The organism is Nocardia sp. NPDC005746, from assembly GCF_040630785.1.
Classification (GTDB): domain Bacteria; phylum Actinomycetota; class Actinomycetes; order Mycobacteriales; family Mycobacteriaceae; genus Nocardia.
Genome location: NZ_JBEXYE010000030.1, coordinates 1 through 55263, shown reverse-complemented (window position 1 = coordinate 55263; position 55263 = coordinate 1). Strand labels below are relative to the sequence as shown.

Here is a 55263-nt window from a genome sequence, read left to right as displayed (position 1 = left end):
GATATCGGTCTGCCGCAACACTTCTCGCACGTAGTCGAGATGCCCCTTCCCCGCGCCCGCCGCGCCGCCTCCGCCACCCTCGCTGCCCGACATCCTGGCCCCGATCCTGCCGTTCCTGGTGCCCCCGCCCCCGCCGCCGCCCGCGCCCTAGCCACGTGACGCGGAATCCGAAGGAGGACAGCCATGCTCGGAACCGCCGACGAAATCCAGCGCGACACCGGCGATCTCGATCCGCGCCGCCTGGGGCAGGTCCTGCTCGCCGCCGTGCTGATGGCGGCGGGTGTCGGGGTGGGCGTGCTGATCACGCACTCGGCCCGGAGTCCGGTCGCCGACACCTCGGTCGTGAATGTGCCGCGGCCGCGCCACGATCCGCACGCTCCCGCGCAGCGTCCGCCGAATATCGCTCCGGCGGGCCAGGTCCCATTCGCGCCCGGCGTGAATCCCGCTGCGCCGAATCCGGTTGCGCCCGCGCCGCTTCCGGCCCCGGCGACGGTGCGGCAGGCTCCGCTGCCGCCCGGGCCGCCGCGGCCGGTGGACGTGCCGGTGGTCATCGCCGGTGAGGCCGGTCCGGTGGAGCTGCCGCCGGCGGCCGCACCCCCGCCGCCCGCCGAGTGACTCGGATCCCCACCCGGCCCACTAGATTCCGGCGACGCCCGCGAGCTGGCCGATTCCGTAGGTGACGGCCATGGCGATCGCGCCGCCGAGCACCACGCGCAGCACCGCGCGGCGCGGGTTGGCGCCGCCCATCCGGGCGCTGACCGATCCGGTCAGGGCCAGCGCCACCAGCACCGCGGCGAAACAGATGGGGATGCGCCACTGGACCGGCGGCACCAGGATGGCGATCAGCGGCAGCAGCGCGCCGATGGTGAAGGAGACGGCCGAGGACAGTGCGGCGTGCCACGGGTTGGTGAGTTCGTGTGGGTTCAAACCCAATTCGGCCTCGGCGTGGGCGGCGAAGGCGTCGTGCGCGGTGAGCTCCTCGGCGACCTGGCGCGCGGTCTCGGCGCTGAGGCCCTTGGCCCGGTAGATGCCGGTGAGTTCGGTCAGTTCGTATTCGGGTTCTTCGGCCAGTTCGCGCTTCTCCTTGGAGAGCAGGGCGCGTTCGGTGTCGCGCTGGGTGCTGACCGAGACGTATTCGCCGACCGCCATGGAGATCGCGCCCGCGGCGAGTCCGGCGACGCCCGCGGTGAGAATGGCGTCGGAGTCGGTGGAGGCGGCCGCGACGCCGACCACCAGACCGGCGGTGGAGACGATGCCGTCATTGGCGCCGAGCACGCCCGCGCGCAGCCAGTTCAATTTGGCCGAGAGGCCGGTGTCGTGCGGCTCGTGCGGGTGCGGCGCAGTTGTGTCGGTGGTGCTGGCTCCGATGTCATCCACCTGATCAGCGTAATTCACCGTTCACGACTCATGCGGGGACGTGATCGGGCGAGGCATGGCTCCCACTTCCGGGGGAAGCGGACCGTTTGCTGGAACTATGGGGGCCATGGTGGGTTTCGGCAAGCGGTATTGGGCGGTCATCCTCCCGTTGGCGGCGGCGCTGGTGTTGACGGTGACGTGGGGCCGGGAGCTGAACTCGACCGTGGCGGTATTGGTCGGGGTCTGGCTGATCGGCGCGGTGCTGTCGTCGGTGCATCACGCGGAGACGGTGGCGCACCGGGTGGGGGAGCCGTTCGGGTCGCTGATCCTGGCGGTGGCGGTGACCATCATCGAGGTCGGCCTGATCGTCACGCTCATGGTGTCCAGCGGTGAGAAGGCCGCCTCGCTGGCCCGCGACACCGTCTTCGCCGCCGTGATGATCACGTGCAATGGTATTTTCGGGCTATCCCTGCTGGTGGGAGCGTTGCGGCGGCGGGTGGCCGTCTTCAATGCCGAGGGTACGGGCGGGGCGTTGGCCACGGTCGCGACGCTGGCCACGCTGAGTCTGGTGCTGCCGACCTTCACCACCAGTGAGCCGGGTCCGGTCTTCTCGGCCTCGCAGTTGATCTTCGCCGCGGTGGCTTCGCTGGTGCTGTACGGGGTCTTCGTGATGGTGCAGACGGTCCGGCATCCGGACGACTTCCTGCCCGTCGAGGGTTCGTCCGCGTCGGCGGAGGACGAGCACGAGGAGCCGCCGACTCGGCGGGAGTCGCTGCGCAGCCTGGGTTTGCTGCTGGTTGCCCTGATCGGAGTGGTCGGTTTGGCGAAGGTGGAATCGCCCAATATCGAATACGGGATCGCGGCCGTCGGGCTGCCACCGTCCGCGGTCGGTGTGGTGATCGCGATGCTGGTCCTGTTGCCCGAGACCATCGCGGCCGTGCGGACCGCGCGCCGGGATCGGGTGCAGATCTCGCTGAACCTGGCGCTGGGTTCGGCCATGGCCAGTATCGGCCTGACCATCCCCGCCATCGCGCTGGCCTCGATCTGGATCTCGGGCCCGCTCATGCTCGGCCTGGGCGCGACCCAGATGGTGCTGCTGGCCCTGACCGTGGTGGTCGGCGCGCTGACCGTGGTGCCCGGCCGCGCGACCCTGCTCCAGGGCTGTGTGCACCTGGTGTTGTTCTCCGCCTTCGTCTTTCTCGCGGTCAGCCCGTAGGCGCGGTCACGAGGTCCAACGGTAGATCTGGCCGTCGCGTAGTTCGAAGGACGTCGCCGGTGTGGTGGCGTGGTGCCGGGACAGCAGCGCCATCACCCGGGTGCGCCCGCGGGTGGTGACGCCGTCCTCGGTCCAGTGCACATAGGGGTGCACCGGTTTCGCGAATTCCGCCCAGTCGCCGGCCTCGATAGTGCGCAGGACCGCCGACACCACGTTTTCGACAGGCACAGTGTCCACACGCGACAGTGAACACGCAGTGTCCGGGTTATGCGCGGGTTCGCCGGGAGGTCGGGGGTTGCTGAGAGATCACTCGATGCGGCTTCAGGTATGGCCGCGGGCCTCGAAACCGCCTTTCGGGAGGTCTGCTCACAGGGTGCCACGGATCATGGTTATAGCCGTACCGCTCTGATAACACGTTCTAGAATCCCAGGTCACATGGGTCTTCGTCCCGCTGACCGGGACCGAAACGGCGGGTACTCATTGGTAACTTAGAGGCTCCGGTCACACTCGAGGCCGATTTGTTGTAACTCCGGGTAACCATTAGCTTTGATGGCAGGCAGTGTTGCCGATCACGGAGAAGAAATTTGAAGCTCGTCACCCCGCGTCGGTTCCGGCGTCTCGAAGAAGTAGTCCCCCGATGACCCGGGCCGTCCAGAGCCGGTCCGCCGTGCGCATCGTGCGGGACAACTTCTCCAGCACCTCGGTGGCGTCGCTGCGCACCTTCGGCCGCGCGGTCGGCATCGCCGAGGAGGCCGTGGCCGGGACCTTCACCGATATCGCGCGTCGCCAGTTCCAGTGGAAAGAGGCGATCCTGCAGGCGTGGCGGCTGATCACGGTCACCGCGATCCCGGCCATCCTCATCGCCATCCCGTTCGGCGTCATCGTCTCGGTCCAGGTGGGCAATCTGATCCACACCCTGGGCGCGGACTCGCTGCTCGGCGCGACCGGCGGCCTGGGCGTCATCAAACAGGGCGCACCGCTGGCCACCGGCTTCCTGCTGGGCGGCGCGGGCGCGGCGGCGCTGGCCGCGGATCTGGGCGCGCGCACCATCCGCGAGGAGATCGACGCCCTGAACACCATGGGCATCAGCCCGATTCACCGTCTGGTGATCCCGCGACTGGTGGCGATGGTCTTCGTGGCGCCGCTGCTCAACGTGCTCATCATCTTCGTCGGCGTGCTCGCCGGATACGGCGTCGCCATCGGCGGGCAGGGCGTCACGCCCGGCTCGTACTGGTCCACCTTCGGGTCCTTCACCACCACCGCCGATGTGTGGGTGTCGCTGTTGAAGGCCGTCATCTTCGGTTTCCTCGTGGTGATCATCGCCTGCCAGCGCGGGCTCGAGGCGAAGGGTGGCCCGCGGGGTGTCGCCGACGCCGTGAACGCCGCGGTGGTGCTGTCGGTGGTGTCGATCGTGACGGTCAATCTGGTCGCCACGCAGATCACCGATCTGTTCCTGCCCACCAGGCTGGCCTGATGTCGGCTACCTACGTGCCCAAGGGATTGGGCTGGGCCGCACGCGCCTATCGCAAGCGTGGCCTGATCCTGCGCCGGGTGGAGAACCTGGGCTTCACGCTGGCCTTCGTCTGGCAGGTGCTGTCGTCGATTCCGTTGACGCTGAAGCGGTATCGCGCGGAGACGATGCGCGCCATCAGCGATATGACCTGGGGCCGCGGCTCGGTCATCGTCGGCGGCGGAACCGTGCCGATGATGATCGTGCTCGGTCTGGTCATGGGCGCTTCGGTGGCGGTGGAGTCCTTCACCACGCTCGACATGCTGGGCATGGGCCCGGTGTCGGGTCTGGTGTCGGCGTACGCCACCACGCGTGAGCTGGCCCCGATCGTGGCGGCCATCGGTTTCGCGGCGCAGGCGGGCTGCCGGATGACCGCGGAGATCGGTTCCATGCGCATCTCCGAGGAGATCGACGCCATCGAATCCCTCGGTCTGCGTTCGGTTCCCTTCGTGGTGACCACTCGCGTGCTGGCGGGCGCGGTGGCGATCGTGCCGACCTTCCTGATCGCGCTGATCCTGTCGTATGCCGCCTGCCGGGGATTGATCACCTTGGTGCACGGGGCCTCGGCCGGTGTGTACGACCACTATTTCTTCCAGTTCGTCTCCGGCTTCGACGTGATCGCGGCGGTGGTGAAGGTGGCCGTGTTCGCGGTGGTGGTGATCCTGATCCACTGCTACTTCGGCTTCTTCGCGACCGGTGGTCCGGAGGGCGTGGGCATCGCCTCGGGTAAGGCGGTCCGCGCGTCGTCGGTGGCCATCGTGGCCATGGACATGGTCATGTCGCTGGCCCTGTGGGGCTTCAACTCGGCGATTACGTTCACGGGGTAGGGGATGCCGAATTACGGAATGCCGGGTGTGGCCGTCGATCGCAAGCGCGCGATGACGGTCGGCACGCTGGCGCTGGCGCTGGTGGTGACGGTGGTCGCCGGATGGGCGCTGTACCGGTCACAGCAGGACGAGCCGGGTATCCCGATCTCGTTGCGCACCGAGCAGATCGGTGACGGCGTGCTCGTCGGCACGGACGTGCGCGCCCATGGCGTGGTGGTCGGCAAGGTCACCGAGATCGCGCCGGACAAGCACGGTACCCAGCAGATCTCGCTGCGCCTGGACGATTCGAAGCTGTTCGGCCTGGATGACAGCCTGCGGGTGGATTACGCGCCCGCCAACCTGTTCGGCATCAGCGAGATCGAATTGCGCCAGGGCGCGGGCGGTTCCCCGCTGCGGTCGGGCACGGTGCTGGATTTCACCGGCCGTCGCGCGAGCGAGGTCTACGACGCCACCATGGGCTCGATCCTGCGCAGCGCCGCGCAGGTGGGCGGTTCGGTGCTGACGCCGCAGATGGCCTCGGTCATCGCGCAGGCCGCGGCCGACACCCAGGCGTTCACGCCGCTGGCCCAGGCGCTGATCACCGCGCAGCGCACCATCACCGACAACCAGAAGATGCCGATGTCGCAGCTGTTCGGCGAGCTCGGCCCGGCCTTCGACGGCGGCGGCCAGTTCGCGGGCGCGACGGTGCAGGTGGTGGATCTGATCCGCAGCATGCAGCGTCTGCAGACCGATCGCGCCACCTATGACAAGGGCGTCGCTACCGTCACCGGTCAGCTGCTGCCCGCGTTGGCGGCCACGTTCTCGCAGGCCGGAACTCAGCTCTCCGGCAGCACCGACATGCTGGTGCCGGTGCTGACCGCGCTCGCGCGGATGGTGCCCCAGCCGCAGCAGTCCTCGGCCGAATTGCGCCTGCTGCTGGAGCGTCTGCGCGCCGCCATGCCCGACAACGGGCAGGGGCCGGTGCTGAACGTGCAGGTCGAATTGAAGGGCATGCCCGGTATCGCGGTGCCGCTGCTGGGAGGTGCGCGATGAACGTGAAGCAGGCGGGCTGGCGGCTGGCCCTGTTCGCGGGCGTGATCGGTGTGGTGCTCCTGTTGGTGCTCACCGCGATTCAGCGTCCGGTGTCCGGGAAGACCGAGACCCACGACGCCGTCTTCACCGACGCCAACGGCCTCAAGGTCGGCGATGACGTGCGCATGTTCGGTGTGCAGGTCGGCAAGGTGAAGCAGATCGGCCTGGAGGGTTCGAAGGCGCGGGTGCGGGTGTCGGTCAAGACCGATTCGCCGGTGTACGACAACTCGAAACTGGCCATCCGCTACCAGAATCTGACCGGGCAGCGGTACATCGACCTGCAGCAGCAGCCGCAGCCGGGCAATCGTATCGCCGCGGGCGCGCGCATCGACGAGGACCACACGGTGCCGTCGTTCGATGTGACGCAGCTGTTCAACGGCCTGAAGCCGGTGTTGCAGACCATCTCTCCGGAGGCGATCAACCAGTTCAGCGCGAGCATGGTGGCGTTGATCGAGGGCGACGGCAGCGGGCTGGGCCCGGCAATGGACGCGATCGGGAAACTGGCGTCGTACGTGGACAACCGGCAGCAGGTGATCTCGACGCTGATCCGCAATATGTCGGACCTGTCGGACCGGCTCGGCGGGCGCGTGCACTACCTGGTGCCGCTGCTGAAGCAGCTCTCCGACATCTTCGAGGCGTTGCAGCAGAACATCGGCGGCCTGGCGCAATTCGCGGTCACCGCGCCGTCGGTGCTGCGGCCGATCGACAACCTGCTGCGCACATTGGGCATCGACAGCGGCTCCGACATGGACGCGCTGATCCGGCAGATCTTTCCCGACGCCAAGGAGGCGGTGGCGGTCCTCGGCCGCCTGCCCGCCGTGCTGAGCGCCGCCGACGCGTCCCTGCCCGTCGGCCCCGGTGGCTGGAAGCCGGTGTGCAGCAAGGGAACCGCGGAACTGCCCTCGGTGGTCAAGGTGCTCGTTTCGGGACAGCAGGTGGCGATATGCAACGGATGAGTCTGCCCCGTGCTCTTCAGGGACTCAGCCTGAAGCGTGACGACCGCGTCGTGGACGACGCGACCAAGCAGAAGCGGCATCTGCGGCAGGGCGTCATCGGCGCGATCGTGGTCGTGCTCGGCCTGACCGCCGCCGGCGCTTTGTACGTGATCCCGTTCGGCAAGCACACCTACACCGCGGAACTGTCCGAGGCACAGTCGGTGAAGGCGGGCGACGACGTGCGCGTGGCCGGGATCTCGGTCGGTGAGGTCAAGTCCCTGGAACTGAAGCCGGACAAGGTCGTCATGCGCTTCACGGTGAAATCCGATGTGTTCCTGGGGGATCAGACTTCCCTCGACATCCGCATGCTCACCATCGTCGGTGGCCACTACGTGGCGGTGTTCCCGGCGGGCAGCAAGCCGCTGGGTCCGGCGGCGATCCCCGCGGACCGGGTACGCCTGCCGTACAGCCTGATCGAGACCTTCCAGGACGCGGCCACCCCGCTGGCCAAGATCGACGGCTCCACGCTGAACCAGAACCTGGCGGCACTGGGCAATTCGATCGACGGTGCGCCCGACACCCTGCGCACCACGCTGCGCACGGTCGGCACCTATGTGGACGCGCTGGAGAAGCAGCGCGGTCAGGTCTCGAACGCGGTGTCGGTGGCCGACGAGTACGTCCGCATGTACGACGGCGCGAAGAAGGACCTGGGCCGGCTGATGGACAATGCCAACCTGCTGGTCACCGTGCTCGACGACAAGCATGCGGAGATGGCGGAGGCGATCCGCCTGCTCAGTGACGTGCTCGGCCGCCTGGGTGGATTACAGCCGACCTGGTCGGATCTGAAGCCGCAGCTGACCGATGCCATCACCCAGCTCGAGCAGCTCGGCCGGAAGTTCGAGCCGACGCTGAACGCCGCGCAGGACTTGCAGAAGAAGCTGTCGGACTTGGTGATTCCGGACGGCGGCATCACCGTCGACCACTCGCGGCAGACGGTGACTCTCCCCGCGCAGCCGCAGGTGTGCGTTCCGGTGCCCGGGAAGGACTGCTGATGTTCAAGCGGATGCTCGGCTCGCAGGCGTTCATGTCGGTCGCGGGCGCACTGGCCGTGGTGATGCTGGCCGTGGTCGGCTACTTCGTCTGGTTCGACCCGATGAAGAAGACGGTGGCCTACTGCGCCGTCATGCCCGACGCGGTCGGCCTCTACGCGGGCAACAAGGTGACCATGCGCGGAATCCCGGTCGGCACGGTCGATTCCGTCGACTCCGACGGCACCAAGGTGAAGGTGAAGTTCTCCGTCGACGCGAAGTACCCGGTCTATGCCGACGCCGCAGCCACCACCGTCTCGGATTCCATTGTGGCCGATCGCAATCTGGCGGTCCTCAACGGCGGCAAGAACCTGGCGCATTGGGATTCCTCGAAGTGCATCACCAAATCCCTGACGCCCAAGAGCATTACGGAGACCCTGACCGCGCTGGCCGGCCTGTCCTCGCAGTTGCAGCAGGAGCAGGCCCCGGACGCGCTGGCGCACGGCCTGTCCGGGCTGGACGCGGCCACGCGGGGCGCTGGTCCGCAGATCAACGAGATCGTCAAGAAGCTGGGTTCGGCGCTGGCGCAACCGGATGCCGACATCGGCCACCTGGCGGGTATCTTCGACGCCTTCGCCTCGGTGGGCGAGAAAGTCGAGCAGCACTGGGGCGATCTGCGCTCCATGCTGCTGCGCCTGGGCCCGGCCCTGAACAATGCCAGCACCGAATTGCTCGCTCCCGGTGCGCAACTCATCGATCGGCTGGGTGAGCTGCTGCCCATGCTCAACGATCTGGCCACCATCGCCGGCGACCCGATCATGCGCGCTCTCGACGACACGCTGCCGCTGGTGCGCCTGCTGCGCGCCAATGTCGGCTCGCTCTCGGAGGTGGTGCGCAAGATGCCGGTGCTGACCGATGCCGCCCAGAACGTGATGGGCAACGGCATCACCTACGGTTCGCCGCGGGCGGCGCTCCCGGCCCCGCAGTCCGAGCAGGTCTGCGCCGCGCTCAACGCGGTCACGCCCGGCAGCTGCACCGATGCCGCCAACGGCATGGTGAACGTGCCGCTGGTGCCCCTGGTACTCGGAATGGCAGGTGCGCGATGAGAATCGGACGCTGGAACATCCAGCTCGATACCGCGGCCGCCGGTCGCCTCGGGGCCGAGGTGGGGACGGCCCCGGTGCCGCGTCGACTGGTCCGCGCAGGCGCGGCTGTGCTGGCGGCGGGACTGCTCGCCGGGGTCGGTGGCTGTGCCTTCGATCCGGCGGCGGTGCCGGTGCCCGGGACCGGCGTCTCGGGTTCGACCTATCGCATCCACATCGAGTTCGGCAATGTGCTCAACCTGCCCGCCAAGGCGAAGGTCATCGCCAATGGCGCGCAGGTCGGCACGGTCGACGGTGTGCGCGTGGTGGATTCGGCGCACGCGGGCGGACGCGGCGGCTACGTCGTGGTCGACGCCGAGATCTCCGCGAAGGTCCAGTTGCCGACCACCACGGTGGCCGAACTCCGGCAGAACACCGTGCTCGGCGACATCCACCTGGCCCTGAGCACGCCGCCGGACGGTTTCGGCACGCTGCTGAAGGACGGCGGCACCATCACCCAGGACCACACCCGGCCCCCGGTGCAGCTCGAGGACACCATGGCCGCGCTGGCCGCCTTCACCCAGGGCGGGGCGGTGAACCAGTTGCAGGACATCATCGATCACTTCAACGCCGTGCTGCCGCGGGACCCGAACGAGACCAAGCGGATCGCGCAGAACGCCGCCGGGAACGCGGTGGATCTGGCCGCGAACCTGGATCAGGTCGACAAGCTGCTCAACGGTCTGGGCGTGAACGCGCAGGTACTGCACGATCGCGCCGACTTCTTGGACCATCAGCTCAGCCAGGAGTCGGTGGACGCCATGACCGGTGTCACCAATTCCATCAAGGGCGTCACCCAGATCTTCGCGGTGCTCGGGCAACTCGGGCAGTCGCTGGTGTGGCTGGCCCCGCTGGCGACCGCGCTGGATCCGGTGACGCAGTCCTTCGCGCCGCTGGCGCTGTCGGGCAGGCCGCTGGATCTATCGGTGCCGTCGAACCTGTCGCTGCTGGTCTCGCTGTTGCGCGACAAGCTGATTCCCTTCGTCGAGAACGGCCCGAAGGTGAATGTGACCGGTGTCCAGTCGGATTCGGTGTCCCGCGATGATCAGGTCACCACCGTGCTGGCCGGGCTGCGCATGATCGGAGCGGTGCGATGAAGTGGGGTTCGGTGGCGTCGCTGGGCGGCATCGCGGTGGTCACCGTGGTGGGCGCGAGCTATCTGACCTTCGGGGTGGTGCGGGCGGATCCGTTCGCGCATCACACCGACGCGTCGCTGGTGATGGCGAATTCCGGTGGCCTGAGCGTGGGTTCGCCGATTCTGCTCACCGGCATGCGGGTCGGGAAGATCACCTCGGTGGACTCCACCGCGCGCGGCGTCGAGGTGGGCTTCCGCATCGACGGCGACCGCAAACTCCCGACCGACAGCGACATCACCATCGAGCAGCTCTCCGCGCTGGGCGAGCCGTTCGTGGAGTTCCGGCCCCGCACCGCGGACGGTCCGTACATCAAGGACGGCCAGCGGCTCGACGCGGCGGCGGTGAAGTCACCGTTGTCGATTCCCGAGGTGTCGCGGCTGGTCAACAAGGTCATGAACCAGCTCGATCCCCAGGTGGCCGCCTCGCTGGCGAACACGCTGAGCGCGGCCTTCCATGACACGGATTCGGCCATGCCGAACCTGACGCGCGCGGGCGACCTCCTGGCCGCGGCCATTCTGAGCCGTGAACCCAAGATTGCCCAGCTACTCAACAGCTTCCAGGTCGCGGCCTCGAATATGGAAGGCATGGGTGCGGCGACCGCGGCTGCCGCACCGGCATTCGTGCAGTTCGAGCAGTCGCTCGAGCAGCTCATCACTGCGGTCGGCAGGCTCGTCGAGCGTGCCCCCGGCCCTCAGGCATATGTGGATGGCGACGGTCTGGCACCCTTCCTGGCCGGGCTGACCGAATGGTTGCGGCAAGCCGGGCCCGAATTGAAGACCCTCGCACCCCAATTGCAGCCGCTCGCCGACGTGGCGCGCACGTCGGGGCCGCTCATCAATATCAGCAGCTTGATCTCGCAGGCGCTCGCGTCCACCGGTGACGGTGCCGTGCGTGTGCGGGTCGAGGTGAAGTAGCAGTTCCAGCAAGGAGAAGACCCATGTCCCAGGACGCCGATACGAAGACTCCGGTCGAGCCGGACACCACGCCCGTGGCGCCGCCCGCCGGTAAGACGGTGTCGCTGAAGGTCTCGACGCTGGTGACCGCGGTCGCGGCGGCCGTGCTGATCGCCGCCCTGGTGACCGTCACCGTGCTGTGGCAGTCCGCCCGCGGCGACGTGCGCTCGCACGACACCCGCGCGGCCGACGACCAGCACGCCGCGGAAGTCGCCTCCGAGTACGCCATGGGCGCGGCCAACCTCAACTACGCCGACTTCAACGCCTGGACCGCGCGGCTCAAGGCCAACACCACCCCGGCGCTGGCGGGCAAGTTCGACGCCACCTCCTCGAAGCTGCAGGAGATCCTGGTTCCGCTGAAGTGGACCTCGAGCCCGACCCTGCTGAGCGCGCAGGTGATCAACCGCGACAACAGCCTGTACAAGGTCAACGTCTATCTGAACGTGAACTCCACCAACGCCCAGAACCCCGACGGCGTGCTGACCACCGTGTACTACACGGTCGATGTCGACCCGAGCGACTGGAAGGTCACCGAGGTCGGCGGCATCGATCTGCCGCTGCCCAAGCAGTAGCCGCCCGCGAGCGGTCACGCGGTCCGGCGTAGCTCGTCCGCCAGCCGGACCGCCAGCGCCACGATGGTCAGCGTCGGATTGGCGTGGCCGTTGGTCGGGAACACCGAACTGCCCGCGATGTACAGGTTCTCCATGCCGTGCACCCGGCAGTCGCCGTCCACCACGCCGGTGCGCGGGTCGGCGGACATGCGGGTGGCGCCGGTGGGATGCGCCCAGTCGGTGAGCCGGGCCGGCAGCGGACTGGCCTCATGCACCCATTCGTCCAGTGCGGGCGGGTCGTAGCCGAGCCGGGCGAACTCCCCGGCCACCAGGGCGGCGGCGCGGCGCACGGTGGCGTCCTCCTGGGCGCTGATCTTCCAGTCGATGCGCGGATGTGGCAGCCCGAGCCCATCGACGGTGTCGCTCAGGCTGATCCGGCTGTCCGGGTCGGGCCTCTGCTCGACCATGCAGCGCAGTTCCACCTGTTCGAGCTTGTGCGGCAGGCCGGTGTGGTTGATCAGCCGGCGTTTGGCCCCCGACAGCAGCAGGCCGGGATTGCTGGCGACGGTGCGCGCGTCGTGGAGGTTCATATGGCCGCGCAGCAGGTTCTTCACCGACTCCCAGGGGTCGTCCTCGGCGGGCACTTCCTGAATCCACAAGGCGCAGTTGAGGAGTCCCTCGTCGGCCTGGATCTCCGGTGAGAGCGCCAGCCCATGCAGGAACGTGTGTTTGCCGCCGCGGGTTTTCACGACGTATTTGCCGAATCGATCCCGCGCGGCGGCGGAGGTGCGCGGGTCGAGCATGCCGACCACGCCGCAGCGATGATCCAGCAGATAACGCCCGACGACATCGTGCCGATTGCCGATTCCGGTGGGAACGATGCGATTCGAGGCGAGCAGCAGGCGCGCGTTCTCGATTCCTCCGGCGGCCAGCACAATGCGGGTGGCGTGCACGCTGCGGTCGCGTCCGGCCGAATCCGCGACGCGTAATGCCAGTACTCGCGTGCCTTCGGGATCGGTGTCGATATGGGTCACCGTGGCATTCAACAGAATTCGAATATTGCTCGCGGTGATCTCCGCCGCGTGCGGTCCGAATCGCTTGGAGTCGAACGGATCGGCGGGGTCCTTGCTGATCTGCCAGAAGTAGGGCCGCAGCCAGCGCCGGTCCACCTCCTGGTGCGGCGGATGCCGATCGGCGAGTTCCCAGAACCGGTCGCCGGTGAAGCCGGCCCCGTAGCCCAGGCCCAGGTGCGCGGCCGCCCGGTCCAGATACGGTTCCACCTTGGACAATCCGATCGGCCAGCCGGAGAACGGGACCCAGGGGCGGGCCGCGAAATCGAGTTCGTCGAGTGGAGCGCAACGTCCGCTCCAGGTGTGTGAACTGCCGCCGAGAATGCGATTGCGCGCATTCCGATACGGCTGGGCCCGCGCGGCTCCGACATTCTCTATGTCATTGAGCGCATCGCGTTCGGGGGTGAGTTCGAGGCCGCCGCTTTCGAGTACCAGGACCCGCAGCGAACTTCCCGCGAGTTCGGCGGCCAAGGTCAGACCGGCCGGTCCGGAACCGATGATGCACAGGTCCGCCGCCAGCTCGCTGTCCCGCACGGTACTGAGGTCGTCGATATGCACCGGAAATCCTCCCGCACCCGCATCCACCCCCGAGAGGACGCGCTTCCCTTTGCCCGGACCTCATCGTAACCGCTCAATTGCGCGGCCGGGGCGCATCTTTCGGGTCAGCATCCGCGTTGCAGAAACGCGCGCACATAACCGGCGGACTGCCGTACATACATCCACGACCAGAACAACAGACCCGAATCACTGGGGCTGGCAATCATGGTGATCTGTCCGGAAAAGCACTTTCCGACGATGTAGCGCGCCCGTGACACGTGTGGGGTGTAGGTCACCACGATGATGTGCCGCCAGTGCCCGGCCTGGGCGCGCCGCCGGATCTCACGCGCCTCGCCCTGGGTGGTCCACGGGTCCGGTACGAAGCACGACACCGTGAAGGTGAATCCGCCGTCGCAGTAGCGGTCCATCACCGCGTCGTTCTGTCCCGTGGACCGCGAGATCAGCAGTTCCGGCGCGTACCCCTGCTGCGCGAGTTCCAGTCCCAGGTCGTAGCGCGCGTACGCGGTCCCGCCCAGCACCACGATCGCGTCGGCGGGGCGCAGCGGATCGACCTGCGGGTGCACGAACACCGGCAGTCCCGCGAACGCCAGACCGGTGATCAGCGCCGCCACCAGGGCGATGGACAGGGCGACCCTCCGGAGACCAGTCACGCCCTCGACGGTACCGATCGCCGAGCGGGCTGCCCGGAACGCCCCGATCGGGCAGACTGGGGACAGCCGCGCGAACGGATCACCCAGCCACACAACATGTGTCATCCGGGAACGAGAGGAGTCCGACATGGATCTGGGCCTGCACTACTGGAACTTTTCGACCCCCGCCGAGCCCGCGCTGATCGCGCCCACCCTGGCGCGCACCGCCCGTATCGCCGAACAGGCGGGATTCGCGCAGTTCTCGGTCATGGACCACTACTTCCAGATGGAGTACACCGCCGCCCACGACGAGCCCATGCTGGAGGGCTACACCACCCTCGGCTTCGTGGCCGCGCTGACCGAGCGGATGCGATTGGGTGTCCTGGTGACCGGCGTGATGTACCGGTATCCGGGCCTGCTGGCCAAGATCGTCACCACCCTGGACGTGCTCTCCGGCGGCCGGGCCGAACTCGGCATCGGCGCGTCCTGGTACGAGCGCGAGCAGCGCGCCCTCGGCGTGCCGGTGGTCCCGGTCGGCGAGCGATTCGAACGGCTCGAGGAGACGCTTCGCGTCTGCCTGCAGATGTGGGGCCCCGACAACGGGCCGTTCAAGGGCGAGCACTACGAGCTGGCCGAGACCGTCTGCGTGCCCGCACCGCTGTCGCGGCCGCATCCGCCCATCCTGATCGGCGGTGGTGGCGAGAAGAAGACACTGCTGCTGGTGGCCCGCTACGCCGACGCCTGCAACCTGTTCGCGAGTTCGGTCGAGGACGTCGCGCACAAACTGGAGGTGCTGCGCGGGCACTGCGCGGCCGAGGGGCGCGATTACGACGCGATCCGCAAGACCGCGCTCTATGTCGCTCCGATCGCGCTCACCGATCCCGACCAGGTGCTGCGCGACGCCGAACAGCTGGCCGGGCTGGGTATCGCCCAGCTGGACTTCATGCCCGACCGCGAGCCCGTCGCCTACGCCACCGAGTTCGCCGAGCGGCTGCTGCCGCGGCTGGCCGCCATCTGATTCCGGATTACCCGCCTGGGGTTCGGTATCATCGCGCGCGCTTGGCTTTACCACTTGGAGGACACCGTGCCCGCGAACCCCACCGCCGCCGAACTGCTGGCGACCGTCGAAGCCTCACCGCAGGCGGTCGGCGCGCACGACAAGGCCGCCTGGGTGGGCCTTTTCGCCGACGACGGCAGCGTCGAGGACCCGGTCGGCTCGCGCCCGCACGTGGGCCGCGCCGCCATCGAGCGCTTCTACGACACCTTCATCGGACCCAACGGCATCGCCTTCGACGTCACCAATGACGTGGTGTGCGGCATGACGGTCTTCCGCGATCTGAGCATCGCCACCACCATGTCGACCGGGGTCACCCTGCACGTGCCCATGCACCTGCGCTACGACTTGGCCGAGGTGGACGACGTGCTGAAAATTCGTCGCCTGCGCGCACATTGGGAGCTGGCGGGCATGATCGGCCAGCTCATGGGATCGGGCACGAAGGGTCTGCTGGCCGGGGCCAAACTGGGCCCGCAGTTGCTGGGAAACCAGGGTCTGGGCGGCGCGATGGGCTTCATGTCCGGGCTGCGCGGTGTGGGCGCGCCGGGCAAGCAGGCGGCCGAGCGGCTGCTGGACGCGGTCTCGCGTGGCGATTCGTCCAGTGCCCGTGCCGTTCTGGCGCCGGTGCCGCGCCTGGAGTGGGGTGTCGACGGCGCGATGTCGCTGGAGGACTTCGCCACCCGGGTCAAGGGCGTGCGCTGGGACAAGGCCCTCGCCGCAGGTCATTCGGTGACGGTGTCGGTGGACACCCGCGAGGGCCGGGGCATCGCCGAATTCGACTTCGCCGAGCGCGGCCTGCGTATCGAGTCCGCGCGAATCTTCGTGTCGGCGGCCTGATTCCGGCCCCTCCGGGACGGGTCAGTCCCGGAGTCCGGCGATCTCGGCCAGGGGATTCTCCCCGCTGAACGTGGTGCCCCCGGCCGCGCCGACCACCTTTCCGTGGACGCTGATCAACCACTGTCCACACACGCAACGGTGGTACTGCACACCGCGGTGGGAGGAGATGGAGGCGGGCGAGGGCCAAGCGCAGGACGGGCATTCGGCGATCATCTGCACATCCTGCGCGCGCGAGCGGCACATGACCATGATCGACACGCGCCAATCCGGCAAATCGATGGCGTTTCTTGCACGACTCGCCGTGCATGATTTGCCAATGGGTGCAGCGCAACTCGAGCCGGTCTTTCTGACAAGCCCTGTGGTCAGACCGTTTTGCCCTTGCGCACCGCGGTCGGCGTTGCCCCCCACCAGCGCTGACAGCAGCGGGTGAACACCGACTGCTCGGCCAGCCCCAGCAGCGAGGCGACCTGGCTCATCGGCATGTCGGTGGTGGTCAGGTAGCGCCGCGCCTCCGCGCGCCGCACATCGTCCAGAATCGCCGCGAAGCTGGTGCCCTCCGAGGTGAGCCGCCGCTGCAGCGTGCGCGGGTGGATGGTGAGCAGCCGTGCCACGGCGTCGATCTCGGGGGCGGCGGTGCCCAGCAGCTTCTGGAGCGTGGTGCGCACCCGCGGGGCGAGGGCCGCGGCGGCGTCGCCGGACTGTCCGGCCAGGAAGGCCAGGGCCAGCCGGTGCAGGTTCTCGTCACCGCCCGCGAGCTGCCGGTCGCCCAGGGCGGCCGGGCCCCGCAGCAGCGCGGCCGGGCGTTCGATGCGCACGGGCGCGCCGAAGAACTCCTCGTACGCCCGGATGGGCGCGGCGGGCCGGTAGGGCAGTTCCACCGAGCGCAGCCCGTAGCGGTCCTCGACGAGCCGCTGAATCGTCCTGTGCACGAAGGCCAATCCGAGATCGGTGCCCTGCACGGGGGTGGGCGCGCCGGGCGTGCTGAGGCCGTAGCGCAGGGCGATGACGCCGCGGTCGCCGTACGGGTCGGGTTCCATGGTCAGGCTCAGCGAGCGAGCGTGCACGAACAGGTAGCGCGAGGTGCACTCCAGTACCGCGGCCAGGCTGGTGGCGTTGCGGATGGCCAGGGCCAGCGGGCCCAGCATGTCCAGATCCTGCCGCCGCGCCATGCGCAGACCCAGATCGGGACAGTCGAGCTGATGGGCGGCCAGCTCGAGCACCGCCGCCACGGCCTGGTCGGGGACCAGCAGATCGTCGGTGTCGAGGGCGGCGACCGGCAGACCGCAGGCGAGCGCCAGCTCCTCGGCGTTCCCGCCCAGCTCGGCCACGGTGGCGCGGAATCCGCGCAGGCCCGCGGATCTGATCACCGACATGTCGTCCAGGATCAAATAGTTGTCGCGTAGTGTCAAGAAACCGAATCCCGAGCCCAACAGACTGGAAGCCATGAACGCCGCGCAGACCCCCGCTGAACACCTCGACGTCGTCATCGTCGGAGCCGGGCTTTCCGGCATCGGCGCGGCGTACCGGCTCCAGACCGAGCAGCCCGGCCGCAGCTACGCCGTCCTCGAGGCGCGCGACGCGCTCGGCGGCACCTGGGACCTGTTCCGCTACCCGGGCATCCGCTCCGACAGCGACATGTTCACCCTCGGCTACCCGTTCAAGCCCTGGCGCGACGCCAAGTCCATCGCCGACGGGCCGTCCATCCTGCGCTACATCACCGAGACCGCGGCGGAGAACGGCATCGACCGGAACATTCGGTTCGGCACCAAAGTTCTTGCCGCCGAATGGAACAGCGGTGAGTCCCGCTGGACCCTGACGCTGGAGCAGCGTACCGGCGACCGGGTGGAGCGCCACGTCCTCACCTGTGGCTTCCTGTACTCCTGCTCCGGCTACTACAACTACGACCAGGGCCACAATCCGGTGTTCCCCGGCATCGACGACTTCACCGGCACCGTGGTGCACCCCCAGTTCTGGCCCGAGGACCTGGATTACGCGGGCAAGCGCGTGGTGGTCATCGGCAGCGGCGCGACCGCGGTCACCCTGGTCCCGGCCATGGCCGAGCAGGCCGAACTGGTGACCATGTTGCAGCGCAGCCCCACCTGGATCTCCGCGGTGCCCGGCCGTGACAAGGTGGCCGACCGGATGCGCGAACTGCTGCCCGCCGATCTGGCGCACCGGCTCATCCGCACCAAGAACATCCTGTTCAACATCGGCTTCTATCAGTACTGCCGCCGCCGGCCCGAGGCCGCGAAGAAGCTGCTCACCGGGCTCACCACCCGGATCCTGAAGGACGAGGCCCTGGTCGCCGAGCACTTCACCCCCGACTACGACCCGTGGGACCAGCGACTGTGCGCGGTGCCCAACGCCGACTTCTTCAAGGCCATGCGCAAGGGCAAGGCCGAGGTGGTCACCGATCACATCGAAACCTTTGTGCCCGAAGGCATCCGGCTGAAGTCCGGCACGGTGATCGAAGCCGACGTGGTGGTCACCGCCACCGGTCTGCAGCTGCTCGCGTTCGGCGGCATCGACCTGGTGGTCGACGGGACCCCGGTCGCGCTGTCGGAGCAGTTCGTCTGGCAGGGCGCCATGCTCACCGGCGTGCCCAACTTCGCGGTCTGCATCGGCTACACCAACGCCTCGTGGACACTGCGCGCCGACCTCACCTCGCGCCTGGTCTGCAAGGTGCTCGGCTACATGGAACGCAACGGCTACGCCGCGGTGGTCCCGGAGCCGCAGCGCGCGCTGCGCGAACGGCCGCTGCTGGATCTCGCGTCCGGCTACGTCCAGCGATCGATCGGTGATTTCCCGCGCCAGGGCGACCGCACGCCGTGGACGGTCCGTCAGAACTATCTGCTCGACACCGCGACGGTCATGCGCACCGATCTGAGCAAAACCCTGCGTCCGGTGGCCGCCGAGGAGTTGCAGCGGGTGTGACGCTGGTCTCACCACCACCGCCGGGTGCGAAGTTCGCGTCCGGCCGGTGGGCTCCGCGTACCCCGTGTGATTCTGTGTGGCATCCGAACACGGAGTAGGGGAAGTCGAGGGGGAGTGGTGGTGGAGACGGAGAGCGGATTTCTGCTGCCCGCACCGGGATTCGAGCCGCCGTTGCCATCGTCGCGGCGGCCGGGCGGTGGGGCGCCGGGATGCCGGCCGCGGGTGGGCTCCGAATCAGCGGTCCGGGCTTCGCGCCCGGCCGGCCTGCAGCGGGTTTTGCGGTCTTCGCACCCTGCGAATTCCGGGCGGAGTGACGAACGCAACACCGGCGCAGGGCAATTCGCCCGAATCGCCCTGCGATCGGCGCTCGAGGTGTTGGATGGTCGGCGGCCGCCGGGGCAGTTGGCCCCGCTCGCGGAGCCCGCGGTCGTGGCCGCGGTGCGCACCCTCGCGGGCGGGCGCGGACTACCGGGGCGCGAGCTCGGCACCGCCACCCTCACCAGGGTCGATGTGATCATGACCGGGACCGCCGGGGGTGAGGTTTGCGCGGCCTACGATCGGGGCGGCCGGCATTTCGCGCTCGCGGCACGCATTGTCCGCGGTCGTTCCGGGTGGCGCTTGGCCGCATTCCGGGTGTGCTGAAGACCGGAGGGTCTCAGCGGTAATAGCTGAATTGTCTGGTGGCGCCGAATTCGATTCGCGCCTGGTTTGAATCCTGCATCCCGCGGGATTAGCATTTCGGCGAATAGCGGCACCTACACGTGGAAGGGCAGTCCATGGCGAAGAAAGTCACAGTAACTCTGGTTGACGACTACGATGGCGAATCGAAGGCCGACGAGACCGTCTTTTTCTCGATCGACGGCAACGACTTCGAGATCGATCTGTCGAACAAGAACGCCGGTAAGCTGCGGGAAGCCTTGGAACCGTGGTCGGAGAAGGCCCGCAAGGTGGGTCGTTCCAAGCGCAAGGTGGCCGCCGGCGGCCGTACCCGTCCGGCCGTGGACCGCGAGGAGAGCACCGCGATCCGGGAATGGGCGCGGGCGCAGGGTCATCAGGTTTCCTCGCGCGGTCGTATCCCGGCCGAGATCGTCGAGGCTTACCAGCGCGCCAAGAATTAGCCAGCGCAAATCCGAGCGCGGGAAATTCGGCGGGGTGCCGGGGCCGGTTGGCGGCGGCTACTGACATATCGGGCCAAAACTGACAAATCAGGCCATTAGCTCTCCTGGATTTCTCGCGACAATCGGCACGGTCGCTATGTGCGGCGACCGCACGGCCACCACCCCGGTCGAAAGTGAACAACGGGTGTCGGGGAGAATGCTTCCGAACAGAAGCAACCTGAGTTCTAGGGGTGATCGTTGTGGGCGAGACAGGTATCGAGCCCGAAAGCACCGGCCTGTACGTCGATCGGGACGGTGACATGTGGGAAAAGCGCGATGACGGCTGGCATCTGATGCTGCAGCGCGGGGTGGCGGTGGACCCGGCCTCGTTCTGGGACTGGACCGAGGGCCACGTCCGCGACTACGCCCCGTTCCTCCAGGTTCTCGCTGCCCGTTGAGGGCTCTCCTCGCACGCTAGCCCGGCGCCAAGGCGCCGCTGAGATGGTCGTAGGCCACCTGCGCGTGCAATCGCACCCCGGTGACGAGCGTGTCGTCGTCGGCGTAGAAGTGCGGATTGTGGTTCATGTAGAGCCCGCGTCCCCCGGGCGCCGGGACTGGCAGGCCTGTCTCGTCGAGCTGGGCGTCCTGCACGCCGAGCGTCACGTAGAGCCCGCCGTACCTGTTCACGAACTCGGAGACGTCGTCGTACCCGAGCGTGGGCCCGGTCGCCACCACCCGGTCGTCCCCGGCCACCCGCCGGAAGGTGGGCAGCGCCGCATCCATCCAGGCCTGCTCGTTGTGCACCGCGGGCACGTCCTGGAGGAACTCCACCGCGGCCGAACAGTTGTACGCCGCAGCGCTGTTGGTGGCCAGCGTGCGCAGCCGCGTCCGCACCTCGGCCATGTCCCGCTCGACGGTGCAGCGGATGGTGCCCCACAGGGTGACGGTCTGGCCGATGATGTTGAACCGCCCGACGTCCTCGATGTGCCCGATGCTGACGGTGATCGGGTCGAAGGCGCTGACCTGCCGGTAGAGCTGCCCGACACCGGTCAGGATCGCCCCAGCCGCGGGCATGGGATCGATGCCCATCCACGGTGTGGACCCGTGCACCTGCTGTCCGGTGACGGTGATCTTCACCAGGCTGGACGCGCCGAACTGATTGCCCACGCGATACCCGATGTAGCCCTTGGGATATGGCGTGACATGGAAGCCGAACGCCATGGTCGGGGCCGGATCGTCGAGCGCGCCCGCGTCGAGCATCGCTCGCGCGCCGCCCTTTTCGTCGACCGGCGGGCCCTCCTCGGCGGGCTGGAACACGAAAAGCACGGTGCCGGGCAGTTGTTCGCGGAGCCCGGACAGGACGGTGGCCGCGCCCATGAGCATGGCCGTATGACAGTCGTGGCCGCAGGCGTGTGACACCGGGAACGGGCCGCCGGGGTAGTCCTGATCGACCGCGTGCGAGGCGAACGGCACTCCGCACAGATCGGGCACCGGCAGCGCGTCGATGTCCGCGCGCAGCGCCACCACCCGGTCCCCGGGCAACCCGCCGCGCAGCACCCCGACCACGCCGTGTCCGGCGATGTCGGTGCGAATGTCGTCCAGGCCCAGTGACTTCAGATGGGTGGTGATCAGCGCCGCGGTCCCGGTCTCGCGATTGGACAGTTCCGGGTGCTCGTGGAGGTGTTGCCGCCATCGCACCACCTGCGCGGCCACCGCGGCCGCGCGCGTATCGAGATCTCCGTAGAGGTCGCTCATCGGGGCCGAGGCTACTACTGTGGTCACCGAGTTCGCCATCCGTTAGCTGACGCGTCGGCAGGCTCGTTGTCATACCGAGCCCTACCGGGTCTGCCGGGGCGTCACCCGAAGCCGCGAGGTGACCGCATGACGCAGGGCTGGCCCAGTTCGATGGATTCCTTCGACGATATCTTCGACCGCTTCTTCGGATCCGGAATGTCGCGCCGGCCACCGGTGCAGCGCATCGACCTGACCCGATTGCTGAGCGAGAGCGCCAAACAGGTCGTCGACACCGCGCGCCAGGCCGCCCACGACTGGGGCAGTACCGAGATCACCCCCGAGCATCTGCTCTACGCGGCGGCGGCCATCGAGCCGGCGCGCAGCATCATCGCCGAGATCGGTCGCGACCCCGAACAGTTGCGCGAGCACATGCGCACCGCGGCGGGCGGCGACGTCGGCGCGCACGGCGACGACCACGCCCTGGCCCTGAGCCCGGCCGCCAAGCTGGCCCTGCGCAATTCGCAGCGCAGCGCCGCCGAGGCGGGCAGCAGCTACATCGGGCCCGAGCACATCCTGCTGGGCATCGCGGGCCTGCACGACAGCGCGGCCGCCCAGGCGCTGGCGGGCGCGAAGATGCCCGCGGCCACCGGGGGGCCGGCGGCCAAGGAGCCCTCCGACACCCCGACGCTGGACGAGTACGGCCGCGACCTCACCGCGGAGGCCCGCGCGGGCCAGGTCGACCCGGTGGTCGGCCGGGCCGAGGAGATCGAGCAGACCGTCGAGATCCTGTCGCGGCGGCGTAAGAACAATCCGGTGCTGATCGGTGATCCGGGCGTCGGCAAGACCGCCATCGTGGAGGGCCTGGCCCAGCGCATCGTCAACGGCGACGTGCCCGCCACGCTGGCCGACCGCCGCGTGGTCGCCCTCGACGTGAGTTCCATGGTGGCGGGCAGCAAATACCGCGGCGAATTCGAGGAACGGCTCACCAAGGTGCTCGACGAGGTGCGCGCGCACTCCGACGAATTGGTGGTGTTCATCGACGAACTGCACACCATCGTGGGGGCGGGCGGTGGTGGCGAGGGCTCCATGGACGCGGGCAATATGCTCAAGCCCGCCCTGGCCCGCGGCGAATTGCACGCCATCGGCGCGACCACCATCGACGAGTACCGCAAATACATCGAGAAGGACGCGGCGCTGGAACGCCGTTTCCAGCCGGTCATGGTGTCCGAGCCGTCGGTGGCCGACACCATCGAGATCCTGCGCGGTCTGGCCGACGTGTACGAGGAGCACCACCAGGTCCGCTATCTGGACGAGGCGCTGATCGCGGCGGCCGAACTGTCCGACCGCTACTTGACCGATCGGTTCATGCCGGACAAGGCGATCGACCTGATCGACCAGGCGGGCGCTCGCGTCCGATTACGCACGCGCACACCGGATCCCAAGGTGCGCGAGCTGGAAGATCAACTGGCGCACCTGAATCGGGAGAAGGACGCTGCGGTCAAGGGCGAGGACTACGAGAAGGCCAACAAGATCAAGGCCGAGATCACGAAGCTGGAGCGGAAGACCGCCGACGAGGTGGACCGCACCGAGATCCCGACGGTCACCATCACCGATATCGCCGAGGTGATCTCGCGCCGCACCGGCATCCCGGTCGCCGACCTGACCACCGAGGAACGCGCGAAACTGCTGAAGCTGGAACAGGATCTGCACCAGCGGGTGATCGGCCAGGAGGAGGCCATCGTCGCGGTGGCCGAGGCGGTGCGGCGCGCCCGCGCCGGACTCAAGGACCCCAACCGGCCGATCGGCTCGTTCCTGTTCCTGGGCCCCACCGGCGTCGGCAAGACCGAGCTCGCGAAAGCCCTGGCGGCCGCGGTGTTCGGCGACGAGGACCGGCTCATCCGCTTCGACATGAGCGAGTTCCAGGAGAAGCACACGGTGGCCCGGCTGGTCGGCGCCCCGCCCGGATACGTCGGCTACGACGACGCCGCCCAGCTCACCGACAAGGTCCGCCGCCAGCCCTATTCGGTGATCCTGTTCGACGAGGTCGAGAAGGCGCACCCGGATGTGTTCAATGTGCTGCTGCAGTTGCTCGACGACGGCCGGGTCACCGATTCCAAGGGCCGCACCGTCGATTTCAAGAACACCATCGTCATCCTGACCAGCAATATCGGGTCCGATCTCATCCTGTCCGCCAAGGACGGCGACCTGGATTCGATCAAGCCGCAGCTGGAGGAGCGACTACGCAAGCAGTTCCGTCCGGAGTTCCTCAACCGGCTCGACGAGACGATCATCTTCCACCGCCTCGACAAGGAGCAGCTGCGCACCATCGTCGGCCTGGTGCTGGACGGCACCCGTCGCCGGCTGCACGCCCAGGACATCGCCCTGGACGTGTCCGACAAGGCCATGGATTGGCTGGCGGACAACGGGTATCAGCCCGAGTTCGGCGCCCGCCCGCTGCGCCGCACGGTGCAGAAGGAGCTGGACAACGCCCTGGCCAAGAAGCTGTTGGAAGGCTCACTGGCGCCCGGCGACACCGTGCGCATCGACGCCGACGACAACGGTTTGCTGATCGAGGCGCTGCACCACAGCGGCGGTAAGAAAACCGATGCCAAGGTCTCCGAGCAATCGATCATGACCGTCGGCAAGAGCGGCAAGAAGGGCGCCGACGGCAAGCCCGACGGTCACGGCAAGAACGGCGTGAAGCCGCCGCGCGGGAAGTCGGGGGCGGCCAAGAGCTGACCTCGGGGGCTTGCGCGTCCGACGTGAACCTGGGTTAACTTTCAGGTATGGAGAACGATCGCGACGCCGCGCCGTTGCCCCTCGGCGACCTGTTCGCCGAGGGGCCCTTCCCGCCGCATCACCCCGGCTGCTTCGGCTGCGGCCCGGCCAATCCGGCCTCCCCCGCCATGACCTTCGAACGCCACGGTGACCTGGTCCGTAGCACTTTCGTGCTGGACGAGCGGCATCAGGGCGCACCCGGTGTGGCGCACGGCGGCATCGTCTCCGCCGCCCTGGACGAGGCGTCCGGTTCGGTGCTGATGCCGCTGCAGCTGCCCGCCGTGACCGTGAAACTCGAGGTCGACTTCACGGTGCCCGTCCAGCTGCACCGAGAATTGACGGTCACCTCGAAGCTGGTCGGACGGGAAGGCCGCAAGCTGTTCATCCACACCGAGCTGACCGACGGCGACACCGTGGTCGCCACCGGCCGCGCGATCTTCGTCGAGGTGACCGCCGCCCACTTCCACCGCTTCGGTGCTACACCGGGTGAATTGTCCAGCGTCGGAGCCTGATTCGGGCTCGGGACTCAGCGCAGTCGGCGGATGTCGCCGCGTACCCGGTAGAACCCGCCGCGCGCCGACTCGGTGACCGCGTCGACCACGTACCGCGCGCCCGCCTCGCGAATCTCCCTGGGGAACTGCACATTCCAGCCGCGCTGGTACCCGGCCGAGACCACGTGCACGCGCAGGTTGCCGTTCTCCTGGACGCATTCGACCACGATGCCGTCCCCGGCGTCCGCGATCACCTCCACCGTGGCGCTGGGCATCACGGCCGAGATCTCCGGGGCCTTGATCGACAGCGTCTGCGGCAGCACGCCCTGCTCGGCGTCGCGGATGGCGGCTTCGCTGACATCCAGGCAGGCCAGGGTGCCGTTGGTGGTGACCAGGTAGAGCTTCTCGTCGTGGTACTGCATGGAGTACGCCGAGCCGCAGCCGGTGGCCAGCTTCCACAGGCGGTTGCCCGCGGCGTCGAAGCAGTACACCGACGAGTAGTTGTCGCCCGCGAACACGAAGCGCCCGTCGGGTGAGGTGGCGCAGGAGAAGACGGCCGCGTCGCACTGGTAGGTGCGTTCGGCCTGTCCGTCCTTGGCCACCATGCGCACCTGCCTGGTGCCGGTGCCCGCGTACACGGCGTCGTTCTCCTGCCAGCCGAACAGCACCGCGCCGCCGGTGCCGACCTGCCAGCGGGTGTCACCGGTGGCCAGGTCGTAGGTGGTGACGCCGTTCGAATGCCCGTGGTAAACACCGGATTCGTCGATGCGCACCATCCAGCCGGAGTCGCCGGTGCTGCGCCGCGTCCACAGCGATTCCTCCTCGTGGTCGATGACGGTGAGCCCGCCCTGCCGGTCGGAGACGCCGAGGATGCCGTCGTGGATGTCGAGCCAATAGATGTCGACATTCGCGGCGATGTCGTAGGCCGCGCGCGGCACCTTGCCGGTCAGGTCGTAGACGCGGCCGTCGTCGCAGCCCGCGTAGATCCAGAAATCGTCGGCGACAATGCACTTCACCGCGTCGGGCAGCCGGAACCGGCCGGTCACCGTGCCGTCGGGGGTGAGGGTGAAGACATCGCCGTGCTCGTTGCCGACCCAGCAGCGCTCGTCGTCGACGAAGATGCCGAACGCCGCCGCGCCGGAGTCGAAGCTCCACAGCACCGGGGCCTTCTTGGCGGTGGAGCGCTGACTGACGATGGCGCGCCGGGTGACCGGCCGTGCCGCGCGGGCGCCCATCACCGCGGGCGCGTAACCCTTGCGCATCTTCTCGCCGACCTTCTTGGCCGCCGCCGCGCGCGCCTTCTCCACTGTCGGGAACGAACTCACCTGTCGTGCCCCGGCGTCGCCGATGCGCCCGTATCGGATCGTCACCTGCGTCCCGGTCACGACGACCTCGTAGAACTTGTGTGCCGTACCGCTGTCCTGGGACAGTTCCAGGTACGTGGTCTCCCCGCCGCTCATGCCTTGCTCCAAGATTCACGTTCAACTCGATGTGCGGCGAAAACTAACAAGGCCCACCGACATTCGGCATCTGCCGAGGTCGACGGCCCGTGGGAGAAGGGGAATGCGCTCCATCGCCGCGCGGGACTCCCCGCGCGGCGTCGGAACACTCGGCCCGTCGTCAGCCGACGGCGATCATGCGGGCCGCGTTGGCGGCCTCGTCGTCCTGCTTCTCGTTGGCGGCCAGCTCGGCGTGCACGCGGTCGAAGTAGCGGTTGATCTCGGCATTGGTGCGCTCGTCGTCCCAGCCCAGGTGCGGGGCGATGAGCCGGGCGATCTCGCGCGCCGCCCGCAGTCCGCGGTCGGGCACCTCGATCGAGATGCGGGTGCGGCGGGTGAGCAGGTCGTCCAGGTGCAGCGCGCCCTCGTGGGTGGCGGCGTAGACGGCTTCCGCGCCCAGGTAGTCCTCCGCGCCCGGAATCGGTTCGGCCAGTGTGGGAACCGCCGCGATGAGGTCGAAGATCTCGTCGGTCAGCGAGCCGTAGCGGCCCAGCAGGTGGGTGACGGTCTGCTCCGGCAGCCCGGCGGCCGCGGCCACCTCGGGCGCCCGGTCGAGCAGCTCCTGGTAGCCGACCGCGCCCAGGATGGGCAGGTTCGCGGTCACCGAGGGCGCGACATCGCTGCCCAGACGTTCGGCGGCGGCGTCCACCACGTCGGCGGCCATCACCCGGTAGGTGGTGTACTTGCCGCCCGCGATGACGAACAGGCCCGGGGCGGGCTCGGCCACCGCGTGTTCGCGTGAGAGCTTCGAGGTCTCCTTGGACGCGCCGGTCATGAGCGGCCGCAGGCCCGCGTAGGTGCCGACGATGTCGGCGCGGGTGAGCGGTTCGCGCAGCAGCGAATTGACGTGGTCGAGGATGTACTGGACATCCCCGGCGGTGGCGGTCGGGTGGTTCTTGTCCAGCGACCAATCGGTGTCGGTGGTGCCGATGATCCAGTGCTCGGCCCACGGGATGACGAACAGCACCGACTTCTCGGTCTTCATGGCGATGCCGGTGCCCAGGTCCAGCTTCTCGCGCGGCACCATGATGTGCACGCCCTTGGACATGCGCACATGGAACGGGAACTCCACGCCGGTCATCTTGATCATGTCGTCGGTCCACACGCCGGTCGCCGAGATCACGGTTCGGGCCCGGATGCTGTGCTCCAGACCGGTTTCCAGGTCCACGACCTTCGCGCCGGCGATCCGCTCGCCGTCGCGCAGCAGGCCGGTGACCTTGGTGCGGGTCAGCACGGTCGCGCCGTGCTGGGCCGCGGTGCGCGCGATCATCATGGTGTGGCGGGCGTCGTCGACCTGCGCGTCGTAGTAGCGGATGGCGCCGGTCATGGCGTCTTCCTTGAGTGCGGGCGCCAATTCCAGTGCGCGGGAACGGCTCAGGTGCTTGTGCATCGGCACCGAGCGCGCGCCGCCCATGGTGTCGTAGAGGGCGATGCCCGCGCCGATGTAGAAGCGCTCGTAGTGCTTCTGCAGCGGGAACAGGAACGACACCGGGTGGACCAGGTGCGGGGCCAGCTTGTTGAGCAGCAGGCCGCGTTCCTTCAAAGCCTCACGGACCAGGGCGAAGTCGTACTGCTCGAGGTAGCGCAGGCCGCCGTGGATGAGCTTGGACGACCGGCTCGAGGTGCCGGCCGCGAAGTCGCGCGCCTCGACCAGGGTGACGGACAGCCCGCGCGAGGCGGCGTCGAGGGCGGCGCCCGCTCCGGTCACTCCACCTCCGATCACGAGCACGTCGATTTCGGTGTCGCCGAGCGAATCAATCGCCCGGGCGCGGTAGGCGGGATCCAGTTGTGCGGACACGAAATGCTCCTTGCTATCGGTGTTTTCAGGCTTGTGATGGGTGCCGGTCACCGTTCAGTCCTCGTCGTCGAGGTCGACCCAGTCGAGGGTGCGGGACACCGCTTTGAGCCAGCGGGCGTAACCGCGCTGCCGCTGCTCCTCGGTCATGGCGGGTTGCCAGTTCCGGTCCTCGTGCCAGTTGGCGACGAGTTCGTCCGTGCTGCTCCAGAATCCGACCGCGAGCCCGGCCGCGTAGGCGGCGCCGAGCGCGGTGGTCTCGGAGACGACCGGCCGCGAGACCGGGACGCCGAGGAAGTCGGCCTGGATCTGCATGGCGAGTTCGTTGGCGGTGACGCCGCCGTCCACGCGCAGCGTGTCGAGGGTGACGCCGGAGTCCTGCTGCATGGCCTCGACCACATCGCGGGTCTGGTAGCAGATGGATTCCAGTGTGGCCCTGGCGATGTGGGCATTGTTGCTGTAGCGCGACAGGCCCACGATGACGCCGCGGGCATCGGCGCGCCAGTAGGGCGCGAACAGGCCGGAGAAGGCGGGCACGAAATAGACGCCGCCATTGTCGGAGACCTGCCGGGCCAGGGCCTCGACCCGCTCCGCGCCGGAGATGACGCCGAGCTGATCGCGCAGCCACTGCACGGCCGACCCGGTGACGGCGATCGAGCCCTCCAGCGCGTACACCGCCTTGTCGTCGCCGAACTGGTAGGCGACGGTGGTGAGCAGCCCGTGCTTGGAGCGCACGATCTCGGTGCCAGTGTTCAGCATGAGGAAATTGCCGGTGCCATAGGTGTTCTTGGCCTCACCCGGGCGGAAGCAGACCTGGCCGACGGTGGCGGCCTGCTGATCGCCGAGCACGCCCGTGATCGGGACCTCACCCTTGAACGGACCGCCGGCGAAGGTGACGCCGAAACCCTCCGGATTCGAGGAGGGCGCGATGCGCGGCAGCATGGCGCGCGGCACGCCGAACACCGCGAGCAATTCCTCGTCCCAGTCCAGGGTTTCGAGATCCATGAGCATGGTGCGCGAGGCGTTCGTGGGGTCGGTGATGTGCACACCGCCGTGGACGCCGCCGGTGAGGTTCCAGATGATCCAGGCGTCGGGGGTGCCGAAGAGGGCGTCACCGGCTTCCGCGTCCTCGCGTACGCCGGGAACGTTGTCGAGGATCCACTTCAGCTTGCCGCCGGAGAAGTACGGGGCGGGCGGCAGTCCGGCGCGTTCGCGGATCAGATCGCCCTTGCCCGCCTTCTCCACCTCGGCCACGATGCGGTCGGTGCGGGTGTCCTGCCAGACGATGGCGTTGTAGTAAGGGCGTCCGGTGTGGCGGTTCCACACGATGGTGGTCTCGCGCTGATTGGTGACGCCGACGGCGGCCAGGTCGTTCGCGGTCAGACCGGCGCCGGCCAGGGCGCTCTTGATGACGGTGCGGGCGCGCTCCCAGATCTCGTCGGGATTGTGTTCCACCCACCCGGCCTGCGGGAGAATCTGCTCATGTTCGAGCTGATGGCGGGCAACCACAGTGCCGCCGTGGTCGAACACCATGAAGCGCGTGGAGGTCGTGCCCTGATCGATGGCTCCGACATACTGCGTCATCGCGGTCCTTTCGGGAAGCTCGCCATTGAGTCCGATATCCCTGGGTCCCCGGGGGTGGCGGCGGGGGTCGAGAGGGTGGAACCGGCGCCTACCGGGTCCGATCACCACGCTACGAAGTGGAATATCGTCCGCACAGAGGAAGTGTTCGACAATGCCGAACGGTTAGCTGGTAGGTTACGAACATGCCGGGTCCGATTCAGTCGATCGAACGCGCCGCGGCCATGCTGCGGCTGCTGGCCCGCGGTTCCGGGCGGATGGCGGTCGGCGAGATCGCGGCGGCGCTCGGCCTGGCCAAGCCCACCGCGCACGGCATTCTCCGGACCCTGCAGGGCGTCGGATTCGTCGATCAGGACCCGGCCAGCGGCAAATACCTGCTGAGCCCGGCCTTGCAGGATCTCGGGGCCGGACATCTGGACGCCAACGAACTCCGCTCCCGCGCCATCAACCGGGCCGACGCCCTGGCCGCGCGCAGCGGCGAATCGGTGCGCATCGCCGCCCCCGTGGAGGGCGGCGTGGTGGTCGTCCACCACGTCTTCCGCCCCGACAACACCAAACAGGAACTCGCGGTCGGCGAGGAACTGCCGCCGCACGCGACCGCGCTGGGCAAGGTGCTGCTGGCCTACGACGGCGACCTCGCCGACGGGATGCGCGACGGCGCGCTGCCCGCCCTCACCCATCGCACCATCACCGATGCGGCGGCGTTGCGGCGGACGATCGCCGAGGTCCGGCGCGCCGGATGGGCGGGCGATATCGGCGAATACCGTTCCGGCGAGGCGAGTGTCGCCGCGCCGATTCGCTCCCGGGGTGGTTTGGTGGTCGGAGCCATCGGCATCACCGGGCCGATCGACCGGCTCTGCGACGGACAGCTGCGCATCCGGTCCGCACCGGTCACCCAGGTCGCCGACGCGGCGGCCGCGGTCTCCCGTGATCTCGGTGGCGCGCAATGACTTTCCCGGACAGGAGCGGTCACGCATGACGCAGCGGTTCGTGCTCGCCATCGACCAGGGCACCACCTCGACCCGGGCCATCCTCTTCGATCAGCGCGCCCGCCTGAGCGGCGTGGCGCAGCGCGAGCACCGCCAGTACTACCCGCGGCCGGGCTGGATGGAGCAGGACGCGGTGCAGATCTGGCGCAATGTGGAGCGCATCGTGCCCGCGGCCCTGCGGGATTCGGGCATCACCGCCGATCAGGTGGCGGCGGTGGGTATCGCGAATCAGCGTGAGACCACCGTGGTGTGGGACCGTGCCACCGGCGCGCCGGTCGCCCGCGCCATCGTGTGGCAGGACGTGCGCACCGAGGATCTGGTCGAGCGTATGCGGGAAACCCGTGGGGCGGAACGCATCCGGGAGCTCTGCGGTTTGCCGCTGGCCACCTACTTCGCCGCGCCCCGGCTGCGCTGGCTGCTCGACCGCACACCGGGCCTGCGGGATCGGGCCGAACGCGGCGAGGTGCTGTTCGGGACCATGGAGACCTGGCTGATCTGGAACCTCACCGGGGGACCGGACGGGGGAGTGCACGTCACCGACGTCACCAATGCCGGACGCACCCTGCTGATGAATCTGGCCACGCTGCAATGGGATCCGGAACTTCTGCGGTTCTTCGACATTCCGCGGGCCATGCTGCCGGCCATCCAGCCGTCCACCGGCGACTTCGGGACCGCTGCGAAGGTGCTGCCCGGCGTGCGCATCGCGGCGGCGCTCGGGGACCAGCACGCGGCGCTGTTCGGCCAGACGTGTTTCGCGCCGGGCGAGACCGAATGTACGTACGGCACTGGTGGATTCCTCTTGATGAACACCGGCAAGGAGCTGGTGCGGTCCGAACACGGGCTGCTCACCACCATCGGCTACCAGGTGGGCCCGGAGCCGGTGTACGCCCTGGAGGGCCCGATCGCGGTGACCGGCTCGCTGGTGCAGTGGCTGCGCGACAATATCGGCCTGATCGCGAGCGCTCCCGAGATCGAAACCCTCGCGGGCACAGTGGAAGACAATGGCGGCTGCTATCTGGTGCCCGCCTTCTCCGGCCTGTACGCGCCGCACTGGCGCAGCGACGCGCGCGGGCTGCTCATCGGGCTCACCTCGTACATCACCAAGGGCCACATAGCGCGGGCCGTGCTGGAGGCGACGGCGTGGCAGACCCGCGACGTGCTCGAGGCCATGAACGCCGATTCCGGGCTGCGGGCCGGATCGCTGCGGGTGGCCGGCGGCATGACCTCGGACAACCTGCTCATGCAGATCGTCGCCGACGTCCTCGACATCCCGGTGCTGCGCCCGATCGTGGCCGAGACGGTGTCGCTGGGCGCGGCCTACGCGGCGGGCCTGGCGGTCGGTTTCTGGCCGGATCTCGAGGGCCTGCGCCGCAATTGGCGCGTCGCGGCCCAATGGCTGCCGCGCATGGACCCCGCGCTGCGCGCCGAAGAATACGACAACTGGCGGCGGGCGGTGGAGCTTACCTTCGGTTGGCTGCGCCCCAAGAAGCCCTTGACCTAACGTGGCAGGTATGCGGCTCTACGTCGGTTGCGCAATGTGGACACACCCGGACTGGCAGGAGAAGCCGATACCCCCGGCCGAACGCCTGCGCAACTACTCCTCCTGGTGCAACGCGGTGGAGGGCAACACCACCTTCTACGCCGTCCCGCAGCGCCGCACCGTCCAATCCTGGGCCCGGCAAACCGATCCCGACTTCCGGTTCGTCATGAAGCTGCCCCGCACCATCACCCACGACCGCCGTCTCACCGGCGTGGACGACGAGATGTCGGGCTTCCTCGACGCCATCGAACCATTGGGCCGCCGCCTGCACGCGCTGTGGATCCAGCTGCCGGGCTCGTTCACCAACCTGACCGCGCTGGCCGACCTGCTCCAGGCCATCCCGTCCCACCACCGCTGCGCCGTGGAGGTGCGCCACCCGGCCTTCTTCGAGAACCCACGCGCCACAGCGCAACTCGAAGCGGTGTTGAACGCGGCCGGGGCCGAGTGGATACCCTTCGACACCACTGTGCTGTTCGCCGCGCCACCCACCAGCGCCGCCGAGTACGAGGCGTCGTCGAAGAAGCCGGCCAACCCCCGTCGCGCCCGCGCGCTCACCGAGTTCCCGATCGTCCGCTATCACGGCCGCGACGACACCGCCGCCACCGTGGCGGGCTGGCAGCCGTGGATCGACACCACCGTCGGCTGGCTGCGGGAAGGTCGTTCCCCCACGGTGTTCATCCACACGCCGGACAACGCGGCCTCCCGTGCCCTGGCCCGCCGCTTCCACGCCGAGGTGGCCGCGCGGGTGCCCGATCTGGAGCCCCTGCCGACCCCCGAACCCACCGATCCGATGACCCTGTTCTGACGAGCCGGCGGCACACGGTGGATGTCGTCCGGTCACCGTGCGCCGCCGGGGGGCTCAGCCGATCAGCAGGGGCGGGGTGCCGCTGCGCCGGGCCTCGCGGGCCAGGGCCTTGTCCCGCTGTTCCTCGAACCGGACCACGTCCTTCTGGAGCTTGTCCAGGTACATTCCGACCTCGTTGCGGCGGCGGTCGCCCTCGGGCCCGAAGTCATTGCGCTCGAAGATGTTCCACTTCTTGAGGTTGGGCAGCAGCACTTCCTCCAGGTGCTGGCGCAGATCGTAGATGCCGTGCTTGGCTATCAGCACGCCGTTGCGGCGGAAGTTGGGCATCCCCAGGCCGGGCATCTGGAAGCGGAGCACGACATTGGTGATGGCCTCCATGGCCTGGTCCGGTGAGAGGTCCAGGGCCGCGGCGCACATATTGCGGTAGAAGATCATGTGCAGGTTCTCGTCGGCGGCGATGCGCTGCAGCATGCGGTCCGCTATGGGGTCTTCGCACGCTTTGCCGGTATTGCGGTGCGACACGCGCGTCGCCAATTCCTGGAACGTCACATAGGCGACCGAATGCATGAATCCGGCGTCGACGGGCACGTAGTCGGTCCCGGCGTGTTTCTTGATCAGCTGGGCGGCGTTGTAGCCGCTCGTCATGTGCGTCATCCGCGCCTGCTCCAGCGCCACCGGATCCACGCCCCGGGTGACGACCAGATAGTCCCGGATCACGATGCCGTGCCGGTTCTCCTCGGCGGTCCAGCGGCCCACCCAGGTGCCCCACGGGCCGTCCTGAGAGAAGTTCTCGGCGATTTCCCGGTGATAGCTGGGCAGATTGTCCTCGGTGAGAAGATTGGTGATCATTGCCGCCTTGGCGACTTCGCTGAGTGCCGACTGCTCCGGCTGCCAGTCCGTGCCGTCCATAGCTGCGAAGTTGCGACCCTGGTCCCACGGGACGTAGTCGTGGGGGTGCCAGTCCTTGGCCATCGATAGATGGCGGTGCACGTTCTGCTCGGCAATCGGTTCCAGCTCGAGGAGCAGCTCCAACTGCGTGAGACTCCTGGTCACGATCGTATGCCCTCCCTTGAAATGGCTCGGCACTGCGGGAATGATGCTCGGGAGATCCGGCGATCGGCCGCCGCGTCGAGAGGGATCCGGGTGATTGAAAAAGGGATGCCCGCGTGTCGCTTAATGGGACTGGTCGGCTTCGCCTCGGATAATCTAGCTCAGTTCGCCGAATATTGTCCTCATCACCCCGCCGGAGTCTCTACAGCCGGGCCCGTTCGTCAGCTTCCACCTGCCCTTGACAGCCCACGCGGATCGATACCAGATTCGCCGAAGCATTGCTACGGAGAGTGTGAACATGCAGACGCCCAACCGCCGGAAATATCCCAGTGTCGTCGTCACTTCGCTGGCAGCGACCACCTCGATCGCGGGTGACGTCGACTCGACGTGGAAGGGGTTACTCAACGGCGAGAGCGGGATCGACGTTCTCGAGGACAGCTTCCTCGACGACTTCGGCCTCCCCGTCCGAATCGGCGGGCACCTCAAGGTGTTGCCCGCCGACCAGCTGTCCGAGGCGGAGGCCCGGCGCCTGTCCTACGTCGAGCAGATGGCGATGGTGCTGGCTCGGGAGGTCTGGGTCAACGCCGGATCCCCGCAGGTCGACCAGGATCGCCTCGCGGTCTCCATCGGCACCGGACTGGGCGGCGCGGAGATGCTCATCGCCACCCGCGACAAGCTGGTCAACGGCGGTTACCGGAAGGTGTTGCCGCACACCGTGCAAGCCGTCATGCCTAACGGCGCGGCCGCCTGTGTGGGTGTCGAACTGGGTGCGAGGGCCGGTGTGTCAACGCCTGTTTCGGCTTGTTCGTCCGGTTCGGAGGCGATCGCGAACGCCTGGCGCACGGTCGTCATGGGTGATGCCGACATGGTGGTCACCGGCGGCGTCGAAGGTTCCATCCAGGCGCTGCCCATCGCGGGGTTCTCCATGATGCGCGCCATGAGCACCCGCAACCACGACCCCAAGGGCGCCTCCCGCCCCTTCGACATGGAGCGCGACGGTTTCGTCTTCGGCGAGGCCGGGGCGCTCATGGTGATCGAGACCGAGGACCACGCCAAGGCGCGCGGGGCCACCATTCACGCCCGCATCATGGGCGCGGGCATCACCTCCGACGGGTTCCACCTGGTGGCCCCCGATCCGGAGGGCACCGGCGCGGCGCGCGCCATGAGCCGCGCCATGGAGTTCGCGGGCTTGGCCAAATCCGATGTCACGCACATCAATGCGCACGCCACCGCCACCCCGATCGGGGATACCGCGGAGGCCAACGCGATTCGGCAAGCGGTCGGCAATCATGCCGCGGTATACGCGCCCAAGTCCGCGCTCGGACATTCGATCGGCGCGGTCGGTGCGCTGGAGTCGGTCATCACCGTGCTCAGCGTGCGGGACGGAATCATCCCTCCCACACTGAATCTGGAGAACCAGGACCCGGAGATCGACCTCGACGTGGTGAAGGGCCAGGCCCGGCCGGGGCGCTACGACTACGCGCTCAACAACTCCTTCGGCTTCGGCGGGCACAACGTCGCCATCGCTTTCGGCAGGTACTGACCCTCTGCTAGAGTCCCGAAGCCCCCAGCTACATTCGGGCTTTCGTGTCGATCTTTGTTCGGTGTCACTGCGCGGTTCTGACGGACCGCGAGCTGAAAAAGGATAGGGAATGATCGGCGAGACCTTCGATGACTATCTGGACGAGCACGGCCACATCAAGATCCCTGACAACCAGACCATGGTCGACCTGGTCGACAAACATGCCGCGGCCAACGCGGACGAGCTCGCCTACCGCTATATCGACTATTCACGCGAACGCGACGGCGAGTACCACGACATCACGTGGAACCGCTTCGGCGTCCGGCTGCGTGCGGTAGCCGCCCGGCTGCAACAGGTCACGCAGCCGGGGGACCGCGTCGCCATCCTCGCGCCGCAGGGCCTGGACTACATCGTGGCCATGTACGCCTCGGTGTACGCCGGCAATATCGCGGTGCCGCTGTTCGATCCGGACGAGCAGGGCCACACCGACCGGCTCTACGCCGTGCTCGAGGACTGCAAGCCCACGGCCATCCTGACCGTCGGCTCTGCCGCGGCCGGAGTGCGCGAGATCTTCAAACACCTGCCCGCACCGCAACGTCCGCGCATCATCGCGGTCGAGGCCATCCCGGACGGGGTGGGGGAGAGCTGGGTGCGGCCGCACCTGAAGATGGACGACGTCGCCTACCTGCAGTACACCTCCGGATCGACCCGCATCCCGGCCGGTGTCGAGATCACCCACCGGGCGGTCGGCACCAACCTGCTGCAGATGATCGACGCCATCGGCATCACCGAGAAGGCGCGCGGCGTCACCTGGCTGCCGCTGTTCCACGACATGGGGCTGCTGACCGTCATCCTGCCCACCCTGGGCGGCAAGTACATCACCATCATGTCGCCCAGCGCCTTCGTGCGCCGGCCGCACCGCTGGATCAAGGAGCTGGCCGCCCAGGAGGACGGCGCCGAGATCTTCGCCGCCGCACCCAATTTCGCCTTCGAACACGCGGCGGCGCGCGGATTGCCCAAGCCCGGTGAGGAATTGGACCTGTCCAACGTCATCGGCCTGATCAATGGCAGCGAGCCGGTGTCGGTGACCTCCATGCGGAAGTTCAACGAGGCCTTCGCCCCCTACGGCCTGCCCAAGACCGCCATCAAGCCCTGCTACGGCATGGCCGAGGCCACCCTGTTCGTCTCCGCCACCAAGCGCGAGGACGAGGCCCGCACGGTCTGGGTGGACCGCACCAAGCTCAACGCCGGACGCATGGTCGAGGTCGACGAGCACGCGGACAACGCGGTGTCCCAGGTGTCCTGCGGGTATGTGGCGCTATCGCAGTGGGCGGCCATCGTGGATCCGGAGACGGGCGCGGAGAAGCCCGACGGCGAGGTCGGCGAGATCTGGCTGCACGGCGCCAATATCGGCCGCGGCTACTGGGGCCAACCCCAGGAGAGCGAGGCCACCTTCCACAACCGGATCGTCGCCCGGCAGCCCGAGAGCCACGCCGAAGGCACCGAGCCGGAGGCGAACTGGATGCGCACCGGCGATTTCGGCGCGTACTGCGACGGTGAACTCTTCATCACCGGCCGCCTCAAGGACCTGGTCATCGTGGACGGGCGCAATCACTACCCGCAGGATCTGGAGTACTCCGCCCAGGAATCCAGCACCGCGCTGCGGCCCGGCTTCGTGGCCGCCTTCTCGGTCGCCGGCGACCAGCTGCCCGACCAGGTGGTCACGGTCAATGGCTCGGAACCGGCCACCGGCGCCGAGCAACTGGTCATCGTGGCCGAACGCGGAACCGGCGCGGCCAAACTCGATCCGGAGCCGATCACCGAGACCGTCCGGGCGGCCATCGCCAAGCGGCACGGCGTGACCGTCCGAGACCTGCTGCTGGTGCCCGCGGGGTCCATTCCCCGCACCTCCAGCGGCAAGATCGCGCGCCGCGCGTGCAAGGCGGCCTATCTGGAGGGCACCCTCCGGGGCGGCCATCGCCAGCAGGCCTTCCCCGACCACGTGGACTGACTCCGGCGCGTATCGCCGAGGGGCACACCGGTGGTGGTGTGCCCCACGGCGTTTCCGGGGTTCAGGTGTCGAGCCGGACCGCGGTCGCGGGCTCGGCTGGGCGGGCCGCGTGTTCGGCCAGGGTGCGGGCGGCGGTGTTGAGGCGGGCGCGGGCCTCGGCGTCGGCGACGAATCCGTCCGGTCCGACGGCGCTCTGCAGAACCGTGATCCGGCCGCAGGCCGCTTCGACCAGTTCGGCCCCGACATAACCGAGCACCGTGCGCAGCGTCGCCACCGCCGCGTCGCCGCGGCCCTCGTAGGCGACGTTCACGTAGGCGACCGGCTTGTCGCTGAGATCGGCATTGCCGACCGTCCACTCCAGCAGGTTCTTCAGGCTGCCGGGGATCATGCCCGCGTATTCGGGGGTGCAGAACAGCACCGCGTCGACCTCGGCGAGCCGGCGGTGCAGGGCCTCGACCACGGGCGGCTCGGGATCGGCGCCGGGCACGAAAGCGGGCAGGTCGAGCAGGCCCTCGTATCGGTCGGCCACGAAATCGGACCCGGCATCGGCGGCGACGGTGCGCAGCGCGGCGGTATTGGTCGAGGCCTCACGGGTGCTGCCGGAGACCAGCAGGATGCGCGGAATGGTCACAGCTTCGGCAACCCGCGGCGGGGCCGGAGTATTTCGGGTGATCTGGACGGTTGTCTCGTATGCGCCGTCCCACCGACTGGGAGTTGTTGTGACAAGAGGTGTCGTCATCTCGCATAGTGGGTATGGTTTCGATCAGCCGGACTGTCCGGGACAGCTGATGCCCCTTGGATCCGGTTGTGCGACAACTGCATAACGCGAGTTAGTGCAAGAAGGGCAGGCAACGATGACTGCGAACGCCAACCGCCTCGATGAGGCGGCGGTCGGTGCGTTCGGACCCGGCAGACTGCTGGCCGCCGAACCGATGACGGCGAGAATGCTGCCCGGACTGAAACTGCCCGCGCACGCCTGGCGCATCAGCTACACCTCGACCACCGCCACCGGAGCTCCGACGCAGGTCAGCGGCACCGTCCTGGTTCCGAACACGCCGTGGCGCGGCCCCGGCCCCCGTCCGCTCGTCGGCTACGCGGTCGGCACCCAGGGGCTGGCGAGCACGGTCGCCGCCGCCTCCTGGCAGTTGCGTTTCGGCGTCGAATACGAGTCGGTCTTCCTGCGTGTCGCCCTGAATCGCGGCTGGGCGCTGGCCGTCACCGACTATCCCGGGCTCGGCAATCCCGGTCTGCATCCGTATGTCATGGGCCGTGCCCTCGGCCCCGCCGTGCTGGACAGCATTCGCGCCGCGCGGCACGTGATCGGAGCGGAGCTGGATCCTGACGGTCCGGTCGGCATCTACGGCTACTCCGAGGGCGGCAACGCCGCGGGCTGGGCCCTGCAGTTGGCGCCCACCTACGCCCCCGAGCTGCGGATCGCGGGCGGGGCGGTCGGCTCGGCCCCCGCCGACATGCTCGACATGGTGAAGTTCCTCGACGGCACCCCCGCCGCGTTCCTCCTCTTCTACGGCGTCCTCGGCATCGAGGCCGCCTACCCGGAGCTGAACGTCCTGCGGCACCTCAACACCCAGGGCCGCGCCCTGGCCGCGCTGTTCCGCCGCACCCACATCGCCGCCGCCGGCCTGCTCGGCGTCGGCGCGGGCCTGCTGGTCCCGACCCGCGTCTCCACCTACTGCCACCGCCTGCCCTTCGAGGTGCCCGAGGTGAAGGCCCGGCTGCTGGAGAACCGGCTCGGCGGGATCGTGCCCGCCGCACCGGTTCTGGTCGCGGGCGGCACCGCCGAGCAGGTCATCCCGTATCCGCAGGCCGTGCGGCTGGCGGAGGACTGGACGGCCCTGGGCGCGGACGTCACCATGCGAACCCTGAAGGGCCGTGAGCACATCGGCGGCGCGATGGCCTTCGCCGGACCGGCCATGCGCTTCCTGTCCGAGCGGCTCGCCGAAGACGCCGCCGCCCCCGCTCTGCAACGCGGCGCGTAATCCTCGACACGCGAAGGGCCGGGATCCGATTCGGATCCCGGCCCTTCGTCATATCCGGTCTCAGCCGGCGACACCCCAGTGCAGGACGCGCGAGGTGAACAGCACCAGCCCCAGCGACACCACCGCGACCGTCACCAGCCCGACCACCGCGACCACGAGCGGCCGCCAGCCGGTCCGGGCCAGCTCACGAATATTGGTGTTCAACCCGACGCCTGCGAAGGTCAGCAGGAACGCCCACCGGGACACATTGGCCAGGTTGGTCGTCTGCTGCTTGGACAGCCAGTGAAAGGTGGCCACCGCCGACACCGCCAAGAAGCCCAGCACGAACTTCGGGAACTTGGACCACACGAACGCCGCCTTGGCCCGCACACCCGGCGCGATCGCATCGGCCTCACCCCGCGCGGCCCAATACGCCGCGAACCCCAGCACGACGAACCCGATCAGCGCATTTCGCGTCGACTTCACCAGCACCGCGACCTTGCCCGCCTCATCGGAGAACAGATACCCGGTAGCCGTGGTCTCGGCCGTATTGTCCACCGCCAGACCGGCCCACAACCCGAACTCGTGATCGCTGAGCCCGATCGCGTGCCCGAGCGGCGGCAACGCGAACAGCGCCACCGCGCCGAGCGCCAGAATCGCCGCGATGGCATAACTGACCTCGGAGTTCCGCGCCCGAATCGCACCCTTCCCCGCGATGATCGCCGACACCCCGCAAATCGAGGTGCCGATGGCCAATAGCGACCCGAGCTTCCCGGACAGCCCCAGCCACCGCGCCACGGCGAGAATGATCGCCCCCGACACCGTCATATCGATCAGGATCTGCAGAAAACTGGTCCCACCCAGCTTCGCCACATCCCCGAGCACGAACCGCGACCCCAACGCCACGATCCCGATCTTGAGCCAGAACTCGTACGTCCCCACCCCGGGCCGGAAGATCGGATGCAGCCCAACGGTATTGGTGATGACCAGCCCGATCAGAATGGCCCACAGCACGTACTCGATATCGGGAACAGTCCAATGCTGATGCTTGGCGGCACTGTTCCACCAGATCTGCGCGTACTTCCCGAGCACGCCGACCGCGACGAGCAACAGCACGCCGGGAACGTAACCGAGCAGTCGTGCGAGGGTCACCGGCCCCGACGGCTGCTCGAATTCGGTTGCGGCGGCGTCGTTGTCAGCGTTCTTGCCGGCGTCGACGGTGGTGTCACTCATCCCGTCACCACGGAATCTTCGGCAGCACGCCGAGCACAGCGAGCGCGACCACCACGCCCGACACGATCACGGACCACCAGTCGGCCCCGAGCCGCCCGAGGGCATCGAGCCTCGACGACGGGGGAGTGGGACTGTTCACCAGGAACCTCCAGGTCATAACGCGGTACAGCGTCGTGAACTATGAGCCCACCGGAGGTTTTCGGACACCATTGCACTCGCCCTGATTTCAGCCCTTGTGGCCGAAAGTGTGGATTTTGTGGCCGCCGGTCTGTCATGTCGTCATAACCGCTGGTCGTAGCGTCGGGGTATGCGATTCGACTACGACGTCATCGTGATCGGCTCCGGATTCGGGGGCAGCGTGAGTGCGCTGCGGCTGACCGAGAAGGGCTACCGCGTCGGCGTGATGGAGGCCGGGCGGCGGTTCGCCGACGACGAGTTCGCGCGGACCTCGTGGCGGGTGCGGCGCTATCTGTGGGCTCCGGCTCTGGGCTGCTTCGGCATTCAACGCCTGACGCTGCTGAAGGACACCTTCATCATGGCGGGCGCGGGTGTCGGCGGCGGCTCGCTGGTCTACGCCAACACCCTCTACGAGCCGCCGGACAAGTTCTACGCCGACCGCCAGTGGGGCCACATCACCGATTGGAAGGCCGAACTGGCCCCGCACTACGACCAGGCCAAACGGATGCTGGGCGTCACCGAGAACCCCGCGACCACCCCGGCCGATCGCGTACTGCGAGACGTGGCCGAGGAGATGGGTATCGAGGACACCTATCAGCGGACACCGGTCGGCGTCTTCTTCGGTGGTCCGGGCCGGCGCCCCGGCGAGGATGTCCCCGACCCGTTCTTCGGCGGCGCCGGACCCGATCGCCGCACCTGCACCCATTGCGGCGAGTGCATGACCGGCTGCCGCCACAACGCCAAGAACACCCTGGTCAAGAACTACCTGTACCTGGCTGAAAAGGCCGGCGCCACGGTGCATCCGCTGACCACGGTCACCGACGTGCGGCCGCTGTCCGGCGGGGGCTACGCCGTGATGACCACCCGGACCGGCCGCTGGGTGCGCACGCGGCGGCACGAGTTCACCGCCGAGCAGGTCGTCTTCGCGGCCGCTTCGCTCGGCACCCAGAAGTTGCTGCATCGCTTGCGTGACCGCGGTTCGCTGCCGGGCATCTCGGACCGGCTGGGTGAGCTGTCGCGCACGAATTCCGAAGAGCTGCTGGCGGTTCGCAGTCGCGACCGCGCCAGTGACTTCACCAAGGGGGTGGCCATCACGTCATCCATCCACCCCGACCCCGACACCCACGTCGAGCCGGTCCGCTATGGCAAGGGCAGCAATGCCATGTCGCCGATGACCACCGCCATGGTCAGCGGCGACGGCCCCCGCTGGCGTGGCTGGCTGCGCGCCCTCGCCCGCAACCGGCGCGATCTGATCCGCATCCACAACCCCCGCCACTGGTCCGAACAGACCCTGGGCCTGCTGGTCATGCAGTCGGTGGACAACTCCATCACCACCTACACCAAGCGCGGCGTGTTCGGTCGCACCATGACCACCAGACAGGGTGCGGGCCAACCCAATCCGGACTGGATTCCCTCCGGCCACGAGGTGGCCCGCCGCATCGCGGACAAGATCGACGGCGTTCCCACGGCGGCCACCAGCAGCAGCATCTTCAATATCCCCATGACGGGCCACTTCATCGGCGGTTGCGTCATCGGTGACTCCCCGTCCACCGGCGTCGTGGACGCCTACCACCGCCTCTACGGCCACCCGGGCCTGCACGTCGTCGACGGCTCCACCATCTCGGCGAACCTCGGCGTCAACCCCTCGCTCACCATCACCGCCCAGGCCGAACGCGCGATCTCCTTGTGGCCCAACAAGGGTGAGCCCGATCCGCGCCCGGAGCCCGGTGCGGCCTATCGGCGGATCGCGCCGACCGCGCCCCGCGGTCCCGTGGTCCCGCCCACGGCCCCCGCCGCACTGCGCCTGCCGATCGTGGAGATCACGATTCCCCGGGTCGACGTGCCAGGGGTGTAGCTTCCGGGAAGCGAGAGTTCCGGAAACACGAAGGGCGGGCGCGAAACATGCGCCCGCCCTTCGTATTCGATCAGAGCGCCAGCAGGCGCGCCTTGGCCTCGTCGTACTCGCGGATCAACCGCTCGACCAGGTCGGCGGCCGGGAGGACCGCGTCGACCGCGCCGATGCCCTGGCCCGAGCCCCAGATGTCCTTCCACGGCTTGGCGCCCGGCGTGGTCGAATCCGATTCGCCGGTGCCGAAGTCCATGGCCGACGGGTCGGACTGGCCCAGGTCGTCGGGGTCCATGCCCGCGGCGGTGATGCTGCCGCGCAGGTAGTTGCCGTGGACGCCGGTGAACAGGTTGGAGTAGACGATGTCGCTCGCGGCGGAGTCGACGATCATCTGCTTGTAGCCGGGAACGGCATTGGCCTCGTCGGTGGCGATGAAGGCCGACCCGATGTAGGCCAGGTCCGCGCCCGCGGCCTGCGCGGCCAGGATGGACCGGCCGTGCGCGATGGAACCCGACAGCAGCAGCGGCCCGTCGAACCAGTCCCGGATCTCCTGGACCAGCGCGAACGGCGACTGCGGCCCGGCGTGCCCGCCCGCGCCCGCCGCCACCGCGATCAGGCCGTCCGCGCCGCGCTCGACAGCCTTGTGCGCGAACACATTGTTGATGATGTCGTGCAGCACGATGCCGCCGTAGGAGTGCACGGCCTCGTTCACGTCGGGCCGCGCGCCCAGCGAGGTGATGACGATCGGTACCTTGTGCTCGACCACCGTGGCCAGGTCCTCCTCCAGCCGGTCATTGCTCTTGTGCACGATCAGGTTCACCGCGTACGGCGCGGACGGCCGATCCGGATTGTCGGCGTCGTGCTTGGCGAGTTCCTCGTTGATCCGCACCAGCCACTCCTTGAAGAGCGACTGCGGACGCGCGTTCAGCGACGGGAACGAACCCACGATGCCGGCCTTGGACTGGGCGATCACCAGTTCGGGCCCGGACACGATGAACATGGGAGAGGCGACCGCGGGCAGGCGCAGGCGCTCGGACAGGATGGGCGGCAGGCTCATGAACGAAACAACTCTCGTAGCTCTCAGGGGCTTCGCCTGAAACCCCATGTCAACCCGGCGTATGTTACTAGGCGGTAAGAAAAGTCAAGCGGCGCGGGTTTCGGCCAGCCGGTCGTGGCGGGCGTAGCTGTGGTCGGGCCGGTTCGCACGCACGATCCGGGCATGCATGCGCTCGGTGATCCGGCGGCCCACGGTCTCGCTGAGCCGGGTCGCACCCGGAATGATCCGGCGCGGAACCTCCAGCGCCCCATTGAATCCCGCGGTGGCGAAGACGGCCGCCATGAAGAACCGGCTGCGCGGCATCTCCAGGAAGTCGGCATTGGTGCGGCCCACCATGATCCGGCCGTAGGACGCGGCGTAGAGGGTGTAGGCCCGGCTGAACAGCCGGGAGCGCAGGTCGTGGCCGTCGAACCCGTAGATGCTGCCGAGCGCCGAGATGAGCGCCTTGGACAGTGCGCGTGAGTCCTCGTCGGGCAGGAATTCGTAGTCGGCTTGCAGCCACAGCAGCCGCCAGGTGTCGGTTTCGTCGGCGGGCACGACCTCCGGTTCTAGTCCGATGAGATGTCCGACGTAGCGCCACAGGTGGTAGACGGCCGCTTTCTCCTTGCGGGAGAACGTGAGTCCGACGGTGTTGCAGCCGGCGATGGTGGCCAGCGAGAACAGCATGAGGGTGCCCGCGGTCAGCGACTGGTTCACCGGCTCGTCCCACTGGTCGTAGTCCCAGTCGGGCCGCTGCTTCATTCCGGCGCGGACCTGCGCGTGCATGATGCGCACCCGCACCGTGTTCTTGAACCCGGGCGCGAACCGCTCGAGCCCGCCGCGCGCGGTGGTGTCCATCCACCAGCCCACGGTCTCGGCCACCCGGCGCGGGGCCATGTTCCGCGCGGACAGGCCGCCGGTGCCGATCAACACCTTGCCGGCCCGCGAGGCCAGGTAGCCGCCATTGAGCGCGAACATGGACAGGGCCAGATTCGTCGCCCACGGCCCGACCCGGCCGCTGACCCGGGCGGCGAGATCCAGCTTGTCGCGGTCGAGCCAGAACGGCAGCGAATCGATTTGCGCGAAAAGGGCTTTCAGTTCGGCGGGCGCCTCGGGCACCTGGTCGATGCCGCGTTCCAGGGCCGTCTCGAACATGGCCCGGCCCTGCCCGGTGGGCAGTCGTTTGAACATGGCGACCACGTCGTCGGCCAATGGATCGCCCATGGCGGTGAATTTCCGGTACGCCGCCTGCTGTTCGGGGGTGGGCCGGATATCGCCGGGGCCGAGAACCTTGACCCCGAAGTTGAAGGGGAACTCCCGGAAGATCACCGGATCGGGCAACTCGGAACGCGTCATTGCGTGCCTCCTGGGTGCGCTCAGGTTCTGGTGAAGGATGTCACCAAACATTTGGTGATAGTCTTCACCAAACCTTGGGGCATGGCAAGAGACAGGGCGAAACCGTGGAAACACCTCGTGGGCGCTACGCCGGGCTCAGCGCGGACGAACGCCGGAACCAGCGCCGCGAACGCCTGCGCGAGGCCGCCCTCGAAGCCATCGCCGAGGAGGGCATCGCCGGTCTGAAGGTGCGCGCCCTGTGCGCCCGCGCCGGTCTCAACGACCGCTACTTCTACGAGACCTACAGCCACGTCGACCGGTTGCTGTACGAACTGGCCGACGAGCAACTGGCCGAGGTCGTCGGCGTGGTCATGACCGCCATCACCACCGCCCCCGCCGACACCCGCGTCCGCCTGCGCGCGGTCGTCGAGGCCGGGATCACCGCCATCGCCGACCATCCGGCTCGCCGGCGGCTCACCATCGACATGCAACTCACCGACGAATTGCGGCACCGCAGAACCGAACTCGTGGGCGTCGTCGCGAACGTCATGCTCGACCAGGGGCGGGAACTGCTCGGCGAGGAGGCCGTCACGGGCCTGCACGCCGAGCTCTCCGCCCGCACCGTCGCCCACGGCGGACTGGAGATCCTCACCGAATGGCTGCGCGGCGAACTGGATATCGACCGCGCCCAGCTCGTCGACTTCCTGGTGGCCATGATCCTGACCGCCGCCCAGATCACCACCACCGTGCAACGCGAAATGGCCGCCGGCTGACGGTGTTCGGAGCGATCAGTTCGCACTCGTCCGATCGTCGGGTGTCTGGACGAGCTTGTCGGACATGGCGCTGGCGATGAACTTGGGGATGGCGGGGGCGAAGATCTGCAGGTAGAAGTCCATCCAATCGTGGCGCGAGTTGAGGAACGGGAAATCGGTGGGCGCCATGTAGCGGATGGCGAGCATGGGCAGCGGCGCGTCGAGGGCGGGGAACGATGGATTGTGCAGCCCCGGAACGGTGCAGCCCGGATAGAACTGCCCGAGCATCAGACCCTGTTGCACGAATTTCGTCTTCTGGTCGTGCTGAACGGATTCGATGTCGGTGTACTCGGTGAGGTCGGGGAACACCGCGAGGACCGCCTTGAGTCGGGAATCGGGTTCCTTCAGGGGCGGCAGGGTGGGGAAGAGGTCGTACAGGTCGGCGATGATCTCGCTGATGCGCTCGCGTTCGATCTCGCGACCGGTGATGAACGCGGCCCACAGGGAATTGATCGTGATGGCGTGGCTGGTGTAGGGACAGACCGCGCCGGGACGGCCGAGGTCAGGGTGGGAGTGACACAGGTAGTCGACCATCCACCGGCGCAGTTCACCCGCACGCGGGTACACGCCGTTACCCGCCGCGATGTCAGGGTCGAACAGGTTGACTGGCTCGACGCCGGAACGTGTTCCGACGAATCGGTCGGTGTTCATGATCGGCTCGTCCTTGCTGGTGTTTGTGACTCTGTGGGGACAGTGCGGGTGGACCGGAAGTGCTCGGTGAGCACGGAACCGATGGCGCGCAGCGCGTCTCGATCGGTCATCCGTTCGTGCCGTCCGGGGATCCGGTGCTCGGTGATTCGCCCGGTGACATGGTTGTTCCAGGCGCGAGCGGGAGAAGCCCCGCCGACGGGGTCGTCGGCGGCGCTGAAGTAGAGCAGATCGCCGTCGAACGATCCCGGCCGATGCTCCCGGGTGAGGTCGATCAGCCGGGTGTAGTCGCGTTGCAGGCGCACCACATGTTCGGTGGTCACCGCGGTGAAGAGTCCGCCCTGCTGGTGCAGCAACTCGGTCGCGGCTTCGACGGTCAACTCGGTGGGGCTGTCCGGAACCTCGATACCGCCGAACTCGGTGAGCATCGTCGCCACCGACGGCGTCGGAGCCCGCACACTGTCGGCCGTGACGACCCGGGTGTCCATCATGGCCAGGGTCGCCACGGACTCGCCGTCGCGGCGGAGCTGGACGGCCATCGCGTGCGCGATGGTGCCGCCGAGCGAATAGCCGAGCAGATGATAGGGACCGTGCGGTTGGACGGCCCGGATCTCCCGCACATAGCGGGCCGCCAGCTCGTCGAGGCTGTCGAACCGCGCTGTGGGGTCGGACAATGCCGGGGATTGCAGCCCCTGGACGGGACGGTCGGGATCGAGGTGCTGCACCAATCCGCTGAAGCCCCACGCCAATCCGATCGCCGGGTGCACGCAGAACAGTGGCGGTTCGATGCCGTCCGCTCGCAGGGGCAGCAGGACCGCGAGTGCCTCGGCGAGATCCCCTTCGACGGACTCCGGCCCCTCGAGGCCGTCGCGACGGTTCTCGATGCGGCGGGCCAGCGCGTCCGGCGTCGGATCGGTGAACAGCCACTGGAGCGGCACGGTGACACCGGTGGACTCCGCGAGCAGCGCGGCCAATCGGGTCGCGGCCAGCGAGTTGCCGCCGAGCGCGAAGAAGCCGTCGTCGACTCCGACGCGTTCGATGTCGAGGGTTTCGGCGAAGGCCGCGCAGACGGCGACCTCGAGCGGGGTGGAGGGCGGCCGGAACCGGGACCGGCGCAGGTCGGGTACGGGCAGGGCGTTGTAGTCGAGTTTGCCTGTGGCCGTGAGCGGTAACCGGTCGAGCGTGATGATGGTGGTCGGGATCATGTGGGTCGGCAATCGGGTGGCGAGGTGCCTGGTCAGCACCGCGGCATCCGGCGTGGAGTGCGGGGTGGGCACCACATAGCCGATGAGAGCGTCGCCGCCGCCCGGCCGGGTGTGGACGGTGACCGCGGCACGGGAGACGTCGGGGTGACCGCGCAACACGGTTTCGATGTCACCCCGCTCGATGCGATGGCCGTTCAGCTTGATCTGGAGATCGCTGCGGCCCAGGTACCGAAGTCGCTGGTCGCCATTCCACGTGACCAGGTCGCCGGTCCGGTACATGCGCGTCCCCGGCGGCCCCCACGGGTCGGGGACGAATCGCGCCGCCGTGAGGCCGGGTTGCCTGTGGTAGCCGCGGGCGATGCCCGGTCCGGACACGTACAGTTCGCCCGCCACTCCGGGCGGAACCGGACGCAGGCCGCGGTCCAGGACCACGGCGGAGAATCCGCGGGCCGGGCCGCCGAGCAGCAGTGGACTGTCCGTCATCGTGGTCAGGGCAATGTCGCCGAAACTCACGACGGTGGTCTCGGTGGCCCCGTACGAGCTGATCAGAGTGCGGCCCGGCACCCATCGGTTCAGCAGGTCCGGTGGGCAGATCTCACCGCCGATGATCAGGGTGCACAGCGAGTCGAGTTCACCGGCGGGCAGGGATTCGAGCACCGTCGGCGTGAACGCCGCATGGGTGGCCTGTGCGGCGGTGATCCGCTCGGCCAGTTCGGCGCCCGCCACGACTCGTTCCGGAGCGATCACCAGGGTGGCGCCGGCGGCCAGGGCGCTGACCCATTCGAGGATCGACACGTCGAAGCTCGGCGAGGCCGCGGCCAGCATGCGAGATGAGGAGGTGAGGCCGTACCGCTCCCGCGCCTCGGCGGCCAGGTTCGCGAGCCCGGCATGGGTGACCACGACGCCCTTGGGGATTCCGGTGGAGCCCGAGGTGTAGATCAGATAGGCGGGATGGTCGGGCCGGAGCGTGGCCCTGCGCTCGTGATCATCGATCGCGGTGGCGCGAGCGAAAGCCGCCTTCGTGGCGAATCCGGGACTGTCGAGGCTGAGCCACAGGGTGGTGTCCGGCAGTCGGTCCCGATAGGACTCCGCGGTCAGCCCGACGATCGGGTCGGCGTCGGCGAGGATGTCGCCGATCCGGTCGAGGGGCTGGCCAGGGTCGATCTGGACGAACGCCGCGCCGGTCTTGGCGACCGCCCAGATGGCGATCATGGCATTGATGGAGCGTGGGAAGGCCACGGCCACAAGAGTTTCCGGTCCGGCTCCGGCATCGATCAGGATGCGCGCCCACCGGTTCGAGGTCTCGTCGAGTTCGCGGTAGGACAACACTTCGCCGTCGCAGACCACCGCGTCCGAGTGGGAGTCCGCCGCGGCCGCCAACAGCTGCGGGAGCGTCGAGGTCGGCGCGTTGGGCCGGCCGTGCACGGGGACCGAGGCGGCCAGCTCCTCCGGTGACAGCAGCTGGACGCGCAGCAGCGGGAGATCGATGTCGTCGGTGATGGCGTCGAGCACTCGCCGCACCCGGTCGGCGAGGGCGTCGATCTGCTGCCGGGTGAACGAATCGGGCAGGTATTCGAAGCTCAGCTGTAGCCGCGCGCCGAGATGGACGATCAGGCCGAGGGGGTAGTGCGCGGCGTCTCGTCCATGCACATCGAGGACGTGCATCCCAGCGATGTCGGTGTCCTCGGACAGGCCCGCGGTGTCGACCGGGTAGGACTCGAAGACGGTCACCGTGTCGAACATCGCGCCGGTCCCGGCCGCCCGCTGGATCCGGGCGAGGCCGAGGTGGTCGTGGTCGAGCAGCGCGGCCTGCTCGGTCTGGATGCGCCGGAGCAGCTGGGCGAGGGTTTCGCCGTAGTCGAGCCGGACCCGGACCGGCACGGTGTTGACGAACAGGCCGATCATCGATTCGATGCCGGGGAGCTGCGGGGGGCGTCCGGAGACGGTGGCGCCGAAGACGACGTCCTCGCGCGCGGTCGCGTTCGCGAGCACGATCGCCCAGGCCGCGCGAACGATGGTGTTGAGGGTGGTCTCCTGCCGGTGGGCCACCGCGACCAGGGCGGCGGTGCGGTCTTCGCTCAGCCGCACCCGGACTTCGCGGGCGGCGTCGGGGCCGCGGCCGCCGTCTCCGTGCGCCAGCAGCGTCGGCTCGGTGACGCCGACGAGCGCCTGGGTCCACGCCGCTTCCGCCGCTTCCTGATCCCGGGTTTCCAGCCAGGTCAGGTAGTCGCGGTAGGGACGGGCCGGTGGCAGCGCGGTGGGGTCGCTGTCGGCGGCGTAGAGGATCAGCAGCTCCCGGATCAGCAGTGGGGTGGACCAGCCGTCGATCAGGATGTGATGCAGGCTCAGCACCAGCGTGTACCGCTGCGGGGAGATGTCGACCAGGGTGATTCGCAACAGCGGCGCGGCGGCCGTGTCGAAGTGCCGGTCGGCTTCCATGAGCTGTTCGAGTTCGGCCGCGGCGTCGGCGTGTTGCGTGAGATCGATCCTGTTGAACGGCACATCGACTCGGCGGTGCACCAGCTGCACCGGTTCGCCCGCGCCGTCGCGCGCGAACGAGGCGCGCAGGTTCGGATGCCGTCCGATGAGGGTCTGCAGGGCGCGGTGCAGCCGGTCCGCGTCGACCTGCCCGCCGAGTTCCATCCGCAGCTGCACGATGTAGTCGTCGCGGCCGCCCTCGGCGAGCTGGGCGTGGAACAACAGCCCCGCCTGCAGTGGCGTGAGCGACCAAATGTCTTCCAGCTCAGGGTATTCGGTCTCGATCCGGTCGATCGCGGTCTGGTCGAGGTCGACGAGGTCGAGGTCGGAGGGCGTCAGCCCGCCCGCGCCGGGCCGGGACGCGTGAGTCGCGAGGGCTGTCACCGCGGCGCTCCACAGTTCCGCGAGGTCGGTGACGTCGCCGGCGGTGATGAGCCCCGCCGGGTAGTCCCACGCGGCGGTCAGGGCGGGTCCGTCCGGAGTGTCCATGGTGGCCGCGTTGATGCCCAGCACGGCCGCCGCGGACGCGTCGGGAGGTTGCGCGCCGCCCGCGGCATCGGCGCCGGCGGGCATCCACCCGAACTCGAGCGCCGCGTCGGGCATCGTGTCGAACCGGCCGAGATAGTTGAAGCTCACCTGTGGGTCGGGCAGCGTGCCCAGGACGCGGGCGGTCTCGGCGTTGAGGTAGCGCAGCAGCCCGTAGCCGGACCCGTCGCCGGGGACCCGCCGGAGTTGTTCCTTCACCGACTTCATGACTGCCCCCGCGGCGGCTCCCGAGTCGAACGCGTCGTCGATGTCGATGTCGGACAGGTCGATTCGCACCGGGTACGTGGTGGTGAACCATCCGACCGTGCGGGTGAGGTCGGCGCCGGGGAGGGCGGTGTCGTCGCGCCCGTGGTTCTCGAGGGTGAGCAGTGCCTCGGTGACGGTCTCGCCGCGGCGGTGCCGCCAGCGGGTCAGCGCCAGGGCGAGCGCGGCGATCAGGGCATCGTCCACCTTGCCGTTGAACGCGTGGGGCAGCGCGGTCAGCACGGCCCGGGTCACCGTGGTGGGCAGCATGACCCGGATGGTGGCCACGGTGGCCTGCTGGTCCACGGCCGGGTCGAGCGGGCGCGTCCCGATCGGCGGATCGGCCGCGGCGAGCGTGGAACGCCACCGGTCGAGTTCGTCGAGATTCGCGGCGGCGGTGTCGAGCGCGTGCGCCCAGCGGCGCATGGACGTGCCGACGGGCGTGAGCTGCGGCGGCTGCCCGGCGGTCACCTGGCCTGCGGCGACAGCGAAGTCGGGCACGAGGATCCGCCACGACACGCCATCCACCACCAGGTGGTGGGCGACGATCAGCAGCCGGCCGGGACCGCCGGCGCGTTCGAACCAGACCACCTGCAGCACCACGCCTTCGGCGGGGTCGAGACGCTCGGCGGCGGCCCGCGCCTCCACGTCGGCGATCGCGGCGAACGCGCCGCTGTCCGGCGCCGCCTCCACCGACACGTGCCGGATCAGTCCGGCGGCGGACACCCCGGTGGGCCGCGCCTCCACCGCCCAGCCGGACGGATGCGCGGGATCGGGCACCAGCCGGGCTCGCAACATGTCGTGATGGTCGAGCACGGCCTGCACGGTCGCCTCGATGACGGTCCGGTCGATGCCGGTCGGCAGCGTGAGCATCATCCACTGGCAGAAGCTGTCGAATCCGCCGCGCTCGAACATCCAGCACATGATGGGCGTCAACGGCATCGGCCCCACGCCACCGCCGGGCAGTTCCTCCGGAAGGGCGGCGCTGTCGCGGACGGCGATCCGGGCGAGTCCGGCAACAGTCTTGCGCTCGAACACCTCTCGTACGGAGAGCGCCAGACCCGCCGCCTTGGCCCGGGTGACCAATTGGATCGACATGATGCTGTCGCCGCCGAGCGCGAAGAACGAATCGTCGAGGCCGATGGTGTCGATCCCCAGGACTTCCGCGAACAGCCCCGCGAGCGTCGTCTCCGTCTCGGTGACCGGCGCCCGGAATTCGGCTCGGCCCGTGCTGAAGTCGGGTTCGGGCAGCGCGCGGCGGTCGATCTTGCCCGTCTCCGTCGTCGGCAGCGCGTCGAGCACCATCACGGTGGCGGGCACCAGGTGCGGGGCCAGGCGCTGCCCGACGACCGTGAGGATCGCGACGGGGTCCAGTTCGGCGCCGGGTTCGGGCACCACGTACCCGATCAACCGATCGCCGGCGGCGCCGTCGTGCACCGCCGCCACCGCGCGGGCCACTCCCGGGCAGGCCAGCAGACCCGATTCGACCTCGCCGAGTTCGATCCGGAAGCCGCGAATCTTGACCTGGAAGTCCGTCCGCCCGACATAGTCCAGCGTCAGACCTCCCTCCGGCAGCCGCAGCCACCGCACCAGGTCCCCGGTCCGGTACATGCGCTGCCCGCGGCCCGCGAACGGATCGGCGACGAACCGGGACGCGGTCAGACTCTTCCGGTTGCGGTATCCGCGCGCCAATCCCGGTCCGGTGAGGTACAACTCGCCGACGACTCCGACCGGCACCGGACGCAGCCACGCGTCGAGCACGACCTCGCCGACGCCGCGGATCGGCCCGCCGATCGTCGCGGTCTCACCCGGCACCATCGGCGCGCCCGCATCGGTCTGGATCGTGGCCTCCGCCGGACCGTAGGTGTTGAACAGCTTCCGGCCCGGAGCCCACCGGGACACCAGCCGGGGCGGCGGCGCTTCGCCGCCGATCACGACCGTCCCGAGGTGCCGCAGCCCGGCCGGGTCGACCGTGCCCAGGGCGGTGGGGGTCAGCGCGGCATGGGTGATCGCGTGCTGCGAGATGATCTGCGCCAGTTCGATTCCGCCGAGGACCGTCGGCGGCGCGATGACGAGGCGTCCGCCGGACGCGAAGGCCCACAGGAGTTCCAGGATCGCCGCGTCGAAAATGGGCGACGCCGCGTGCAGCACCCGCGCGCCCGGTCCGATGTCGAACCGCGAGCACTGCTCCGCCGCCAGGTTCGCCAACCCCCGGTGCGAGACCACCACGCCCTTGGGCACTCCCGTCGAGCCGGACGTGTAGATCACGTACATGGGATGGTCGAGTCGAATCGGCCGGATACGCTCGGCATCGGTCACCGGCGGCGCGGGCGACCGCGCCACCTCCGCCGCGATGTCCGGGTCGTCGAGGACCACCCACCGCACCGAACCCGGCAGCCGATCCTTCCACTCGGACAGCGTGATTCCGATCGCCACGCCCGAGTCGACGAGCATGTGCTCGACCCGTTCCCCTGGAGTGCGCGGATCCACCGGGACGAATGCCGCCCCCGACTTCGCTACCGCCCATACCGCGAGCACGGACTCGTAGCAGCGCGGCAGTCCGATCGCGACATTCGTCTCCGGTCCGGCACCGAGATCGATCAGCGTGCGCGCCAAACGATTCGACTCCGTGTCGAGCTCGTCATAGGTCCATTGCCGGTCCCCGCACACCACCGCCACCGCTCCCGGATCTCGGGCGTGCGTGGCCGCGAGCAGTTCCGGCAACACCCGCTCCGGTATCGCTGGATCACCCGAGACCGGCGCCAGCTCGCGGTATTCCTGCGGCGCGAGCAGATTCAGCCGGGCGAGCGGCGAATCCGGGTCGGCGGCCAGATCGCCCATCACGTCCAGGATCCGATGCAGTGTCGCCGCGATCGTGTCCCGGTCGAAGAACTCGGGCAGGTATTTGATCTCCAGGTGCAGTCGCTCGTCGACGCGCGCGACCACGCCCATCGGATAGTGGGCCGCGTCGGAGCCGGTCACGTCGACCAGCCGCATACCGGCGATGTCGGTGTCCGCGGTCAGCCCGTAGCGGTCCACCGGAAAGGACTCGAACACCGTCATCGTGTCGAAGACCGCCCCCGGCCCGGCCACTCGCTCGATCTCGGCCAGCCCGACGAACTGGTGATCGAGCAGCGCCGCCTGCTCGGCCTGGACGCGGTCGAGCAATTGCCCCACCGTCTCGGCGCCGTCGAGGCGAACGCGCACCGGCACCGTGTTGATCAGCAGTCCGATCATCGATTCGACGCCCGCGAGCTGCGGGGGCCGCCCGGAGACCACGGCGCCGAACGTCACGTCCTCCCGAGATGTCAACGTGCCCAGCACGATCGCCCACGCCACCTGGATCATGGTGTTGAGGGTGACGCCGCGGGACCGCGCGCGGCTGATCAGCGCCGCGGTCTGTTCCTCGCCGAGTTCGCCTGACAGCTCCCGTGATTCGGTGTAGCGGCGGCCGGGATCGGGTGCGGCCACCAGGGTCGGCTCGTCGGTGCCGTCGAAAGCTCGAGCCCAGGCGTCGAGCGCCGCGGCCGGGTCCTGCCGGGCGACCCAGGTCAGGAAGTCCCGGTAGGGGCGCACCGCCGGCAGCGCGGTGGTGTCGCAGTCGGCGGCGTAGAGGACCAGCAGCTCCTTCAGGAGCAGCGGCGTCGACCAGCCGTCGAGCAGCAGGTGATGGTTGGTCAGTACCAGCCGGTACCGCTCGGGCCCGACAGTGGCCAGCATCCAGCGGAGCAGCGGGGGACGGGCCGGGTCGAACCGGGTGGTGCGGTCCGCGGTCAGGAGCCGCGTCCACTCGCGATCGCGGGCGTCGTCGTCCAGCCCGGACAGGTCCGGTTCCGACCAGGGCGCCTCGGCGTCGTCGTCGACCACCTGCACCGGTTCCGGGTCGGTGACGAATGCGGCGCGCAGGTTCGCGTGCCGGTCGAGCAGCAGTCGCGCGTCGAGACCCTGGCGCGGCGTTCCAAGTCCCTTGTCGACCATCAGCTCTCGCTCATCGAGGCGATGGAGTACGACGAGAAGGACCCGCGCCTGCTC

At 68.6% G+C, this 55263-nt stretch carries 44 protein-coding genes and 1 pseudogene; 27 read left to right on the top strand and 18 right to left on the bottom strand.

Annotated features, from left to right (window positions below):
* Positions 1–183 precede the first annotated feature (183 nt).
* A complete protein-coding gene (locus ABZ412_RS33815) occupies positions 184–615 on the top strand; it encodes a hypothetical protein (protein WP_357288711.1) in 432 nt (143 codons plus the stop codon).
* A 21-nt stretch (positions 616–636) separates the two neighbouring features.
* On the opposite strand, the gene ABZ412_RS33810 is transcribed toward ABZ412_RS33815, so the two are convergent.
* Positions 637–1368: a VIT family protein gene (locus ABZ412_RS33810; RefSeq protein ID WP_357288730.1), complete on the bottom strand. Its 732-nt coding sequence runs from the start codon at positions 1366–1368 to the stop codon at positions 637–639.
* A 115-nt stretch (positions 1369–1483) separates the two neighbouring features.
* Here ABZ412_RS33810 and ABZ412_RS33805 point away from each other — a divergent pair, with 115 nt between their 5' ends.
* Positions 1484–2572: an ionic transporter y4hA gene (locus ABZ412_RS33805; RefSeq protein ID WP_357288727.1), complete on the top strand. Its 1089-nt coding sequence runs from the start codon at positions 1484–1486 to the stop codon at positions 2570–2572.
* Between the two features lie 6 nt (positions 2573–2578).
* Here ABZ412_RS33805 and ABZ412_RS33800 read toward each other — a convergent pair whose 3' ends face one another.
* The gene (locus tag ABZ412_RS33800; RefSeq protein WP_357288708.1) at positions 2579–2809 is read right to left on the bottom strand and encodes a nuclear transport factor 2 family protein; all 231 of its coding nucleotides are present in this window, start codon (positions 2807–2809) and stop codon (positions 2579–2581) included.
* A 400-nt stretch (positions 2810–3209) separates the two neighbouring features.
* Between ABZ412_RS33800 and ABZ412_RS33795 the strand changes: the two genes are divergently transcribed.
* The 9 genes from ABZ412_RS33795 to ABZ412_RS33755 are packed head-to-tail and all read left to right on the top strand — an operon-like array spanning position 3210 to position 11743.
* Positions 3210–4046: an ABC transporter permease gene (locus ABZ412_RS33795; RefSeq protein WP_357288705.1), complete on the top strand. Its 837-nt coding sequence runs from the start codon at positions 3210–3212 to the stop codon at positions 4044–4046.
* The gene (locus ABZ412_RS33790; RefSeq protein WP_357288724.1) at positions 4043–4909 is read left to right on the top strand and encodes an ABC transporter permease; all 867 of its coding nucleotides are present in this window, start codon (positions 4043–4045) and stop codon (positions 4907–4909) included. The genes ABZ412_RS33795 and ABZ412_RS33790 overlap by 4 nt, the downstream gene beginning before the upstream one ends.
* A 3-nt stretch (positions 4910–4912) precedes the next feature.
* Positions 4913–5941: an MlaD family protein gene (locus ABZ412_RS33785; RefSeq protein ID WP_357288702.1), complete on the top strand. Its 1029-nt coding sequence runs from the start codon at positions 4913–4915 to the stop codon at positions 5939–5941.
* Positions 5938–6936, top strand: coding sequence for an MCE family protein (locus ABZ412_RS33780; protein ID WP_357288699.1), 999 nt, complete (start codon positions 5938–5940; stop codon positions 6934–6936). The genes ABZ412_RS33785 and ABZ412_RS33780 overlap by 4 nt, the downstream gene beginning before the upstream one ends.
* The gene (locus ABZ412_RS33775) at positions 6924–7967 is read left to right on the top strand and encodes an MlaD family protein (protein WP_357288696.1); all 1044 of its coding nucleotides are present in this window, start codon (positions 6924–6926) and stop codon (positions 7965–7967) included. Before ABZ412_RS33780 ends, ABZ412_RS33775 begins: the two co-directional genes overlap by 13 nt.
* Complete coding sequence (locus ABZ412_RS33770) at positions 7967–9049, top strand: MlaD family protein (protein WP_357288693.1); 1083 nt, start codon at positions 7967–7969, stop codon at positions 9047–9049. The genes ABZ412_RS33775 and ABZ412_RS33770 overlap by 1 nt, the downstream gene beginning before the upstream one ends.
* The gene (locus tag ABZ412_RS33765) at positions 9046–10179 is read left to right on the top strand and encodes an MlaD family protein (RefSeq protein ID WP_357288690.1); all 1134 of its coding nucleotides are present in this window, start codon (positions 9046–9048) and stop codon (positions 10177–10179) included. Before ABZ412_RS33770 ends, ABZ412_RS33765 begins: the two co-directional genes overlap by 4 nt.
* The gene (locus tag ABZ412_RS33760) at positions 10176–11132 is read left to right on the top strand and encodes an MlaD family protein (protein WP_357288687.1); all 957 of its coding nucleotides are present in this window, start codon (positions 10176–10178) and stop codon (positions 11130–11132) included. Before ABZ412_RS33765 ends, ABZ412_RS33760 begins: the two co-directional genes overlap by 4 nt.
* A 23-nt stretch (positions 11133–11155) precedes the next feature.
* Complete coding sequence (locus tag ABZ412_RS33755) at positions 11156–11743, top strand: hypothetical protein (RefSeq protein ID WP_357288684.1); 588 nt, start codon at positions 11156–11158, stop codon at positions 11741–11743.
* A gap of 14 nt (positions 11744–11757) precedes the next feature.
* Here ABZ412_RS33755 and ABZ412_RS33750 read toward each other — a convergent pair whose 3' ends face one another.
* Both ABZ412_RS33750 and ABZ412_RS33745 read right to left on the bottom strand, forming a co-directional pair.
* On the bottom strand, positions 11758–13350 hold the full coding sequence (locus ABZ412_RS33750; RefSeq protein WP_357288681.1) for a GMC family oxidoreductase: 1593 nt from the start codon (positions 13348–13350) through the stop codon (positions 11758–11760).
* 104 nt (positions 13351–13454) lie between these two features.
* Positions 13455–13976: a YdcF family protein gene (locus ABZ412_RS33745; RefSeq protein ID WP_357288720.1), complete on the bottom strand. Its 522-nt coding sequence runs from the start codon at positions 13974–13976 to the stop codon at positions 13455–13457.
* A gap of 151 nt (positions 13977–14127) precedes the next feature.
* Between ABZ412_RS33745 and ABZ412_RS33740 the strand changes: the two genes are divergently transcribed.
* Positions 14128–14997: an LLM class F420-dependent oxidoreductase gene (locus ABZ412_RS33740; RefSeq protein WP_357288678.1), complete on the top strand. Its 870-nt coding sequence runs from the start codon at positions 14128–14130 to the stop codon at positions 14995–14997.
* A 66-nt stretch (positions 14998–15063) separates the two neighbouring features.
* A complete protein-coding gene (locus tag ABZ412_RS33735) occupies positions 15064–15870 on the top strand; it encodes a nuclear transport factor 2 family protein (RefSeq protein WP_357288675.1) in 807 nt (268 codons plus the stop codon).
* A gap of 21 nt (positions 15871–15891) precedes the next feature.
* Here ABZ412_RS33735 and ABZ412_RS33730 read toward each other — a convergent pair whose 3' ends face one another.
* Both ABZ412_RS33730 and ABZ412_RS33725 read right to left on the bottom strand, forming a co-directional pair.
* The gene (locus ABZ412_RS33730) at positions 15892–16119 is read right to left on the bottom strand and encodes a hypothetical protein (protein ID WP_357288717.1); all 228 of its coding nucleotides are present in this window, start codon (positions 16117–16119) and stop codon (positions 15892–15894) included.
* A gap of 113 nt (positions 16120–16232) precedes the next feature.
* Positions 16233–17243, bottom strand: coding sequence for an AraC family transcriptional regulator ligand-binding domain-containing protein (locus ABZ412_RS33725; RefSeq protein ID WP_357288672.1), 1011 nt, complete (start codon positions 17241–17243; stop codon positions 16233–16235).
* Positions 17244–17313: 70 nt separating this feature from the next.
* On the opposite strand from ABZ412_RS33725, the gene ABZ412_RS33720 reads away from it, so the two are divergent.
* From ABZ412_RS33720 to ABZ412_RS33705, 4 genes are all read left to right on the top strand, one after another.
* The gene (locus tag ABZ412_RS33720; RefSeq protein ID WP_357288669.1) at positions 17314–18804 is read left to right on the top strand and encodes an NAD(P)/FAD-dependent oxidoreductase; all 1491 of its coding nucleotides are present in this window, start codon (positions 17314–17316) and stop codon (positions 18802–18804) included.
* A gap of 24 nt (positions 18805–18828) precedes the next feature.
* Positions 18829–19446 (top strand): Rv3235 family protein, encoded by a 618-nt coding sequence (locus ABZ412_RS33715; RefSeq protein WP_357288666.1) that lies wholly within the window; start codon positions 18829–18831, stop codon positions 19444–19446.
* A 134-nt stretch (positions 19447–19580) separates the two neighbouring features.
* Positions 19581–19922 carry an Lsr2 family protein gene (locus ABZ412_RS33710; protein ID WP_213561466.1) on the top strand — a complete coding sequence of 114 codons (342 nt, stop codon included), beginning with the start codon at positions 19581–19583 and terminating at the stop codon, positions 19920–19922.
* A gap of 239 nt (positions 19923–20161) precedes the next feature.
* Positions 20162–20359, top strand: a complete 198-nt coding sequence (locus ABZ412_RS33705; RefSeq protein ID WP_357288663.1) for a hypothetical protein — start codon at positions 20162–20164, stop codon at positions 20357–20359.
* Positions 20360–20375: 16 nt separating this feature from the next.
* Here the strand turns inward: ABZ412_RS33705 and ABZ412_RS33700 are convergent, their stop codons facing one another.
* Complete coding sequence (locus ABZ412_RS33700; protein WP_357288660.1) at positions 20376–21656, bottom strand: amidohydrolase; 1281 nt, start codon at positions 21654–21656, stop codon at positions 20376–20378.
* Positions 21657–21782: 126 nt separating this feature from the next.
* Between ABZ412_RS33700 and ABZ412_RS33695 the strand changes: the two genes are divergently transcribed.
* Together ABZ412_RS33695 and ABZ412_RS33690 are read left to right on the top strand one after the other, a co-directional pair.
* Positions 21783–24374, top strand: a complete 2592-nt coding sequence (locus ABZ412_RS33695; RefSeq protein ID WP_357288657.1) for an ATP-dependent Clp protease ATP-binding subunit — start codon at positions 21783–21785, stop codon at positions 24372–24374.
* A gap of 47 nt (positions 24375–24421) precedes the next feature.
* Positions 24422–24925, top strand: coding sequence for a PaaI family thioesterase (locus tag ABZ412_RS33690; protein ID WP_357288654.1), 504 nt, complete (start codon positions 24422–24424; stop codon positions 24923–24925).
* A gap of 14 nt (positions 24926–24939) precedes the next feature.
* Here ABZ412_RS33690 and ABZ412_RS33685 read toward each other — a convergent pair whose 3' ends face one another.
* From ABZ412_RS33685 to glpK (ABZ412_RS33675), 3 genes are all read right to left on the bottom strand, one after another.
* The gene (locus ABZ412_RS33685; protein WP_357288651.1) at positions 24940–26364 is read right to left on the bottom strand and encodes a WGR domain-containing protein; all 1425 of its coding nucleotides are present in this window, start codon (positions 26362–26364) and stop codon (positions 24940–24942) included.
* A gap of 160 nt (positions 26365–26524) precedes the next feature.
* Positions 26525–28201, bottom strand: coding sequence for a glycerol-3-phosphate dehydrogenase (gene glpD, locus ABZ412_RS33680; protein ID WP_357288647.1), 1677 nt, complete (start codon positions 28199–28201; stop codon positions 26525–26527).
* Positions 28202–28255: 54 nt separating this feature from the next.
* Entirely contained in the window at positions 28256–29782 is a 1527-nt protein-coding gene (gene glpK, locus ABZ412_RS33675; protein WP_357288644.1) for a glycerol kinase GlpK, read from the bottom strand.
* Between the two features lie 182 nt (positions 29783–29964).
* Between glpK (ABZ412_RS33675) and ABZ412_RS33670 the strand changes: the two genes are divergently transcribed.
* Genes ABZ412_RS33670 through ABZ412_RS33660 form a run of 3 tightly spaced genes read left to right on the top strand, consistent with a single transcriptional unit; the run spans position 29965 to position 33113 of the window.
* On the top strand, positions 29965–30729 hold the full coding sequence (locus tag ABZ412_RS33670; protein WP_357288641.1) for an IclR family transcriptional regulator: 765 nt from the start codon (positions 29965–29967) through the stop codon (positions 30727–30729).
* A 25-nt stretch (positions 30730–30754) separates the two neighbouring features.
* Entirely contained in the window at positions 30755–32269 is a 1515-nt protein-coding gene (glpK, locus tag ABZ412_RS33665) for a glycerol kinase GlpK (RefSeq protein WP_357288638.1), read from the top strand.
* Between the two features lie 10 nt (positions 32270–32279).
* Complete coding sequence (locus ABZ412_RS33660) at positions 32280–33113, top strand: DUF72 domain-containing protein (RefSeq protein WP_357288635.1); 834 nt, start codon at positions 32280–32282, stop codon at positions 33111–33113.
* 54 nt (positions 33114–33167) lie between these two features.
* On the opposite strand, the gene ABZ412_RS33655 is transcribed toward ABZ412_RS33660, so the two are convergent.
* On the bottom strand, positions 33168–34166 hold the full coding sequence (locus ABZ412_RS33655; RefSeq protein ID WP_357288633.1) for an acyl-ACP desaturase: 999 nt from the start codon (positions 34164–34166) through the stop codon (positions 33168–33170).
* 295 nt (positions 34167–34461) lie between these two features.
* On the opposite strand from ABZ412_RS33655, the gene ABZ412_RS33650 reads away from it, so the two are divergent.
* A complete protein-coding gene (locus ABZ412_RS33650) occupies positions 34462–35706 on the top strand; it encodes a KasA/KasB family beta-ketoacyl-ACP synthase (protein WP_357288630.1) in 1245 nt (414 codons plus the stop codon).
* Between the two features lie 112 nt (positions 35707–35818).
* Positions 35819–37696 carry a long-chain-fatty-acid--AMP ligase FadD32 gene (gene fadD32, locus ABZ412_RS33645; RefSeq protein WP_357288714.1) on the top strand — a complete coding sequence of 626 codons (1878 nt, stop codon included), beginning with the start codon at positions 35819–35821 and terminating at the stop codon, positions 37694–37696.
* A 61-nt stretch (positions 37697–37757) separates the two neighbouring features.
* Here the strand turns inward: fadD32 and ABZ412_RS33640 are convergent, their stop codons facing one another.
* Entirely contained in the window at positions 37758–38327 is a 570-nt protein-coding gene (locus ABZ412_RS33640) for an NADPH-dependent FMN reductase (protein WP_357288627.1), read from the bottom strand.
* 223 nt (positions 38328–38550) lie between these two features.
* On the opposite strand from ABZ412_RS33640, the gene ABZ412_RS33635 reads away from it, so the two are divergent.
* Positions 38551–39693, top strand: coding sequence for a lipase family protein (locus ABZ412_RS33635; RefSeq protein WP_357288624.1), 1143 nt, complete (start codon positions 38551–38553; stop codon positions 39691–39693).
* Between the two features lie 60 nt (positions 39694–39753).
* Here the strand turns inward: ABZ412_RS33635 and ABZ412_RS33630 are convergent.
* Both ABZ412_RS33630 and ABZ412_RS33625 read right to left on the bottom strand, forming a co-directional pair.
* Positions 39754–40800: pseudogene (locus ABZ412_RS33630) on the bottom strand (YeiH family protein); the annotation flags it as partial.
* Positions 40801–40909: 109 nt separating this feature from the next.
* Positions 40910–41062 carry a hypothetical protein gene (locus ABZ412_RS33625; RefSeq protein WP_357288622.1) on the bottom strand — a complete coding sequence of 51 codons (153 nt, stop codon included), beginning with the start codon at positions 41060–41062 and terminating at the stop codon, positions 40910–40912.
* Positions 41063–41212: 150 nt separating this feature from the next.
* On the opposite strand from ABZ412_RS33625, the gene ABZ412_RS33620 reads away from it, so the two are divergent.
* Positions 41213–42937 (top strand): GMC family oxidoreductase, encoded by a 1725-nt coding sequence (locus ABZ412_RS33620; RefSeq protein ID WP_357288619.1) that lies wholly within the window; start codon positions 41213–41215, stop codon positions 42935–42937.
* 70 nt (positions 42938–43007) lie between these two features.
* On the opposite strand, the gene ABZ412_RS33615 is transcribed toward ABZ412_RS33620, so the two are convergent.
* The gene (locus ABZ412_RS33615; RefSeq protein WP_357288616.1) at positions 43008–43985 is read right to left on the bottom strand and encodes a nitronate monooxygenase family protein; all 978 of its coding nucleotides are present in this window, start codon (positions 43983–43985) and stop codon (positions 43008–43010) included.
* A gap of 84 nt (positions 43986–44069) precedes the next feature.
* Positions 44070–45320 carry an oxygenase MpaB family protein gene (locus tag ABZ412_RS33610; RefSeq protein WP_357288613.1) on the bottom strand — a complete coding sequence of 417 codons (1251 nt, stop codon included), beginning with the start codon at positions 45318–45320 and terminating at the stop codon, positions 44070–44072.
* A 104-nt stretch (positions 45321–45424) separates the two neighbouring features.
* On the opposite strand from ABZ412_RS33610, the gene ABZ412_RS33605 reads away from it, so the two are divergent.
* Complete coding sequence (locus ABZ412_RS33605; protein WP_357288610.1) at positions 45425–46072, top strand: TetR/AcrR family transcriptional regulator; 648 nt, start codon at positions 45425–45427, stop codon at positions 46070–46072.
* A 15-nt stretch (positions 46073–46087) separates the two neighbouring features.
* Here the strand turns inward: ABZ412_RS33605 and ABZ412_RS33600 are convergent, their stop codons facing one another.
* A complete protein-coding gene (locus ABZ412_RS33600; protein ID WP_357288607.1) occupies positions 46088–46762 on the bottom strand; it encodes a DUF6875 domain-containing protein in 675 nt (224 codons plus the stop codon).
* Positions 46759–55209 (bottom strand): amino acid adenylation domain-containing protein, encoded by an 8451-nt coding sequence (locus tag ABZ412_RS33595; RefSeq protein ID WP_357288605.1) that lies wholly within the window; start codon positions 55207–55209, stop codon positions 46759–46761. The genes ABZ412_RS33600 and ABZ412_RS33595 overlap by 4 nt, the downstream gene beginning before the upstream one ends.
* Between the last annotated feature and the right edge of the window lie 54 nt (positions 55210–55263).

What these genes read in the sequence shown, in the direction of transcription:
- ABZ412_RS33610 (WP_357288613.1), bottom strand. Translation starts at nt 45,320, where the DNA reads ATGACGCGTTCCGAGTTGCCCGATCCGGTGATCTTCCGGGAGTTCCCC.
- ABZ412_RS33775 (WP_357288696.1), top strand. Translation starts at nt 6,924, where the DNA reads ATGCAACGGATGAGTCTGCCCCGTGCTCTTCAGGGACTCAGCCTGAAG.
- ABZ412_RS33755 (WP_357288684.1), top strand. Translation starts at nt 11,156, where the DNA reads ATGTCCCAGGACGCCGATACGAAGACTCCGGTCGAGCCGGACACCACG.
- ABZ412_RS33660 (WP_357288635.1), top strand. Translation starts at nt 32,280, where the DNA reads ATGCGGCTCTACGTCGGTTGCGCAATGTGGACACACCCGGACTGGCAG.
- ABZ412_RS33700 (WP_357288660.1), bottom strand. Translation starts at nt 21,656, where the DNA reads ATGAGCGACCTCTACGGAGATCTCGATACGCGCGCGGCCGCGGTGGCC.
- ABZ412_RS33740 (WP_357288678.1), top strand. Translation starts at nt 14,128, where the DNA reads ATGGATCTGGGCCTGCACTACTGGAACTTTTCGACCCCCGCCGAGCCC.
- ABZ412_RS33760 (WP_357288687.1), top strand. Translation starts at nt 10,176, where the DNA reads ATGAAGTGGGGTTCGGTGGCGTCGCTGGGCGGCATCGCGGTGGTCACC.
- ABZ412_RS33770 (WP_357288693.1), top strand. Translation starts at nt 7,967, where the DNA reads ATGTTCAAGCGGATGCTCGGCTCGCAGGCGTTCATGTCGGTCGCGGGC.
- ABZ412_RS33720 (WP_357288669.1), top strand. Translation starts at nt 17,314, where the DNA reads ATGAACGCCGCGCAGACCCCCGCTGAACACCTCGACGTCGTCATCGTC.
- ABZ412_RS33690 (WP_357288654.1), top strand. Translation starts at nt 24,422, where the DNA reads ATGGAGAACGATCGCGACGCCGCGCCGTTGCCCCTCGGCGACCTGTTC.
- ABZ412_RS33805 (WP_357288727.1), top strand. Translation starts at nt 1,484, where the DNA reads ATGGTGGGTTTCGGCAAGCGGTATTGGGCGGTCATCCTCCCGTTGGCG.
- ABZ412_RS33685 (WP_357288651.1), bottom strand. Translation starts at nt 26,364, where the DNA reads ATGAGCGGCGGGGAGACCACGTACCTGGAACTGTCCCAGGACAGCGGT.
- ABZ412_RS33780 (WP_357288699.1), top strand. Translation starts at nt 5,938, where the DNA reads ATGAACGTGAAGCAGGCGGGCTGGCGGCTGGCCCTGTTCGCGGGCGTG.
- glpK (WP_357288638.1), top strand. Translation starts at nt 30,755, where the DNA reads ATGACGCAGCGGTTCGTGCTCGCCATCGACCAGGGCACCACCTCGACC.
- glpK (WP_357288644.1), bottom strand. Translation starts at nt 29,782, where the DNA reads ATGACGCAGTATGTCGGAGCCATCGATCAGGGCACGACCTCCACGCGC.
- ABZ412_RS33595 (WP_357288605.1), bottom strand. Translation starts at nt 55,209, where the DNA reads ATGGTCGACAAGGGACTTGGAACGCCGCGCCAGGGTCTCGACGCGCGA.
- ABZ412_RS33635 (WP_357288624.1), top strand. Translation starts at nt 38,551, where the DNA reads ATGACTGCGAACGCCAACCGCCTCGATGAGGCGGCGGTCGGTGCGTTC.
- ABZ412_RS33785 (WP_357288702.1), top strand. Translation starts at nt 4,913, where the DNA reads ATGCCGAATTACGGAATGCCGGGTGTGGCCGTCGATCGCAAGCGCGCG.
- ABZ412_RS33730 (WP_357288717.1), bottom strand. Translation starts at nt 16,119, where the DNA reads ATGGTCATGTGCCGCTCGCGCGCGCAGGATGTGCAGATGATCGCCGAA.
- ABZ412_RS33695 (WP_357288657.1), top strand. Translation starts at nt 21,783, where the DNA reads ATGACGCAGGGCTGGCCCAGTTCGATGGATTCCTTCGACGATATCTTC.
- ABZ412_RS33625 (WP_357288622.1), bottom strand. Translation starts at nt 41,062, where the DNA reads ATGACCTGGAGGTTCCTGGTGAACAGTCCCACTCCCCCGTCGTCGAGG.
- ABZ412_RS33620 (WP_357288619.1), top strand. Translation starts at nt 41,213, where the DNA reads ATGCGATTCGACTACGACGTCATCGTGATCGGCTCCGGATTCGGGGGC.
- ABZ412_RS33725 (WP_357288672.1), bottom strand. Translation starts at nt 17,243, where the DNA reads ATGTCGGTGATCAGATCCGCGGGCCTGCGCGGATTCCGCGCCACCGTG.
- ABZ412_RS33650 (WP_357288630.1), top strand. Translation starts at nt 34,462, where the DNA reads ATGCAGACGCCCAACCGCCGGAAATATCCCAGTGTCGTCGTCACTTCG.
- ABZ412_RS33795 (WP_357288705.1), top strand. Translation starts at nt 3,210, where the DNA reads ATGACCCGGGCCGTCCAGAGCCGGTCCGCCGTGCGCATCGTGCGGGAC.
- ABZ412_RS33710 (WP_213561466.1), top strand. Translation starts at nt 19,581, where the DNA reads ATGGCGAAGAAAGTCACAGTAACTCTGGTTGACGACTACGATGGCGAA.
- ABZ412_RS33600 (WP_357288607.1), bottom strand. Translation starts at nt 46,762, where the DNA reads ATGAACACCGACCGATTCGTCGGAACACGTTCCGGCGTCGAGCCAGTC.
- ABZ412_RS33815 (WP_357288711.1), top strand. Translation starts at nt 184, where the DNA reads ATGCTCGGAACCGCCGACGAAATCCAGCGCGACACCGGCGATCTCGAT.
- ABZ412_RS33615 (WP_357288616.1), bottom strand. Translation starts at nt 43,985, where the DNA reads ATGAGCCTGCCGCCCATCCTGTCCGAGCGCCTGCGCCTGCCCGCGGTC.
- ABZ412_RS33670 (WP_357288641.1), top strand. Translation starts at nt 29,965, where the DNA reads ATGCCGGGTCCGATTCAGTCGATCGAACGCGCCGCGGCCATGCTGCGG.
- ABZ412_RS33765 (WP_357288690.1), top strand. Translation starts at nt 9,046, where the DNA reads ATGAGAATCGGACGCTGGAACATCCAGCTCGATACCGCGGCCGCCGGT.